Below are 56552 nucleotides of genomic sequence, written 5' to 3' on the forward strand. Positions count from 1 at the left end.
CGATCCCCGCCTCCTCCAGGCGGGCGAGATTCCGCAGGTGGGCGGTGCCGTAGCCGCGGGTGCCGATCAGCGCGACGCGCACCGGCCCCGGGCCGGGAGCGCTCATGCCCGCCCCGCCACAGCGACGGGCGCCTCGCGACTCAGGTCGATGCCCAGTGCGGCGTCGACCTGGATCGGTGCGCCGGATTCGAGGGAGAGGTTGCCGCAGATGCCCACCGCGATCGCGCGGATCCCGTCGAAGTGATCGGAGGGGCGACCCAGCTCGTCCTGGACCGGGCCGACGAAGACATCGCTCAGCAGCAGCGCGTCGCCGCCGCCATGACCGCCGACGCCCTCGGGGATCTCCACCTCCCGGGCCGGCTCGAAGTGCCGCTGGACCACGAGGCGCTCGCCCCGCTCCCGCGCCCCGGCCTCCGCGCCGGTGACGGCGACAGCACTGGGGTCGAGGTGAGAGCGCCCGTCCTCACCCTGGGGCACCACCTCGGCCCGCTCGATGACCTCGAGCTCGACCCGACCGGCGGTGCCGTTGACCGCGACCCGGTACCCCTCCCACGGGCTGTGGGCGTTCAGGGCGTAGGTCAGCACGGCGCCGCGGCGGTAGTCCACCAGTGCGGTGAGGTTGTCCTCCGTGGTGATCCCGCCGGCGAACACGGACTGGTCCCTCCGGTAGCCATCGTGCTCCTCCGCGTCGAGGTAGAGCGCCTCGAGGCGCTCGTCGGAGCGGAGGTCCAGCTCGAAGGGATCGTGCGGGCCGTCGTGCGTGCCGCGCTCGGGCAGCGGGTCCCGGCCGCGGGCAGCCGCGGCGTCGGCGCCGTAGAAGCGCAGCCCGCCGCGGGCGTAGACCTGCGCGGGGGTGTCTGCGAGCCACCAGTTGACCAGGTCGAAGTGGTGGGCGGCCTTGTGCACGAACAGGCCGCCGCTGTTGGCCTTGTCGCGGTGCCAGCGCCGGAAGTAGTCCGCGCCGTGCTGGGTGTCCAGCACCCACTCGAAGACCACCGAGACCACCTCGCCGATCTCGCCCGAGGCGATGATCTGCTTCAGCGCGGTGTTGCGGGGGCTGTAGCGGTAGTTGAAGGTCACCACCACGGAGCGGCCGGTGCGGTCGATCGCCTCCTGGATGTCGCGGGCCGACGGCGCATCGATCGTCAGCGGCTTCTCGACCACCACGTCGGCTCCCGCCTCGAGGGCGCGGACCACGTGCTCGGCGTGCAGCCGGTCCACGCTGGTGACGATCACCCGGTCCACGGACTCCTCGGCGATGATCTGCTCGAGCTCGTCCGGCCCGCCGAGCCGCACCTGGGCGAAGGCGCCGTGGCGGCCCCGGTGGTACTCGCGGCGGCTGGGGTTCACGTCGATCAGGGCGACCAGCTCGGCGACGTCGGCGTGGGGACCGGCGATCGCATCGAGGTACATCTGGCTGCGGTGACCGGTGCCGATCACGGCATAGCGGGTGGTCATGTCTCTCCTGTGTGTGCGGACTGCGAAGGGGTGAGGGAGCGAGGCGTACCCGGTGCGGCCCGCGATCGTACGATTCCGAGCCGATTCCGAGCCGGAAGTGGCTCGGAATCGGACGATCGCACCCGACGGGGACGGGTGCTGCGGCGGCGAGGCAGAACGGGCAGCGGGGTCGGGGCTACTTGATCCCGGTGGTGGCGAAGCCCTTGACCAGGAAGCGCTGGCCGAACAGGAACACCAGGAATAGCGGGATCAGGGAGACCACCGACATCGCGAACATCGCGCCCCAGTCGGAGGAGCCCTGGGTGTCCAGGAACGACTTCAGCGCCAGCGGCACGGTGAAGTTGTCCGGGGTGGTGAGGTAGATGAGGGAGCCGAAGAAGTCGTTCCACATCCACATGAAGGTGAAGATGGTGGTGGTCGCGAGCGCCGGGAGCATCAGCGGCAGGATGATCTTGAAGAAGATCCGGAAGTGACCGCAGCCGTCGATGCGGGCCGCCTCATCCAGCTCCCTGGGGATGCCGCGGATGAACTGCACCATCAGGAAGATGAAGAACGCGTCGGTGGCCAGGAACTTCGGCAGGATCAGCGGCAGCATCGTGTTCACCCAGCCGGTCTGGGAGAACATGATGTATTGCGGCACGATCACCACGTGGATCGGCAGCATCAGGGTCATCAGCATGATCGCGAAAGCGATGTTGCGGCCCCAGAACTTCAGCCGCGCGAAGGCGTAGGCGGTCAGCGAGCAGGCCACCAGGTTGCCGATCACGCATCCCAGCACCAGCAGGGTGGAGTTCATCAGATAGTGCGAGAACGGCTGCGCGAGGGACTCCCAGCCCCGTGCGTAGTTCGACAGGTCGAAGCTCAGCGGGAACAGGCTGGGATTGCGGAAGATCTCCTCATTGGGCCGCAGGGAGGAGACCACCATCCACAGCAGCGGGTAGATCATCGCGATGCTCGCCACGATCATGATCGCGTGGCGGAGGATCCGGCGCCCCAGACGACGGGGCCGGGGCTTGGGGACCACTCGGGCGGGGGCCTCGGCCGCGGGGCCCGAGGGGCCCGCGGCGGGACGGCTCTGCAGATCAGTCATCGTAGAACACCCAGAACTTGGAGACGAAGAAGTTGATGGCGGTGAAGATCGCGACGATGATCAGCAGCAGCCAGGCCATCGCGGAGGCGTACCCCATGTCGAACTGGGTGAAGCCCTTGATGTACAGGTACAGCGTGTAGAACATCGTCGAATCCGAGGGACCGCCGGTGCCGCCGGAGACCACGAACGCCTGCGTGAACGACTGGAAGGCGTTGATGACCTGCAGCACCACGTTGAAGAAGATGATCGGCGTGAGCAGCGGGATGGTGATGCGGAAGAACTGCGCGAGCTTCGAGGCGCCGTCCACGGACGCCGCTTCGTAGTACATCTCGGGAATCTGCCGCAGTCCCGCCAGGAAGATGATCATCGGGGACCCGAAGGTCCACACGTGCAGCAGGATGATCGTGCCCAGCGCCGTATCCGGGTTGGAGACCCAGCCGGGCAGGTTCTCGAAGCCGAGCATCCCGCCGACCTGGTTGATCAGTCCGTTGGCACCGAACATCTGGCGCCACAGGATCGCGATCGCGACCGAGCCGCCCAGCAGCGAGGGCAGATAGAACACCGAGCGGTAGAAGGCCAGGCCCTTGATGCCCTGGTTCAGCGCCACTGCCAGCAGCAGCGCGGCGATCAGCTGCAGCGGCGTGCCCACGAACACGTAGATGAAGGTGACCAGCAGCGAGTTGTGCAGGCGGGTATCGCCGATCATCTCCTTGATGTTGTCCAGCCCGACGAACTCGGGCGGGGCCAGCAGGCTGTAATCGGTGAACGCGAGTACGAACGACGCGATCATCGGGATCAGGGTGATCCCGAGGAAGCCCAGCAGCCACGGCAGCATGAACACCACTGCCTGCTTGTTGTCGGGATGCTTCTCCTTCGGTCCGCCCTTCTTTCGTGACGAGACGATGGAGGCGAGTTCTCCCACGGCGCTCATAGGCGTCTTCCCTTCGTGGTCGGGGCACCGCTGAGGCCGACGGGGTTCTCCCCGGCCGGCCGCGGCGGTGCGATGGAGGTGATCAGGCCAGTGCGGCGTCGAGCTCGTCGAGCAGTCGCTGGCCGGCCTCTGCCGGGGTGATGGTGCCGAAGAGCATGTCCTCGCCGGCGCGGGTCAGGATGTCCTCGAACTGGCCGCCGCCCTGAGGGGTGATCTCGGGGGCGCTGCCCAGTTCGCTCTCGATCGCCTCGAGGAAGTCGACGGCCTTGGTGTTGGCCTCGTCGAGGTCGGGGACGATCGCCTCGCGCACGGTCAGGTTGCCGGGTACGCCGCGCTCGACCGAGAGGATCTTCCCGGCATCGGGCGAGTTGACCAGGTAGTCGACGAAGGCGACGGCGGCCTCGGGGTTCGCCGCGTTCGCGGAGACGGCCCAGTACATCGACGCCTTGTACCAGAGGTGTGCGTCGGCGGCGGAGCCCGTCATCGACGGCGGGCGCAGCACGAGCACGCCCTCGGGCACGAGACCGTCATGGGCGACGACCTGGTTGGACCAGGCCACCGTCATGGCGACCTTCCCGGTCGCGAAGAACGACTGGTCCATGGACTTCGCGGCATCCTCGACGGAGAGGCTCGCGTCGGGGCAGGCACCCGAGTCCTGGAGCTTCTTGGTCCACTCGAACCAGGCGGTGCCGGTGGCGGCGTCGAACCCGGCGCCGCCGTCCTTGTACTGGTCCTGGCCGGCCTGGCGCACGTAGACCTGGAACAGGCCCTGCACGGTGCCCATCTGGGTCATGCCCCAGGTGCCGTCCGGGGTGCTCTCCGAGATCTGCACCGCGGTGTCGACCAGGTCGTCCCAGGTCCAGGTGGAGTCGTCGGGGATCTCGACGCCTGCCTCCTCGAACACGACGGGGTTGATCAGGAAGGCGAAGGCGTTCAGGCCGGCGTTGATCGCTGCGAGGCCCACCTCGGGCAGCTCTCCCACCTCGACCGAGCCCGGCGCGAAGTCCGCGGTGTCCAGGCCGGCACCGGCGAGGTCGAGCAGGGCGCCGCGCTGGCCGTACTCGGCGAGGTACTTCTCGTCCATCTGGACGACGTCGGGGAAGTCGCCGCCGGCGGTCTGGGTGGCGAGCTTGTCCCAGTAGCCGCTCCATTCGCCGGGCTCGAGGCTGAGGGTGACGTCCGGGGCGACCTCCTCGTAGGCGGCTGCGACGTCCTGGGTGTTCTGGTCGCGGGTGGGGTTGCCCCACCAGGCGACGCGGAGGGAGGCGCTGCCATCCCCGCCACCTCCTCCTCCTTCACCACCACCTCCACCGGAGGCGTTGGGGCCGCAGGCGGCGAGGCCTGCCAGACCGGGGACGGCGAGACCAAGGGCAAGGGCTGTGCGTCGGGTGAACATCGGTTCTCCTGTCATCGTCGCCTGCTGCGGCGGACGGCGGGCCGGCGGACCATCGTGGTCCTCCGAGAGGGTTGTGCCTGGGCGGGAACTCCATCGTCCTGCCCAGTGCGCTGCGGGTCGGGCTCTCATCCGTCCTGCGCCGCATCAGGGTGCAAGGTGCTGTCCGTGCGGACCGACCGGGATCATGCCCGGATGGCACCCATAGGAAAGCGCTTGACGAGAGGGTTTGTCAAGCCCCTTCGTCCCGTCCGGCTCCGCGACATGCCAACGTTGCACTCCAGGGCGGCTTCCTGTCGTGGACCAGCACGATCGCCACCCTTGCACTCGCTGTGCGCCAGCGTTAGTGTGCCACTATAACTAAGTCTGAAACGACTCAGCAAGGGCTCACCGCGGGGATGACCCCGCCTCCACCACCCCGAAGGATCGATGATGATCTCGCGCCGCCGCACCCTGTCCCTGCTCGCCGCCGCCGGCTCCGTGCCGGCCCTGTCCGCCCTCGCCGGCTGCGGACCCAACGCCTCCCCCGGAGGGTCCGAGGAAGGTGGCGGGGCGCTGCGCGTCTACTGGTGGGGCGGGGATCTGCGCAACGGCATGACCCGCGAGGCGCTCGATCTGTTCACCGCCGAGCACGCCGACATCGCCGTCTCCCCCGAGTACAGCGAGTGGACCGGCTACTGGGACAAGCTCGCCACCCAGTTCGCCGGCGGCGATGCCCCTGACGTGCTCCAGATGGACGAGGCGTACATCGATTCCTACGGCGCCCGCTCCTCGCTGCTGGACCTCGAGACGGTCTCCGATGTGCTGGACCTCAGCGCGATGGACGATGCCGTGCTGGACACCGGCCGCCTGGCCGACGGCACCCTCGTGGGCGCGCCGCTGGGCGTCGGAATCTTCTCTGTCGGCGTGAACCCGACGATCCTCGAGCAGGCCGGTCTCGCGATGCCGGACGACACCACCTGGACCTGGGAGGACTTCGCCGAGCTCTGCACCGCGGTCAGCGACTGGGCCTCGAGCGCTGGCGAGGACGTGGTGGGCTTCGACTTCTTCGGCACCAGTGCCGCAGAGCTCGGCGCGTGGGCGCGGCAGAGCGGCGAGCAGCTGTTCCCCCGCGAGGACGAGACGCTGATCAGCAAGGACACGATCCTCGCCTACCTCGAGTACGCCCTCGCGCTGGTGGAGAGCGGCGCGGTGGTAGGCCCCTCGGAGCAGATCGAGGACTTCGCCGCCGGAGTGGAGCAGGGCCGGTTCGGGAACAACCGCTCGGCGTTCCACTTCCAGTTCCATACCCAGGTGCAGACCTTCCAGGCGGCCTCCGGCTCACCGCTGCGGCTGCTGCGACTGCCCGCCCGCACCAGCGGTGACCCGCAGATGGTCAACAAGGCCTCGATGTACTGGTCGATCGCGGCCACCGCCGCCGATCCCCAGTCCGCTGCGACGCTGGTGAACTTCCTGCTGCGCGATCCCGAGGCGGCGAAGATCCTCAAGATCGAGCGGGGCGTGACCGCCTTCCCCGAGCTGCAGGACGAGATCGAGACCGTGCTCGACGAGAACGAGATGATCTCCCTCGACTTCGCGCGGCAGATGCAGTCCGAGGTGGTGCGTCCACCGCTGGTCACCCCCGCCTCAGGCGTCGGCTTCGGCGACGAGCTCTCCCGCCTCGGGGAGGAGTCCCTGTTCGGCAACCGGCCGCCGGCCGACGTCGCCGAGGAGCTCCTCACGATCCTCGAGGGCATGCAGCCCGCGCAGTGACCCTGCATGTCCCCTCCGCCGCCCCCACCGCTGCCACCTCTGTCACCTGGAGCGACCCGTGATCCCGTCCCGCCGCACCGCCCTGACCGCCCTGCCCCTCGCCGCCCTCGTCGGCACCACCCTCGCCGCCTGCGGTCCCAATGCGTCCGGCGGAGGCGGCGGGGACGGCGACGAGTCCTCGCTGCGCTTCTCCTGGTGGGGGAACCCTGAACGGGCCGCGACCACACAGCAGGTGATCGATCTCTTCCTCGAGAAGAATCCCGAGCTGACGGTGAGCGCGGAGCCCGGAGACATCTCCGGCTACTTCGACAAGCTCGCCACCGCGGTCGCCGCGGGTGACGAGCCCGATGTGATGGTGATGGGCGGCGCCTATCCCGCCGAGTACGCCGCCCGCTCAGTGCTGCTGGACCTGGGCACCGTCGAGGACACCCTGGACCTGTCGGTGATGGACGAGAACGCCCGCACCAACGGACAGGTCGACGGCACCCAGATCGCGGTGACCACCGGGATCAACGCCCCCGGCATGATCGTGAACCCGGCGGTGCTGGCCGAGGCCGGGGTGGAGATGCCCGACCCGGAGACCTGGACCTGGGACGACTACTCGGCTGCGGCGATCGCGGTCAGCGAGGCGAGCGGGGAGGGCATCTACGGCTCCGGATCGGTGTTCACCCATGACTCGATCGACCTGTGGGCGCGTCAGCACGGCCAGATCCTCTACACCGAGGACGGGGAGATCGGGGTGGACGTCGACACGGTCAGCTCCTTCTTCGAGTACTCGAAGATGCTCGTGGACACTGGCGCCTCCCCCGGGGCGGAGGAGCTGGTGGAGCTCACCGACGTCGGCCCCGAGCAGACCCTCATGGGGCAGGGCCGGGCCGCGTTCATGCTCACCTGGTCCAGCTCGCTGACCGCGCTGTCCGAGGCCGCCGGGACCGAGCTCGAGATCGTGAAGATCCCCGGGGAGTCCGTCGAGACCGGGGCCTGGCTGCAGTCCTCGCAGTTCTACACGGTCTCCGCCCGCACCTCTGCCCCCGAGGCCGCCGCGGCGTTCGTGAACTTCCTGGTCACCGACCCGGAGGCGGGGAAGCTGATCCTCACCGACCGGGGCGTGCCGGCCGTCGAGTCGGTGCGGCAGGCGATCCTGCCCGAGCTCTCGGAGACCGCCCGGCGCGAGGTCGAGTACATCTCGGAGCTCGGCGAGATGGAGCTCAAGCAAACCTGGATCGGACCGGCCGGCTCGACCGCCGTCGCGGAGATCACCCCGCGGCACCAGAACATCGTCCTGTTCGGCAGCGCCACCGCGCAGGAGGCCGCCGAGGCCTGGCACACCGAGGCCGTGGCGGCCGTCGCCGGATGACGGGCCCCGTCCCGATCGATCGCCGTGCCCTCGTCAGCCGGCATGATCCGCGGCTGACCTCTGCGCAGGACGCCGTGCTCTCGGTGGGCAACGGCAGCTTCGCGGTGGGAGTGGACCGCACCGGGACGCAGACCTTCGCCGGGCCCGGCAGCGAGGAGACCCGGATCGGGGTGCTCGCCGAATGGGGCTGGCACACGATGCGCACCGCTCCTCCGGAGCCCTGGGAGTCGCTGCTGCGTCCCTACGATTCCGCGCGCGGGCCGGCGCTTCACATGGACCTTCCCGGCGGCATGGAGGATCTGAGCCCCAGCGCGGCCTGGTTCCGGGAGAACCCGCACAAGGCGTCCCTGCTGCGCTTCGCGCTGGTGGATCCCGGCACCGGGCGCTCTCCCTCGGCCGAGGAGATCACGGGCGCCGTCCAGCACCTCGAGCTGTGGAGCGGGACGCTCCGTTCGCGCTTCCGGTACCGGGGGCAGGAGTGCGAGGTGGTCACCGTCGCCGATCCCGAGCACGCCGCGCTCGCGCTGCGCCTCGACGCCCCGGGGCTCGAGCTCGCCCTGGACTTCCCCTACGGGAGCACGGACTGGGACCGCGCAGCGCGCTGGGACCGGCCCGCAGCGCACAGCACCCGCTGCGACGGCGCGGTGATCCGGCGCCGGATGGACGATCTCGCCTACGACGTGCACGTCCACGGTGCACAGGCGGAGCCGACGGCCCTGCACACCGCACGCCTGCACTCCCGCTCGAGCGGCTCTCTCGAGGTGGTCCTCGAGCTGGTGCCCCGCGAGGTGCCGGCCCTGTCGCTGCCTTCGGGAGGAGCAGCCCTCGCCGGGGCAGCCTCCCCGGCAGCCGATGCCGGGACGGTCCTGTCCGGGGACCTCGTGCGCGAGCGCTCGGCCCGCTTCTGGACCGAGCACTGGCAGGGCGCCGGTGTGCTCGATCTGAGTCGTGCCGACGACCCCCGCGCGCACGAGCTCGAGCGCCGTGCCGTGCTCTCCCTCTATCTGCAGCGGGTCCACGCCGCCGGAGTGCTGCCGCCTGCGGAGACCGGGCTGCTCGCAAACTCCTGGCGCGGGAAGTTCCATCTCGAGATGCACTGGTGGCATGCCGCGCACTTCGCGCTGTGGGGCGATGCCGCGTCCCTGCGTCGCGGGCTCGCCTTCTACAGCGCCACCCTGCCCCTCGCGCGAGAGACCGCCCGACGGCAGGGCTGCCGGGGCGCTCGCTGGCCCAAGCAGATCGGACCCGATCTGCGCGAGGCTCCGAGCGACATCGGCCCCTTCCTGCTCTGGCAGCAACCCCACCCGATCCACCTTGCCGAGCTGCTGCGCCGCGCGGACCCCGCAGCAGCCAGCGATCCGGCGCTGATCGAGGTGGTCGAGGCCAGCGCCCTGTGCCTGGTGGACCTGCTGCGTCCCGACGGTGCGCATCTCGGACTCGGACCGCCGCTGGTCGGGGCACAGGAGCGGCACGTCGCGGAGCGGCACCGGCTGCAGGACCCTGCCTTCGAGCTGGCCTATGTCGCCTGGGCGCTGCGGATCGCCGACGCCTGGCGGACCCGGCGCGGCGCCCGGGACGCCGGGGAGCTCACGGCGATCGCCCGACGGATCCGCTCACCGCTGACCACCGAGGGGTCGCTGCGGACCTTCCGTGCGGGCCCCGCGATGGAGCGCTCCGATCACCCCTCCCACCTGCTCGCCTACGGGATGGTCCCGCCCACCGGCACGATCCCGGCGCCCGCCGCTGAGGAGGCGCTCGAGGACGCGCTGCGCGACTGGGACTGGGAGTCCACCTGGGGCTGGGACTACCCGGCGCTCGCGATGACCGCCGCGCGGCTGGAGCGCCCCGAGACTGCGGTGGATGCCCTGCTGCTGGACACCGTGAAGAACCGCTGTGACGGCGCCGGGCACTTCCCGCAGCGGCCTGGCCTGCCCGCCTACCTGCCTGCGAACGGCGGCACGCTCATCGCGCTGGCGCTGATGACTGCCGGCTGGGATGGCGGGCCCCGCACCCCGGGCCTGCCTGCGGCCTGGGACGCCCGCTGGGAGGGGATCCTGCCGCTGCCGGGACCGCTGGATACGGTCTGAGCCCGGCAGGCACGAGCCACCGCGTGATGCACGCTGTTCAACTGCTCGCCATCGACGATCGCTACGGTGCGCAGAACAGCACCGCACGAGCGAGGAGACGGCCGTGGACTTCACCGCATGGGCCCTCGCCCTGATGGAGCTGCTCGGAGGGCCCGGCACCGCCCTGGTGATCGCTGCCGAGGCGCTGTTCCCGCCGATCCCCGGAGAGGTCCTGCTGCCCTTCGCAGGGGTCGCCGCAGCGGCCGACGGCCAGCACGTGCTGGTCCCGCTGGCCTGGACCACGCTCGGTTCGGTGGTGGGAGGGCTCGGGGTCTACGCCGTCGGCCGCATCCTGGGGCTGCGCCGCACCAGAGCGGTGGCGCGCCGCCTGCCGCTGCTCGAGGAGCGCGACGTCGACGCGGCGATGCGCTTCTTCGACCGCTGGGGCTTCCCGGCGGTGGCGATCGCCCGTTTCGTGCCGATGGTGCGCACCGTCATCTCGATCCCGGCCGGGATCGAGCGGATGCCGGTGTGGCTTTTCGCCCTGGCCACGGGGCTGGGCTCCGGGGTGTGGAATGCACTGTTCGTGGTCACGGGATACACCTTCGGACAGGCCGGCGGCGAGGCGCTCGAGGGGTTCGTGCGCCTCTATTCCGGGATCGTGGCGGTGCTCGGGGTGATCGCCGTGATCGTTGTCGTCGTGCGGAGGGTGCGGGCCGGACGGGAGCGCCCCGCACCACCTACGCTCGAGGAATGACCAGCCAGCCCTCCTCCGGATTCGAGCACGGCGCCCCCGGCGCCGGCAGCCCCGAGCCCGCGGCAGAGACCGCCGCAGTCGCGGGTGCCGGCCCTGCGGCGGGTGCCAGCCCCGCGGTGGGCGCCGGCCCTGCGGTGGGCGCCGGCCCCGCCGACGTCGGCCCCGCCGCGGACGTCGGCCGCTGGTTCGCCACCGCCACCCGCCGCTCCCTGGACGGCCCCGGTCCCACCCGCGGCGGGCCCAGGCTGCCGGCCTGGGGCCCGATGCACGGCGCGCAGTACGGTCGCCGCAGCCCCGCCGAGGAGGTCGATTCCGCCCTCGCTCTGCTGGCGGGGAAGCCGGTCGCGGTGCTCACCGGCGCGGGGATGTCCACCGGATCCGGCCTGCCGGACTACCGCGGCCGCGATGCGGTGCCCCGCTCCCCGATGACCTACCAGGAGTTCATGGGCCACGACCTGGCCCGTCGGCGCTATTGGGCGCGCTCCACGGTGGGGTGGGAGCAGTTCCGCACCGCCCGCCCGGGCGCCTCGCACCGGCTGCTCTCGGCGCTGGACCCCGCAGCCTTTCCGATCACCGCGGTGATCACCCAGAACGTGGACGGCCTGCATGCGGCCGCGGGCTCCGATCCGGTGATCGACCTGCACGGGAGGCTGGACCGGGTGCGCTGCCAGCAGTGCGATGCGCTCTCCTCCCGCACCGCCCTGCATCTGCGGATGCTGTCGATGAATCCCGAGCTCGCCGCACGCCTGGACCAGCTCGCGGCCGACGCCGCCCAGGCTCCCGACGGCGACGCGGAGGTGGATCGCACCAGCAGGTTCCGCTACCCGCCGTGCCCGCTGTGCGGCGGGATCCTCAAGCCCGATGTGGTGTTCTTCGGGGAGTCCGCGCGCCGCGAGGTGGTGGCCGCCGCCTTCGCATCGCTCGAGGCCGCCCAAGCGCTGCTGGTGCTCGGCTCGAGCCTCACGGTGCAGTCCGGGCTGCGGTTCGTGAGGGCCGCCGGCCGCCAGGGCAAACCCGTGGTGATCCTCAACGACGGCCCTACCCGCGCCGATCCGGATGCGACGCTGCGCCTGCACGGACGGCTCGAGGAGGTCCTCGAGCGCTGGGTGGCCCGGGCCTGAGCAGCCCGGACCTGGACTGCACCGCCCGGACCCGCCTGCGCTGCGGGGCTCAGCCCTGCGCGGCTCGGGACTGCGGGGCTCAGCCCTGCGCGCCCACCAGCATCGTCGCCAGTGCGTGCAGCTCCGCGGAGTCGACGCTGCGGAATTCCAGCACGGGATCCTCAGTGCCCGGATCCAGCGCCTCCATCACGAGCACCTCGTCCCCGGTGGTGTACACGCTGGCCTGTCGCACTCCGCCGTCGGCCGTGGTGACGAGGGTGAACACGGTCAGCGCGCGGGTGGCGGCGAGGCGCGGCGCGAGCGGGCTCGCGGCCAGCTGGGAGGCACGTACCTGCGTGAGCTCCCCGTGACCGGCCGCCACTCCGCTGGGGTCCGCGAAGGCCAGCAACCGGGCGTTGACCTGCGAAGGGATCAGCGGCGTGAAGCGGTGGATGCCGAGCGCTGTGACCTCCTCCTCGAGCACCCCGCCCTCGTGCACGTAGTAGTGCAGGCGGTGCACCTCGGGGCCCTGCGGGCTCTGCACCGTGCGCTCCGCGGTGGTGAACACGGAGGCGGTGCGGCGCAGCACCAGGCACCCGGCGAGCTCCCGATCGGCGCTCCACTGCTGGCCGCCGCCCGGTGCGGCGACTGCGCTCACCTGTCCGGCGGCGATCAGCGCCCGCAGCCCTACCCCGGCTGCGAAGCGTCGCTGATCAGGGTGCTCATCGAGCCAGGGGGTCGCTGCGAACTGAGGTCTCGCGTGACCATCGAGCGCCGCGAGCTGCTCATCGGTGAGGGCGACCAGCAGCTCCGGCTCACCCTCGGCGGCACGGGCCAGCACCTCAGCGGCGGCGGTGACGTCTCCCGCGGTGTACGCCACCGGCGCCTGCGGGTCGCTCGAGCCGAGTCCGGCCGGGAGATCCGGGACCGCCCCGGGCGTCGACGGGTCCGCGCCGGCGGGCGCAGCCGGCACAGCTGGCGCAGCCGGCGAGGGTGGCCCCTCAGCTGCGTCTGCGCGCGAAGAGCGGTGCGGGGCTGCGGAGGACTGACTCATCCCTCGACACTATCGGCCTGCCCTTCCCGCTGCGCTGCTGTCCTGCTGCACCCGGCCCCGCCGTCCTCCCCCACCTCTTCTGTCCCGCCCCTCCCCGCCCTTCCCCTCCCAGCTGTCGCCTGCCAGGCCGCGAAGCGACAGTGCGAAGGGGAGGACAATGGACGGGCACCGCCATCCCGCGCGAAGGAGACGATCGCCGATGACCGCTCAGCCGCCCCTGCTCGACCTCAACGCCGATCTCGGAGAGGGCTTCGGGGACTGGTCGATGGGTGAGGACGAGGCGATGCTCGACGTCGTGACCACGGCCAACATCGCGTGCGGAGGGCATGCCGGGGATCCCCGCACGATGCGCGCGGCCGTGCGGGCATGCCGCGAGCGGGGCGTTGTGCTCACCGCGCACGTCGCCTATCCGGATCTGCAGGGCTTCGGCCGACGGTTCCTCGACATCACCCCAGCTGACCTCACCGATCAGCTGATCGTGCAGGTGGGCGCACTGCAGGCGATGGCTCACGCGGAGGGGACCGCGGTGCAGGGGATCAAGCCGCACGGTGCTCTGTACACCGCGATCGCGTCTCATGAGAGCCAGGCGGCGGCGGTGGTGCGGGCGCTGGTCGAGCTCGGCGGCGAGCTTCCGCTGGTCGCCGCTCCGGGGGCCGTGGTGGTGGAGCTGGCACTGGAGGCCGGGATCGAGGTGGTGCTCGAGGGTTTCGCTGATCGTGCGTATCTGGCCGACGGCACCCTCACCCCGCGCAGCCGCCCCGGCGCGGTGCTCACCGACCCGGCGGCGGTGGCCGCGCAGGCACGCTCGATCGCGATCGAGCGCGGGGTGCGCACCGCGGAGGGGAGCTGGGTGGAGCTGCCGGTCCGCACGCTCTGCCTGCATGGGGACACCCCCGGGGCGGTCGCACTCGCACGGGCTGTGCGCTCCCGTCTGGAGACGGCGGGCGTGCGGCTCGAGGCGGCGCTATGACGACGGACGCCTCGTCGGCCCCGGGCGCAGAACGACTGGATCCGCCGCTGACAACGCACCGGACCGGAGAGACCGCGCTGCTGGCCGAGTACCCGGATACCGCCGCCGTGCTCGCTGCGGCGGCCGCGGTCGAGCTGCTCGCCCCGCCCCACCTGGTGGACCTGGTCCCGGCCGAGCGCACCCTGCTGCTGGTGGGGACCGCCGCCCGGGATCTCCCCGCCCTCACCTCCCTCCTCGGCGAGCTCTCCGTGCCCGAGGCGCGGGAGGGGACCGTTGCGGAGGTCCAGCTCGGGATCCTCTACGACGGCGAGGATCTCGACCACGTCGCCGCACTGCTCGGAATGAGCGCTCAGGCGCTGACCGACTTGCACTCCGCGACCCGTTGGACGGCAGCTTTCGGCGGCTTCGCACCCGGCTTCGCCTACCTGGTCCCCGACCTCGAGAGCCACTCCGCACTCGGCTCTCCCCGGCAGGCTCCCCACTGGGACGTTCCCCGCTGGGACGTTCCCCGCCGTGCCGAGCCGCGCACCGCCGTGCCGGCCGGGTCGGTGGGTCTCGCCTCGCGCTACTGCGGCGTCTATCCGCGGTCCTCCCCCGGTGGCTGGCAGCTGATCGGGCGCAGCGATGCCAGGCTGTTCGATGAGCACCGGCACCCTCCGGCGCTGCTGGTCCCCGGCACCCGGGTCCGGTTCGTCCCGCAGCGGGCGACGGGGCGGGCCGCGGCCACCGCGCTCGTCCGCTCCGTCAGGTCACGAGCCACCGCAGCTTCGCCCCGCTCCGCGTTCCGCCCCGCTCTCGAGGTGCTCTCCTCCGGCCCGCTGACCCTGATCCAGGACGCAGGACGACCCGGCCTCGCAGCGATCGGGGTGAGCAGCTCAGGCGCTTTCGACCAGGGGGCGCGGATCCGCGCGAACCTTGCGGTCGGCAATCCGTCGCGAGCTGCGGTGCTCGAGACGCTGATCGGGCCCCTGACGCTGCGGGCGGAGGCGCACACCGTCGTCGCGATCTCCGGGGCGTCGGCACCCTGGGAGGTGCATCGTGCCGACGACCCGGGGCGCACGCCGAGAGCATCGACCTCCGCCGAGGGCGAGCGGCCGATCGCGCTGGATCCCGGGGACCTGCTCACCGTGGGGCCTGCGGCTGAGGGGCTGCGGATCGTCCTGGCCGTGCGCGGTGGGATCCGTGCCGAGGGTGGAGAAGTGCTCGGATCGATGTCCCGTGACACCCTCTCCGACCTGGGCCCGACGCCGCTGACGGCAGGGGACCGGGTGCAGGTCGGCGACGAGCAGGGGCTCGACGCGGTCCAGGCCGTCGTCCCGCGCGAGGAGCCACCCAGGGACCTCGATGTGTCGCAGCAGGAATTCGACATCGTCGTGCAGCCCGGACCTCGCGACGGGCTCCTCGGCCCGTCGGCCCTCTCCCAGCTGCTCTCCACCACCTGGACCGTCCGGCCGGAGTCGGACCGGGTCGGGGTCCGGCTGGCCGGGCCGGCCCTGCCCGTCCTGTCGGGCATCGATTCTCTGCCCAGCGAACCGATGGTGCCCGGTGCGATTCAGGTCCCTCCCGCGGGGCTGCCCGTGGTGTTCGGCCCGGACCATCCCACCACCGGTGGGTATCCGGTGATCGCGGTGGTCACGCGCGCAGGTCTGGACCGGTTGGCTCAGGCGGCGCCGGGGGCGAGGGTGCGGCTCCTCGCGGCCCGGTGACGCTCGCGGATCAGCCCCGCAGCGTCCGCGCAGCAGAATCACCACAGCAGGGTCGACGCCGCAGGGTCCACGCCGCAGGGTCGACGCCGCTGGGTCGACGCCGCTGGGTCGACGCCGCTGGGTCGACGCCGCTGAGTCTTCGCCGCACTGCCCGTCAGCGGGCGAAGCCGTTGATCCTGGACCGTGCCTCGTCGCGGTTCGCCCCGACCCCGCGCTCGGGAAGCGCCACCTGTGCCAGCTGCTCGGCGTGCGGGACCTGCTGTGCGACCAGCCCCTGCTGCAGCGTGGCGATCAGCTCCTCAGGCCGGCCGCGGTAGGCGAAGGCCCAGAGCTTGCCGCCTCGCACCGTATCCGCCGAGGTGTCGAAACCGTGGGCCACCACACTGCTGCGGGACCGAGCCTGCGCGGGCAGCGGCCCGTCGAAGACCAGGCCGCGCCGGGACTGCGGGAGGTAGAACAGGGTCGAGCCGTAGGACCGGCCGGTCACCGCGGACAGCCGTCCGACATTGCTCACGCAGGTCATGCCCCTCGGCTCGAGGGCCCGGTAGGGGATCACGTACGGGCTCATCCCGGGGAAGAAGCGGCCGACGATCAGTCCCGCCTCGCACAGCACCAGACGGACGTCGCAGAGCAGCCACCACACCACCACCAGCAGCACCAGCGGGATCGAGGCGCCCCACACCTTGGTGCCGATACCGAGGTTCTGGTTCACCGCCGTCGCGCCGACGATGATCACGATCATCGCGACGAAGAGCAGGTGGAACCAGAGCGGGAAGGCCTGCCGGTAGGTGCGCACGAGGCGACCGAAGCCCTGGCGCCGGGCGAGGCGCGACGCCTTGCCCACGGCTCAGCCCTCTTCGGGGGCGAGGAACCAGGCCGCGAGCCCGAGGAGCTCCTCGCGGTCGACCGCCTTGAGCGACACCTCCGGGGCGTCGCTGTCGATGTCGTCGATCTGCTGCACCAGCACCTCCTCGGTGGTCGCGTACACGGTCAGCTGCTTGACGGCCTCGGACCGCGTGTCCAGCGAGGAGACGATGGTGATCGCGCGGGCGTCGGCGAGGCGCGCGGCGTAGGCGCCGCCTTCCTGCAGGTCCTCGTCGGTGACCGTCTCCGGCTCGGAGGAGGTGGAGGCCACCTCGTCCTGATCGATCAGCCGCAGCATCCGTTCAGGCAGCATCTCCGGCTGCGCCGCTCGGAAGATGTGCATGCCGGAGGGCGTGACCTCTTCCTCGAGGACACCCTCGGGGTGGACGTAGAAGTAGATCCGGTGGGTCTGCGGGCCGATCGCGGAGCGCACCTGCCGCTCGGCGGAACCGATCAGGTCAGCGGTGCGGCGCAGGACGATGCAGCCGTTGATCCCCGGGTCCACCAGCCAGCGGCGCTCACCGCTGTCCTGGTCCTGCCCCATCGTCACCATGCCGGAGGCCATCAGGCTGCGCAGTCCGACGGCGGCGATGACCGCACGCGAGTCCGTGCGGTCCTCCGCCCAGGGCAGCGCCGTGGGCTGGCTGCGCAGGTGCCCTTCGACCCCGAGCAGCTGCTCATCGCTGAGGATGGCGATCTCGGTGGGAGCCTCCGCATCGTGCGACCGCTTCAGCACAGCCAGCGCGCTGGCGGCGTCGTAGCGGGTGTACTCGATCGGTCCGTCGGCCGATTCCGAGCGGCCCACCCCGTAGGGGAACTCTTCGGGGGCGTCGTTCCCAGGCAGGGAGTCGGTCATGTCGTGTCCTTACGGCGATGGAGCTCGATGAGTGAGGGACGCAGCCCCTCCAGGATGCCAGAACGGGCTGGATCGCCGGAGCGGGCTGGGTGCCGGAGCGGGCTGGGTGCCGGAGCGTGCGTCAGAAGATCGACTTCAGCGAGCCGATGGGATCGTCGACGAAGTTCTCCACCCCTTCGGCCACGTCACCCACGACGTCCTTGGTCGCGTCCCACGCCTCGCCCGCCTTCTCGGTGATGGTGTCCCAGTTCTCGACGATCGCCTTGCCGGCATCGATCCCGAGCGAGATGCCGCCTGCGACCAGGCCGGCACCGGCGACGATCGGGGCGAACGGTCCCGCGAGCGGGGCGGCGAGGAGGAGCCCACCGCTGAGGACGCTCAGCCCGCCGGCGGCCACGTCCCAGCCGTCCTCCGCGGTGACGATCTGATGGATGCCCACCCCGATGTCGAGACCCGGGAGCAGCTTGCCGAGCACCTTGCCCGCGCCCTTGACGACCCCGGAGTCCAGGATCCCCTCAGCGACGTCGGCGATCCGGTTCCAGCCCTTGCCGTTGACGAAGTCCATGATCTTCTGAGCGGGCCCGCGGGTCTTGTCCACCAGCTCGTCGATGAACTTGCCGTTCAGCATCTCCTTGAGACCCTCGTAGCCTGCCTTGCCGAGCTTCTGCAGATCGTTGAAGAACTTGAAGGCGTCGATCCCCTTCATGACCTTCCGGGCGCCGCTGATCAGGTCCTTGACGTCACCGGTGATGTTCTTGAAGAAGTCGCCGATCGAGTCGAGGAAGCCGCCGTCCCGGGGGTCGGAGACCTCATCCTGCTGCTCGGCATGGTCCTCGAGGTCCACGTGCCGGCGCTCGATGCCCTCCGAGGCGTCCGAGAACTGCGAGCTGACCCCGATCCAGCGGTCGCGGAAGGACTCGGCATCCGTGCCGGTCCAGATCTCCTCGCGCATCACGGCCGAGTGCAGGGTCTCGCGAAGTTCGCCGAGACGTCGGCTTCGCTGCTCGAACACACCCGCGATATCGCGCAGCGCATCGGTGTCGGCGCCGTAGAACCCTGCCATGACTTTCCCCCAATATCTGCACGGCCCCTGCAGGACCATCCCTCTCGATGCCCCGAGCGTAGAGCGAGCCGCGATGCATCGCCATGGGGAGGAGTACCCATGCGTCCCGGAGTCCGGTCTCCCTCCTGCAGTCCGGCACCGCCGCGCCCGCCGGTGCCGACGCGCGCACCGGAACCACCTGGACTACCGGTCCGACCGGTCCCACCGTGATGACACGATGGCCCCATGCCTCGCCTGCTCCCTGATCCCGCATACTTCGCCTCACTGCCCAAGGTGATCAGCTCCGGGGCGGTGATCCTGCGCGACGAGCACGGGCATCTGGTGGTGGAGAAGCCGAACTATCGCGACCACTGGCTGCTGCCCGGCGGTGGGGTCGACGCCGGCGAGGACGCCCGGCAGTGCGCCCGGCGCGAGGTGCATGAGGAGCTCGGCATCGAGGTCGAGGTGGGGCGGATGCTCACGGCCGACTGGCTGCCCTCGAGCGCCGTACGCAGCTCTCCGATGGGGGTGCATTTCCTCTTCGACGCCGGCGTGATCCCCCGCGCCCAGCTCGAGGCGACGGTGGTGCCCCAGGCCTCCGAGCTCGACGACTGGGCCCTGATCGACGAGTCCGAGATCGATCGGCTCGGGCCCTGGGGGGCGGCCCGTGCCCGTCGGGCCCTGGCGGTGCTGCGGGGCGAGCTCGAGGTCGATCTGGTGTCCCACCGCCTCACCTGACGCTCGCGCCGCCCGTCCGAACTGTGGGCACGGACGAAACGCAACACATCTGAGACCTCGGGCTTTTTCTCACAGTGACCAGGAGTGTCGTACGGATCCCTCCTGCCCGTCGACCCCGAGTGTGATCCAGACCTCATGACATGGGCGACATCTGGTGCATGCTGTGGCCACCCCATCCCCCGTCGTCGGAGCTGAGAATGAGCAACTCGACCACCTCCTCGCCGCTGTCGGCCCCCTCGGCCGACCGCCGTCTGACCAGGTCACAGCGCCTGGACCGCCTCCCCTTCACCCGCAAGCACGGCCGTCTGCTGGGCGCCTCCGGGATCGGCTGGGCCCTGGACGCGATGGACGTCGGCCTGATCTCCTTCGTGATCGCCGCACTCAGCGTGCACTGGGAGCTGAGCAAGGCCGATGGCTCCCTGATCGCCTCCGCCGGGTTCGCCGGGATGGCGATCGGGGCGAGCGTGGGCGGGCTGCTGGCCGACCGGATCGGCCGCCGCTCCGTGTTCGCCCTGACCCTGCTGGTCTACGGCCTCGCCACCGGCGCCTCGGCGCTCGCGATGGGCGTGGGCGCCCTGATCGTGCTGCGCTTCATCGTGGGCCTCGGCCTCGGCGCCGAGCTGCCCGTCGCCTCGACCCTGATGAGCGAGTTCGCGCCGGCCCGGATCCGTGGCCGCGTGATCGTCTGGCTCGAGGCGTTCTGGGCGCTGGGCTGGATCCTCGCCGCCGTGATCGGCACCTTCGTGGCCGCCTCGGGGCCGACGGGCTGGCGCTGGGCGCTCGCGATCGGGCTCGTGCCCGCGGCCTACTCGCTGGTGGTACGGCTGGGCATGCCCGAGTCCGTACGCTTCCTGGAGCAGAAGGGCCGCCACCAGGAGGCCGAGCAGGTGGTGCGCAGCTTCGAGAGCGCCGCCGGGATCGATGCCCCCGTGGACGACGCCAGCGGGGCCGACACCAGCGGGGCCGACGCGGTGGCCAGGGCCGACGGGGTGGGCGCTTCGCACGGTGCCGCCGACGCTGCTGTCGAGGCCCGGGTCGCTGCCGACGAGGTGGGCGCCATCCCGGTGGCAGATACGGTCGACCCGAAGGCAGGCATCTGGTCGAAGCCGCTGCGTGCCCGCACCGCCGGTCTGTGGGCGGTGTGGTTCTGCATCAACCTGGCCTACTACGGGGCCTTCATCTGGATCCCGACACTGCTGGTGGACCGCGGTTTCACCCTGACGCAGTCGTTCACCTTCACCCTCATCATCACGCTCGCCCAGATCCCCGGCTATGCGGTGGCGGCCTGGCTGATCGAGGTGCTCGGCCGGCGCTGGACCCTGACGATCTTCCTCTCCGGCTCTGCTCTCGCCGCGATCGGATACGGACTCGCGGACACCGAGTGGACCATCATCGCCGCAGGCTGTGCGCTGAGCTTCTTCAACCTCGGGGCGTGGGGCGCGCTGTACGCGATCGGGCCGGAGCTGTATCCCACCCGGGTGCGGGGCACCGGCACCGGCGCCGCCGCGGCCTTCGGACGCATCGCCTCGATGCTGGCCCCGTTCCTCGTGCCCGTGCTGCTGGTGACCGGCGGGCAGGTGCTCGTCTTCGTCGCCTTCTCGATCGCCTTCGCCCTCGCCGCGGCGGCTGCGTTCACGCTCCCCGAGCAGCGCGGGAAGGCCCTCGCGGAGTAGCCGCTCCGCTCCGGACTCGACCATTCCCGGGTCCACCGTTGCGCAGTGGGCGCTCTGAACGTTCAGAACGCCCACTGCGCAACGGTCGAGGGAGAACGCCCGACCGGGGAGCCCCGACCGTCAGGCCTGGTCGAGCGAGCCGTCGTAGGCGCAGATCGCGTCGACCTTCGCGGCGGAGGACGAGCTGGGGTCGAACTCGAGGTCCAGCCACACCTTGACCAGCTCCTGCGCCAGCTCCAGGCCGATCACGCGCTCACCCATGCAGAGCACCTGCGCGTTGTTGGAGAGCACGGAGCGCTGCACCGAGTAGAGATCGTGCGCGGTCACGGCGCGGATGCCGGGGACCTTGTTGGCGGCGATCGCGACGCCGAGGCCGGTGCCGCAGATCAGCAGCGCCCGGTCGGCCTCGCCGGCGGCGATCTTCTCCGCCGCCTCGACCGCGACGTTCGGGTAGAACGTGCCGTCCTCGCGACCGGTCACGCCGACGTCGATGACTGCGTCGACGCGGGGGTCGTTCTCCAGCAGCTCCTTCAGCGCGCTCTTGTGGCCGTAGCCGGCGTTGTCCGATCCGGTGATGATCTTCCAGCCCATGTCTGTGCTCCTTCGTGTCGTGGTCTCGGGGCGGGGGCCTCGAGATCCGCAGTCTCGTGCGATGGGTGCCGGGCCCCGCCCCTGGAACAACGCGCCACCTCGGGAGCGTGTTCCGTGGGCGGGGCCGGCGGTGGCCGGTGCCTCAGGCGGAGAGCTTCTCGCCCAGCAGCGTGACGATCCGCGAGAAGGAGATCGCGCCGGGGTCGGGGGTGCCCACGGATTTGTCGCCGTGGTTCCGGGCGCGGCCCTTGCTCGCGGAGATGTCGGCGGTGGACTCGGCGGCCTCGACCGCACGGGCGGCCGCCGTCGTGATCGCTCGCGCCGCGGAGTCGGCCGGCTCGGAGGCGGCCTCGTCGCGGGCGGCCTGGGCGAGGGCGAGCGCCTCGCGGAAGGGCACCGCGGCGTCGACCATGGTCTTGTCGCCGGGGGTCGCGCCGCCCAGACGCTCGACGGCCTCGACCGCCTGCACCAGTCCGGTGAGCAGCTGGTCACCGCTCACCGCGGCGTCATCGCTGAAAGCGCTGCCGAGGCTGGTGAGCGCCGCGCCCCAGAGGGCGCCGGAGGTGCCGCCGGCTTCGGCGGACCAGGCGGCACCGGCCTGGACCAGCACGGTGCGCGCCCCGCAGCCACCCTCGACGGTGCGGCGGGCAGCGTTCTGGGCGGCGCGGATGCCGAGCACCATGCCCTGGCCGTGGTCGCCGTCGCCCGCGATCGCGTCGAGCCGGCCGAGCTCCGGCTCGAGCTCCGTCAGCAGCGCCTCGACGTCGCCGAGGATGCCGGCGATGCGCTGCGCGGAAGCTCGGGACTCCTCGGACGCGGCGGGGATCGGATCCTCGCCGGGTCCGTAGATCTCGCCGCGCTCCCCGCCGAGGTCACCGCCCACGGTGCCGCCGCGCCGGAAGGCCGGCGACTCGACGGGGGCCAGCCAGAGCTGCTCGAGCTCCTCGTCCAGGCGCACCACCGTCAGCGACAGGCCCGCCATGTCCAGGCTGGTCACATGCTCGCCGACCTCGGGCCGCACGATCGTCAGGCCCGCCTCGGTGAGCAGCTGCGAGGCATGCTTCCACACCACGAACATCTCTTCGTACTTCACGGTGCCGAGGCCGTTGAGGACCACTGCGACCCGGTCCGAGGCGAGCTCCGGGGTCTCGGCGAGGACGCCGTCGACCAGGATCTTCGCGAGCTCCTTCGCCGAGGGCAGCGGCCGCTCGTCGATGCCGGGCTCACCGTGGATGCCCAGGCCGATGGCCATCGTCCCCTCGGGGACGTGGAACAGGGCGTCCTCCGCACCGGGCAGGGTGCAGCCGTCGAAGGCGACGCCGAGGGTGCGGGTGGCGTCGTTGGCCTTCCAGGCCAGTCGCTCGGCGTCGGCGAGGTCGGCGCCGGCCTGGATCGCGGCGCCGGCGATCTTGAACACGGGCAGATCGCCGGCGATGCCGCGGCGGTCCCGGTGGTTGCCCTTCTCGCCCGAGGCCACGTCGTCGCTGACGGCGATGATGCGCACGTCGATGCCCTCGGCGCGGAGCTTCTCGGCGGCGACCCCGAAGTGGAGGACGTCCCCGGCGTAGTGGCCGAAGCCGAGGATCACGCCGCCGCCGTTCTCTGCGTTCCTGGCCACCGCGTAGACCTGGTCGGCGGACGGCGAGGAGAAGATGTTCCCGCAGGGCGCACCGTGGGCGAAGCCGGGACCCACCCAGCCGGCGAAGGCCGGGTAGTGGCCGGAGCCGCCCCCGACGACAAGGGCAGGCTGGCCGGCAGGGGTGGCCTGCTTGCGCACCACCCCTCCGTGCACGCGCAGCAGCTCCTCAGGGTGTGCCGCCACCAGGCCTTCGACGGCGTCGGCGGGGAAGGTCTTGGGATCGTCGAACAGGTAGGTCACGGTGTTCTCTTCTCTGGCGGTCGGCTACTGGGCGGTCAGCGGCGGGCGGGCGGTCAGGCGGCCGTGTAGCCGCCGTCGATGGACAGGATGGACCCGGTCACGAAGCTGCTGGCGTCGGCGGCGAGGTACACCGCAGCGCCGGCGAGCTCCTCGGGCTCTCCCGGGCGGCCCATCGGGGTCATCAGGTTCCACTGGTCGATCTGGGCGCCGCCTTCTTCGTAGAAGCCGCGGGTCAGCTCGGTGCGCATGTAGCCGGGGGCGATGGCGTTGACGCGCACGCCTCGGCCCGCCCACTCCAGCGCGGCACTGCGGGTGAGGTTGTGGACGGCGGCCTTGGAAGCATTGTAGGAGGCCTGCGTCTGCGGGACGTTGGCGATGATGCCGCTCATGGAGCCGGTGTTGATGATGCTGCCGCGGCCGCGCTCGAGCATGCGGCGACCCACGGCGGAGAGCACGTGGTAGACGCCGTCGAGGTTCAGGCTCATCACCGCACGCCACTTCTCGGCGTCGCCGTCCTCGAGCGGGTGGTGGATGGTGCGGCCGGCGTTGTTCAGCAGGATCTCGATCCCGCCGGTCTCCGCGTCGACCTCGCCGACGACCTGCTCGACCATCTCCTGGTCGGTGACATCGAGGTGGCGGTAGGAGACGGTCACGCCGGTGTCGGCGGCGAGCTGCTCTGCGGCCTGCTGGCCGTTCTCGTCGTCGATATCGGCGAGCACGATGGGGGCACCGTGCTCGGCCAGCGCCCGGGCCATCGCCAGGCCCAGGCCCTTGGCACCGCCGGTGACCAGAGCGGTGCGACCGGTGAGGTCGAAGAGGGGCGAGATGCTGCGAGTCATGTCAGATTCCTTCGGGAGCTCGATGCGGGGTGAGGTGGAGCTGGGACGGGGGCGCGGGGCCGGTCCCCGCACCCCGGGGCCGAGGTGAAGGCCGGGCCCCGGGTGCTGAGGCTCAGGCCTCGGCGGCGATGTCCTTCTTGCCGACGCGGGGCTGATCGACCTTCAGCGCGAAGGTCATGAGGAAGGCGAGGACGTAGAGGGCGATGAACGCCCAGACCACGCCGACGTTCCCGCCCCAGGGCCGCACCACGGCGACCACGGCGGAGCCGAGGAAGGTCGCGCCGCCGGCAGCGGTGGTGTACATCGCCATCGCGGCACCCTTGTGGTCCGGTGCCAGTGCGGGCATGATCGCGCCGAGCGGCACGAACCCGGCCAGCAGGATGCCGAAGACGGTGCCCGCGATGACGGAGACCACGAAGCCCCAGTCGGAGCCGGCCGGGACCCAGTGCGGCACGTACCACCACAGCAGCAGGCCGATCGCGGAGCCGACGATCCCGAACCAGCGCACCGTGGTGGTCCAGCCGATCTTGTCGCCGAGGGCGCCGAAGGCCGCGTTGAACAGGATGTTGCCGGCGAAGACGATCGAGGTCATCAGCAGCCAGCGGGACTGTCCCCAGCCGAGGGTCTCGGCGATCACGGTGGGCAGGATGATGAACATGCCGAACTGCGGGGCGGTGTTGATCAGGCGGGTCAGGAAGCCCATCATCACGCGCTTGTTCTTCAGCGAAAGCACCACGCCCGAGAGGATCACCTGGCGGCTGCTCTCGCCGGCCGGGGCGAGGCGGCGGTCGCCGTGCTCCTCACGCACCCCGAGGTAGGCGATCAGGAAGCCGGCGATCACGATCGCGGTCGAGGCGACCATGGCCCAGCGCTCACCGAGCAGCCCGCCGCCGAAGGCGGGGATCATGCCGATCGCGACCAGGGAGCCGATGGTGGGCATGCCACCGGTGAACATGACGTAGAACCAGCCGACGGCGGCACCGGCGCGCTCCTTCGGGGAGACCGCGTTGACCCACACCAGGAAGGCGAAGGCGAACAGCGGGAAGCCGAAGCCGCGGACCATGTAGGTCAGGAAGATCAGCGGCACCGACTCGGTCGAGAGGGCGCCGACGAAGGCCGCCTGGAACACCACCCACACGATGACGCCCAGCAGCATCACCTTGCGCGGGCCCCAGAGGTCCGAGAGGGCGCCGGCGAGGTAGGAGCCGATCAGGGTGGCCAGGGCGTAGAGGGTGATGACCGTGGCGGCGAGGTTGATCATGTCGTCGCCACCGCCGAACACGTTGGCCATGTGCGGGGAGACGAAGTTGGTCTCCACGCCGTTGCCGGTCATGAAGACGAGCACGCCGAGGAAGCCCCAGCGCAGGACGTGCGGGATGCCGAGGCGGTCCAGGAAGGTCTCCTGGGCGGTGCCGGGGGCGGGGACGGCCGGGCTGGCCGTGGAGGCGGATGCGGAACTCATGCGGGCACTCCTGTGTGCTGAGGTGAGGGCGGCACGTGACGGCCGACGGCGCGGTCGGCGTCGGCCGTCACGTGGGACGCGATCTCGGGACGGAGCAGAGTCCGGGCGAGATCAGAGGCCAGGGAGGATCAGAGGCCGAGGAGGGTCAGAGGCCGGGGAGGATCGAGACCTTCACGGAGGCGCCGGCGGAGTCGGCGACCGAGTCGAGAGCCTGCTGGAAGTCCGCGAGCGCGAACTGGTGGGTGCAGATCTCGTCGAGCGGGAGGTCGCCCTTCTCGATGATCTTGATGGCCGCAGGCCAGGTGTGAGGGCCCAGGTGCGCGCCGCGCACGTCGAGCTCCTTGTCGTCGGAGATGATCGACCAGTCCACGGAGACCGGCTCCTTGAACACGGAGTACTCGACGAAGGTGCCGAGCTTGCGCAGCAGGTTCAGGCCCTGCGGGACGGCGCTGGGATGGCCTGTGCATTCGATGTAGACATCGGCGCCGTAGCCGCCGGTGAGGGCGCGGATCTCCGCGTCGAGGTCCACCTTCGACGGGTTCAGGGTGAGGTCGGCGCCGCACTTCTTGGCGAGCTCGAGCTTGTCGTCGTCGAAGTCGAGGGCGATCACGAGCTTGGGGTTCTTGTGAGCAGCGCCGATGATCGCGCCGAGGCCGATCGGGCCGGCGCCGGCGATGACCACGACGTCGTCGAACTGCAGCTCAGCACGCTCCACGGCGTGCATCGAGCAGGACAGCGGCTCGGCGTAGGCGGCGTGCTGGGGGGCGATCTCCTTGGAGATCGTGTGGACGCGGGCCAGCGGGGGCACGATCATGAACTCGGCCATGCCGCCGTTGAAGCTCTTGAAGCCGAACATGTCGTGCGGATCGCACATCCAGTACCAGCCGCGCTGGCAGTACATGCACTCGCCGCAGGGGACGATCTGCTCGACCACGATGCGATCCCCGAGGGCTGCGCCGTGCTTGGCCAGGGCCTCCTCGGAGCCGGAGACGATCTCGCCGGTGATCTCGTGGCCGGGGATGATGCCGGGCTGGACCCAGCGCTCGCGGTTCTCATCGCCCCAGAACTTGGCGGCGCCGGCGTAGGCCTTGAGGTCGCTCGCGCAGACCCCGACGGCCTCCACCCGGATCAGCAGCTCGTCTGCGGACGGGGTGGGCACTGCGCGTTCCTCGAGGCGGTAGTCCTCGGGCGCATGCATGACGACTGCCTGCATGGTCTTCGGGATCTCGGTCATCTCGGCACATCTCCTTCGATACGTTCCGGGCCGGCCCCGGCTGAGCGGGTCGGCGCGAGGCCGACCTCGGGGCCGAGGGTGCGTCATCAATGACACCACGGGGCGCCCGTCCGAGAACCACTCTAAGCGCCCTCGGAACAATCGTCAAGAACAAATGTTCCAGGGCCGCGCGCACGAGGGTTCTCGGCCCTGGAATCTCGCATCACCCCAGATCAATGAGCACTCGAGCGGGAGCGCGTGAACCACGTCTCATCCCGCGACGGCGAGCGGAGAGCGCCCCACCCGTCGTCCCGCAGCAAGCCGCCGCAGCCCACAACCCTGCAGTCAGCCGTGCGGGCCGACCCCGGCGTCTGCCAGCACGGCCTCGGCTGTCGGCACATCGGTGATCAGCGAGGTGAACATCCCCGCCTTCGCCCCGGCGCGGATGGACGGCGACTTCTCCCGCCCGGCGGCGAGCGCGATCGAGGTGGGGATCGCACGCAGCTTCTCGAGCGGCAGCCGGACCAGGAACTCGGAACCGGGATAGGCGAGGATCGCGCCGTCCTCGTCGAAGAAGTGGAGGCACACATCCCCGGCCGCCTTCTCGAGCGCCGGTTCGCCACGGGGGACCACGGAGGTGAGGCTGGCGCGGCCGTCATACGGCGCACCGATGCCGACCACGGCAGCGCGGGCGCCATCCCAGAGATCCACCACCGAGCGGAAACCGGGATCCTCCTGAAGCGATGCCCAGAGCGTGGGGCTGGTCTGGGCGGGCGCGAAGATGAAGCGGGGCTCCGCCCCGGTGCGGTCAGCGAACTGCCGGACGATCTCGTTGGTCTGGAAGGCGGGCTCCGGCTCCTGCTGACCGCCTCCCGTGGGCACGATGAGCGCTCCCGGCATCCGCGGCATGCCGCCCATGCTCGCGACCGCGGAGACCGTCGCGCCCGAGGCGAGCAGCACGACCTCCCCCTCCGCGATCTCGAGGCTGCGCAGCTCCTCCCCCAGCAGATCGCCGATGCCGCGGAACTCGCGCTGGACCTGGTCTCCCGGGGCGATCCGGACCGAGTCGATGCCCAGCAGGTCGCGCAGCCGCTCGGCGAGGTCGGCGAGGTCGACCGTGGGGACGTCCAGCACCTCGAAGCGCACCATGCCGATCCGGCGCGCCTCGGCGAGCAGCTTGCTGACGGAGGGACGGGAGACCCCGATCCGCCGGGCGACCTCTTCCTGTCGCTGGCCGTCGAGATAGTAGGCGGTGGCGGCGCGATGCAGCTGATGCATGTCCATCGACGTCTCGAGCATGGCGTCACTCCTGTCCCATGAGGCCGAGCCATGCGCCATGGCTCGGGCGTGACAGAGGGTGCGGGTCTGCGCCCGCGAGGGCGGCAGCACGGTGCCGTCATCGCCACGTGGGAACAATAGTTCCGCACGTTTGTCCCGAGTGCAAGCCTCGAGCGCAGGCCCGGGGCCCGCCCGACGAGGGGAGGCGTCGATGGCAGGATAGAGGGCGGGGCGAGCATCGCCGCGGCCGACGACAGAATTCGGACCGGACTCCGTTCCGGACGGGAAGCGAGACGACGAATGGCTGCTGGTGCGGAAGCTGCTGCGAGTGCTGGCCCGGCGGCAGGCGCAGCCGGTGGTGCGGCAGCTGGCGCAGCCGGTGGTGCGGCGGACGGCGCAGCAGCTCGCCCGGCGGCGGGCACGGCAGCTGGTGCTGCTGCTGATCGCGCGAGCGCGGTGCTCGGCATCGACGTCGGCACCTCGAGCACGAAAGGGGTGCTGGTCGCTCTCGACGGCACCATCCTGCGTACCGAGGTGCGCGAGCACGAGGTGCGTCGCCCTGCTCCCGGCCAGGTGGAGATGGACGCGGAGACCTGGTGGGACGAGTTCATCTCGATCGCCCGCGCACTCACCTCCGCCGCCCCGGCGGAAGGCGTCGAGGTGTCCGCGATCGGGCTCTCGGGGATGGGGCCCTGCGTGGTGCTCACCGACGAGCACGGGTCCCCGGTGCGGCCGGCGATCCTCTACGGCGTCGACTCCCGTGCCGCGCAGCAGATCAGGGACCTCACCCACGTGCTCGGCCAGGAGGAGATCGTCGCCCACTGCGGCGTGGTCCTGACCGCTCAGTCCGCCGGACCGAAGATCACCTGGGTCGCCGAGCACGAGCCCGAGCTCTACGCCCGCGCCCGGCGCCTGTTCATGCCCGCCTCATATCTCGCCTTCCGACTGACCGGGCAGTACGTGATGGATCATGTCAGCGCGAGCCAGACGGCGCCGCTGTACTGCCTTCGCCAGCAGGAATGGCATTCCTCCGCATCAGGGCACGGCAGCTCCGACATCGACTGGTCACAGCACGTCGCCCCCGGCATCGAGCTCCCGCGGCTGCGCTGGGCGGGCGAGGCCGCCGGGTCCCTGGATCCGCAGGTCGCTGCCCTGGTCCCCGGGCTGCCGGCAGGGATCCCGGTGCTCAGCGGGACGATCGATGCGTGGGCCGAGGCGGTGAGCGTCGGCGCCACCGAGCCCGGGGATCTGATGCTGATGTACGGGACCACCACGCTCCTGCTGGCCACGACCCCTGAGCCGTTGGCCAGCCGCACGCTCTGGTCCACGCCGGGGGTCACCCCCGGCTCGTCGAGCCTGGCGGGCGGCATGGCCGCCTCCGGGGCCATCACCGGCTGGCTGCGGGAGCTCACCGGCGGAGCGGATTTCACGGGACTCCTCGCGGAGGCCGAGCGCAGCGGCCCGGGCGCGGGAGGCCTGGTGATGCTCCCGTACTTCGCCGGCGAGCGCTCCCCCATCGCCGATCCCGACGCGCGCGGCGTGGTCGCGGGACTGACCCTCTCCCACACCCGCGGGGACCTGTACCGCGCGACGCTCGAGGCGGTGGCCTACGGGGTCCGTCATCATCTGGAGACGCTCGCGGCGGCGGGCCTGACGCCGCGCCGGGTGATGGCGGTGGGCGGCGGCACCCAGCACGATCTGTGGCCCCAGATCGTCTCCGACGTCACGGGGCTGACCCAGCTGATCCCGCGCAGCACCGTCGGCGCCTCCTACGGCGGCGCGATGCTGGCCGCCCGTCTCGCCCACGGCGTCGACACCAGCTCCTGGAACCGCACCGACCACCGGTGCGTCCCGAATCCGGTGCACCGTGCCCGCTACGACGAGCTGTACCGGCTCTACCGTGAGCTCTACCCCGCCACCCGGGACATCACCCACGCCCTGGCGCGGATGCAGCAGGGCTGAGGCGCGGCCGGCCCCGACTCGCGGGGGCGGGCACCGGAGTTCCGGCACCCGCCCTCGCCGTCGGCCGCCTGCTCACCCCTCGAGCTTGGGCTGGATCTCCTTGGTGTAGATCCCCTCGAGGGTCTCCTTGAGCCCGTCCATCGCTGCCTGGACATCGCCTTCGGCGGTCGCGATGGAGGCGATCGCCTCGGCCATCTCCTGGTCCGCGCCGGGCAGGAACACGCGGGCGAAGTCCTGGGGCTTGGTGACGTCAAGCTGGTCGACCGCGAGCTGGATCTGCGGGGTCTCGGCGGTGAGCTCGGTGAGGTCAGCGCTCTTGCGGATCGGCATATAGCCGGTGGCGGCGGAGAAGGCGACAGTGCTCTCCGGGCGGCCCATGAACTCCATGAGCATCGCTCCGGCGAGCTGCTCCTCCGGAGTGACCGCCGAGGGGATCCCGAGCCCGGCGCCGCCGGTGGGGCAGACCGGCCCCTCCACGGAGCCGCCGGGCAGGAAGCCCACCCCGACGTCGAAGGTCGCGGACTCGAGCACGCCCACCAGTGAGCCGGTGGAGGCGATGGTCGAGGAGCACACGCCGGCGGCGAAGGTGTCGGCCGAGTCGCTCGAGGCGACCTGTGCCCAGCCCTTGGAGAACACCGAGTCCTGAACCCACTGCAACGCCTCGACGGCCGCCGGCTCGGCGCAGGTGATCGTCCACTCGTCGGACCATCCCGCGCCCTGTCCCCAGAGCACGTTCTGCAGGGTCCAACCCGCATATCCGGCGAGGTCGGGATACATGTACGCGGTCTCGGACTCGGTGAGCTTCGGCGCCCACTCCTCGAACTCGGTCCAGGTCTCCGGGGCACGATCGGGCAGCCCGGCGGCGGAGAAGTGGTCCTTGTTGTAATAGAACAGCGGCGTGGAGCGGCCGTAGGGCAGCGCCCACTGCTGGTCCTCGTACTGGTAGTCCTGGACCAGCGAGTCCCGGTAGTCGGACAGGTCGATCTCGAGCTGCTCGACGAGGGTGTCGATCGGGATGATGTTGCCGTTGAGGAAGTACCGGAACCACCACACGTCCGAGAGCACCACGACGGCAGGGAGCCCCGAGTTCGCAGCCTGCGCGGTCTGGAAGCGCTGGGCGATCTCTTCGTAGTTCGAGCCGGCCGTCACGTGGTTGACCTCGATGCCGGTCTCCTCGGTGAAGGCGGCGAGCAGCTGCGCCTCGACCTCCTGGGAGCCACCGGGGTGGTTGGTCCAGAAGTCGATCTTCGTGGCGGGTTCGACACCGGAGAAGTCGAGGTCGAGCTCCTCGCCGCCGCCGGCACCGCCGCCGCCGACCTCAGGGCCGCCGCCGCAGGCGGCGAGGCCCAGCGCGCCAGCACCGGCGACACCGAGGCCGAGCAGGGAGCGTCGGCTGAACCCGCGGGGAAGATGAAGTGAACTGGTCATGGGACAGATCCTTTCGGGGGTGGTGGACGGACGCGGGCGCGTCAGCCGGTCACGCTGCCTTGGGTGAGGCCGGAGACGATGTGCCGTTGCAGCATCGCGAAGACGATCAGGACCGGGGCGATCACCAGGACCGTGCCGGCCATGAGGATGCCCCAGCCGGAGCCGGTGTTGCCCTCGGAGTTCTGCAGGGCGGTCAGCCCCACGGGCAGGGTCATCCGGCTGGCCTCCGAGGTGATGATCAGGGGCCAGATGTAGTCGTTCCACTCGGTGACGATGGTGACGAGGGCGACCGTGGCCACCGTCGGCACGGAGATCGGCACCACCACGGACCACAGGGTGCGCAGATGCCCGGCGCCGTCGATCTCGGCGGCCTCGAGCATGGACGGGGGGATGGTGAGGAAGTACTGGCGCAGCAGGAACGTGCCGAAGGCGGTGCCCAGGCCCGGCAGGATGATCCCCCAGTAGGTGTTCACCCCGCCGAGACCGGCGATCAGCACGTAGTTGGGGAGGATCGAGACCTGCGGGGGCACCATCAGCGCGACCAGGATCAGCACGAAGATGACGCGTTTGAAGGGGAAGCGCACGAAGACCAGCGCATAGGCGGTGAAGACCGCCAGCAGCACCTTGATGCTCGAGCCGATCGTGGTGACGATGACCGAGTTCAGGAAGAAGCGCGGGATCGGCACCGAGTTCCAGGCGGCCTCGTAGTTCGCCAGCGACGGGCTCTCGGGCAGGATCACGAGGTCGGTGGAGAGGATCTCGTGCGGTGCCTTGAGGGAGCTGATCATCATCCACAGCAGCGGCAGCACCATCACCAGCGTCGCGAGGACCAGCGGCAGGTAGCCGCCGGTGATGGTGGAGACCAGGTTGGCCCGGGAGAAGGGGCCGTTCTTCCGGCGCTTCGGTGCGGGCCGGTCCGCGGTCCCCTGTTCAGGGCGGGGAAGGGTGGACGTGCTCATGCGTAGTGCACCTTCCGCTCGACGAACATGATCTGGGCGACGGTCATCACGATCAGGATGACGAACAGGAGCACCGAGATCGTGGCCGAATAGCCGGCTCGGGAGTAGCCGCCGAAGGCCTGCAGGTAGGACTCGAAGATCATCGTGTTGGTGCCACGTCCGGTGGGCGTCATGATCCGCAGCAGGTCGAAGGCCTGCAGGCTGTTCAAGGTGGTGGTGATGAGCAGGAAGAACGTGGTGGGCGACAGCAGCGGGATCGAGATGCTGAAGAAGCGCCGCACCGCGCCCGCGCCATCGAGCTGGGCGGCGTGCATGACGTCCTGCGGCAGCGACTGCAGCCCGCCGAGGTAGACGATCGCGCAGTAGCCCAGGTTCTTCCAGACGTACACGATGATCACCATGACCAGCGACATCTGCGGATCCAGGAACCACTGCGGGCTGCCCATGCCCAGCTGCCGCAGGATCCATCCCAGCGCTCCGAAGTTCGGGTCGAAGATGAACAGCCACACCAGGCCCACCCCGACGCCCGAGAGCACGTAGGGGGCGAAGACCGCCGAGCGGGCGATGGTGCGACCGGGGATGTTGATGTTCAGCGCGAGCGCGATCAGCAGTCCCAGCACCATCGCCCCACCCACGGTGAACAGGGTGAAGATCGCGGTGATCCGCAGGCTCGTCAGGCCCTCGTCGGAGGTGAAGAACTCGACGTAGTTCCCGAGCCCGATGAATGTCGCGGTGCGCGAGCCCAGCGTCCAGTCCAGCATCGAGTACTGGATGTTCAGGATCAGGGGGCGGTAGGTGAACATTGCGATCAGCACCAGGTTCGGGGCGGCGAAGGCGAGGAACACGAGGGCGTCGCGGCGGGCCCGACGGTTCATCCGGCGGCGTCGCAGCGGAGGGCGGTTCGTGGGTGCCTGGGGGCGGCCGGGGGCGTCCGGAACCGGGGTCTGCGGGGCGTCTGTGCCCGGGACCCGACTCGGAGAATCGGTCATGAGGAGCTCATTCGGTCAGGGAAGATGCCGCCCACCGGCCTCGGTGCCGGTGGTAGACCCCATTATGGGCATGGCAGTGCGTCTCAGGGCACATTTGCGGGTCTCCGTGCGCCATCACTCGGCCCGCCACAGCACGGCCCGCCACTGCTCGGCCCGCCACTGCTCGGCCCGCCACGTCGGGCGGGGCGTGGACGCTCTGCCGAGAGCACACCCTGCGTGAGCACCGCTGCCCTCCGCGCCGGACCCCGCGTACGGTGGGCCGGACCGACGAGCTGCTCGTCGGCGCCCTGCATCACCGCGCGGAACCGGAGGCTCCCATGCACGCCGAACGCATCACCGACTCGCTCTGTCAGCACGCCGAGGGACCGTACTGGTCCGACACCTGGGGCGGCCTGCGCTGGGTGGACATGCTCGCCGGGGACATCATGCATCTGGGGCCGGAGGGTGCGGTCCGGGCGGCCGGCGCGCCCCTGCTGGAGGACGGCCCGGACGGTGCGGTGACGCGCTTCCCGACCCCGAGCTCCGTGGTCGCCTGCGTGCGCCCGGCCTCGAGCGGCGGTGCCGTGCTCGCGCTCGAGAAGGGCTTCGGGCTCGAGGATGCCGACGGCACGATCGAGCTGCTCCCGACGCTGTGGGACGAGCCGGTGCGGATGAACGAGGGGGCGATCGCCCCGGACGGCTCGTTCCTGTGCGGCACGATGGGCTACGGCGCGCCGCAGGGCGCGGCCTCGATGTGGCGACTGCGGCCCGACGGCACCACCACCCGCGAATTCGGCGATCTGACCATCTCGAACGGTCTCGCCTTCACGGCAGACGGCACCCGCGCCTATTACGTCGACACTCCGACCGGCCGGGTGGATCTCTTCGACTGGTCCGACGAGGACGGGCTCGTGGAGCGCAGGCCTTTCGCCGACCTGAGCGGCGAGGACGGCCATCCCGACGGCCTCTGCCTCGATGCCGAGGGCCGGGTGTGGGTGGCGATGCACTCCGGCAGTCAGGTGCTCGGACTCGACGAGCACGGCGCAGTGGCCGAGAAGATCTCGGTGGACGCCCGTCAGGTCACCGCCTGCACCTTCGGCGGCGCGGACAGGTCGACCCTCTTCATCACCACCAGCCGCGAGAACCTGCCCGACGGGGAGGACCCGGCGGCCGGATCGCTGTTCGCAGTGCGACCCGGGGTGCGCGGGCCGGAGACAGAGCTGCTCTTCGGCGGCTGACCCGGCCCGGGCGCACTGCCGCACCCCGCACCCGAACCCGCACCCGCACCCGCACCCGGCACCCGGCACCCGGCACCCGGCACCCGCAATCGGACGATTCCGAGCCAAAATGTGGAAGATCTGGCTCGGAATCGTCCGATCCATCGCGGCCGCATGGCCTCAAGCGGGAGCGGGCCTCTGGCGTGGCGACCCGGTGCTCCCTGCGGCTCAGACGGTGCCGGTGGTGCCCGTGGTACCGGCGGCGGGTGCGGCCCCGGCCGCCCCCGCGCTGCGGTCACGGGCCTCGCCGCTGGCGAAGGATTCGAGCATGTCGTCGAACTCCTCCATCGCCTTCGCGGGCGGCTGCGGGGTGACCAGGCTGACCACCACGGCGAGCACCAGGCAGACCAGGAAGCCGGGAATGATCTCGTACAGGTGCTGTTCGCCGAACAGACCCCACGCAACATCGGGGGAGAACTGTCCCCAGACGAAGGCCACCGCGGCACCGGCGACCATGCCCGCTGCGGCACCGGCCGCGGTGAGGCGACGCCAGAACAGCGACAGGAGCACGATCGGCCCGAAGGCGGCGCCGAAGCCGGCCCAGGCGAAGGCCACCAGGCCGAGCACGGAGCTGCCCGGGTCCAGGGCCAGCAGCACCGCGATGATCGAGACCACCAGCACACCGATGCGGCCGCCCCACAGGGCACCCTTGGCACTGAGCCTGATGCCGATGCCGCCCATGAGGTCCTCGATGAGCGCCGAGCTGGAGACGATCAGCTGTGAGGAGATGGTGGACATGATCGCTGCGAGCACCGCAGCCAGCAGCACGCCGGCGATCAGCGGATGGAACAGCAGCTGCGAGAGGTCCAGGAACACCGACTCGCCGTTCTTGGTGTCTGTGAGGATCGCGTCCGCGTTCTGCTGGAAGTACGCCAGGCCGGCGAGTGCGGTGAACACGGCGCCGATCACGCAGATGATCATCCAGCTCATGCCCACGAACAGGCCGTACTTGGCATCCCGCGAGGAGCGCAGCGCCATGAAGCGCACGATGATGTGCGGCTGGCCGAAGTAGCCCAGGCCCCAGGCCAGTGCCGAGATGATGCCGATGGCGGTGCCGCCGGAGGTCATGGAGCCGAAGTCAGCGTTGACCTCGCGCACGGAGGCGAACATCTGCGCCGGTCCGCCGACCACGAACATCGCGGTGACCGGCACCAGGATCAGGGAGACCAGCATGATCATGCCCTGGACCACATCCGTATAGCTGGCGCCGAGGAACCCGCCGAACAGGGTGTAGAGGATGGTGACGCCGCCGACCAGCAGCATGCCGGTGAGATAGGGCCCGCCGAACATCGACTGGAAGAACACGCCGCCGGCGACCATGCCCGAGGAGACGTAGAAGGTGAAGAACACCAGGATGATCAGGCCCGCAGCAATCCGCAGAACGTTGGTGCGGTCGTGAAGACGGTTGCCGAAGAAGCTCGGCACGGTGATCGAATTGCCGGCGATCTGCGTGTACTGCCGCAGCCGAGGGGCCACGAAGAACCAGTTCAGACCGGCGCCGACGGTGAGGCCGACGGCGATCCACGCCTCGACCAGACCATTCATGTAGAGCGCACCCGGCAGGCCCATCAGCAGCCAGCCGGACATGTCGGAGGCGCCGGCGGACAGGGCGGCGACGAACGGATGCAGCTGGCGTCCGCCGAGCATGTAGTCCTCACCGCCCTTGGTCTTGCGGAAGGCGTACATGCCGATGCCGATCATCGCGAGGAAGTAGACCGCCAGGGCGACGAGTTTGAAGGCGAGATCCATGGGAGGACTCCGATCTCAGATGCGGGGAGGCGAGGAGGTGGGGACAGGGACGGGACGACTGCTCGGCGCGCCTGCTCAGCACCTCACGGCGCGGCAACGGAACGCCGCACGGCGTCTGGGTCGATGGTGATCCCTCCGACCATACTCGCCGCGAACTGCCGAGGTGGGGGAATCGCAGTCATGCATCGACGACGGATCGTCGACGACCCTGCTGGTCACAGCACTGTGAAACGGGCCCTGCCCTCCGGCGTGGCGGAGCGTGATCCACCTCACCCGCCAGGGTCTCACACGAGCAGATTGCTACCGAAGGGTCACCCCCGCGCGTCGACCGTGTCCGACAGCCCTGCGCACGCGGCTCCCATCGGAAAGCACGTGCACAGGGCTGTGCAACTCCGCTGTGCTCAGCGGGTCAGCTGTACAGCGCCTCGGTGTCGTCGTCGACCCAGTCCAGGGTGCGCTCGACGGCCTTCTTCCACAGGCGCATGTACCGGTCGCGGGTCTCCTCATCCATCTGGGGCTCCCAGCGCTTGCCCTCGGACCAGTTGTCGATGACGTCCTGCTCACCGTCCCAGAAGCCCACCGCGATGCCGGCCGCGTAGGCCGCACCGAGTGCGGTGGTCTCGATGACCTGCGGACGCACCACGGGCACGCCGAGGATGTCGGCCTGGAACTGCATCAGGGTCTCGTTCATGACCATGCCGCCGTCGACCTTGAGCTCGGTGAGCTCGACGCCGTCGGCCTCCGCGTCGGCGACCATCGCGTCCAGCACCTCGCGGGACTGGAAGGCGGTGGCCTCCAGGACGGCCCGGGCGATGTGGTGCTTGGTGTGGAAGCGGGTCATGCCGACCATCACGCCGCGGGCGTCGGAGCGCCAGTGCGGGGCGAACAGGCCCGAGAAGGCCGGGACGATGAACAGGCCGCCGTTGTCGTCGACCTCCTTGGCGAGATCCTCGATCTCCGGGGCGTCCTTGATCAGGCCCAGGTTGTCCCGCACCCACTGCACGAGCGAGCCCGTCACCGCGACCGAGCCCTCGAGGGCGTAGACCGCCTTGTTGTCACCGATCTTGTAGGCGACGGTGGTGAGCAGCCCGTTCTCGCTGCGCACCAGCTCCTCACCGGTGTTGACCAGCATGAAGTTGCCGGTGCCGTAAGTGTTCTTGCCCATCCCGATCTCGAAGCAGGCCTGGCCGAAGGTCGCAGCCTGCTGATCACCGAGGATGCCCGCGATCGGGGTGTCGATGAGCAGGTCGTTCTTGCGACCCTTGCCGTACACCTCGGAGGACGACTTGATCTCCGGGAGCATGGACAGCGGGATGCCCATGTCCTTCGCGATGTCCTCGTTCCAGTCCAGGGTGTCGATGTTCATCAGCATCGTGCGCGAGGCGTTGGTGACGTCGGTGACGTGCACACCGCCGTTCGTGCCGCCGGTGAGGTTCCACAGCAGCCAGGAGTCGGTGTTGCCGAACAGCAGCTCGCCGGCCTCCGCCTTCTCGCGGGTGCCCTCGACGTTGTCGAGGATCCACTTCACCTTGGGGCCGGAGAAGTAGGTCGCCAGGGGCAGACCCACGCGCTCCTTGTACTTGTCGGCGCCCTCGTCGCCCGCGAGCTCGTTGCAGATATTCTGGGTGCGGGTGTCCTGCCAGACGATCGCGTTGTAGACCGGTTCGCCGGTGGCCTTGTCCCACACCACGGCGGTCTCGCGCTGGTTGGTGATGCCGACGGCGGCGAGCTGGTGACGGTTGATGTCGGCGCCCACGAGCGCCTGGCCGACGACGTCGCGGGTGTTCTTCCAGATCTCCTTGGGGTCGTGCTCGACCCAGCCGGACTTCGGGAAGATCTGCTCGTGCTCCTTCTGGCCGCTGGAGACGATCTGGCCTGCGTGGTCGAAGATGATCGCTCGGGTCGAGGTGGTGCCCTGGTCGATCGACATGATGTACATGGTCTCGTCGTTCATCGGAACTCCTTCGTCGTGGATGAGAGGTCGTGAGGTCGCAGCGCCACGGTTCAGCGCAAGGCTGCTGATTCGATCAGAGGTGCTGATCAGAAGTAGAGGATCGAGGCGAAGCCCGCGAGGGCACCGCCGAGCATGGGGCCGACGATCGGCACCCACGAGTATCCCCAGTCGTTGCCGCCCTTGTGCTTGATCGGGAGAATCGCATGCGCGAGGCGGGGCCCGAGGTCTCGGGCGGGGTTGATGGCGTAGCCCGTCGGCCCACCGAGGGAGGCACCGATCGCGAGCACCAGCAGGGCGACCGCGAGGGGGCCGAGCTCATGCGGGGTGTTGCCGAACATGATGATCACGAACACCAGCACGAAGGTCGCGATGATCTCGGTGACCAGGTTCCAGCCCTTGGAGCGGATCTCCGGGCCGGTGGAGAAGGTGCCGAGGATGGTGCCGGCGTCCGTCTCCTGGTCGTAGTGGTTCTTGTAGGCCATCCAGGCGAGGATCGCGCCGAGGAAGGCACCGATCAGCTCGGCCACGAAGTAGGTGAGCGTGGTGCCGACCGTGATCGGGATGCCCGGCGCGTACTCGGCCGCGCCGCTCGAGGCGAGGCCGATGGTCACTGCGGGGTTCAGGTGCGCACCGGTCTTGAAGGCGACCCACACACCGGCGAAGACCGCGAGGCCCCAACCGAAGTTGATCATCAGCCAGCCACCGCCGTTGCCCTTGGTCCTGCCCAGGATGGCGTTGGCGACCACGCCGCCGCCCAGCAGCGTGAGCATCGCGGTGCCCGCGATCTCCGAGGCCAGGATGGTTCCGAGTGTTTCCATGGGTGGTTCTCCTTAGCGATCCGCGTCGATGCGGATCGGGATACGGCTGATCGAGGGCCTGCCCCGGCATGCTGCGGCGTCGGTGGGCGCAGCATGGTGCACGGGAGACGCCGGCCCGGCCGCTCGTCGTGGAGCGGGGGCCCGACAGGCGGAGCTCGATCAACCGGTCGCAGGGCTCGCGGGGAGCCCTGCCGGGACGCACACTCTGCGCGCCCCACGCAATACCCGGATCTCGTCTCCGGGCACCGGATCGGTCAGTGTCGGGACGGCACCTCCGGGACGTCGGCGAGGCGGGCCGCTGCCTCGTCATCGCTGGTGGTGCGTTCACCGTCCAGGCGGGCCGCGATGAAGTCCCGGTAGGTCTCGACCTCGCGGGCGCGTTCGGCCTGGTCCCAGCCCAGCTCGGGGCCGACGAGAGCGGCGACCTCGTCGGCCGCATCGACGCCGCGGTCGCGGGTCTCATAGTCCAGGCGGGTGCGGCGCTGGAGGATATCGGCCAGGTGGCGGGCGCCCTCGGCACGCACGGCGTACAGGATCTCGGCCCGCAGGTAGCGCGGGGCGTGCTCGAGTGGCGTCCCGAGTGCGGGATCCTCATCGATCAGGGCGAGCACATCGGTCAGGAGGGCGCCGTAGCGGAACAGCAGCCGGTCCACCCTGATCTCGTCGAGGCCGTAGCGTCGGCCGATCTCCTGCTTGTCGCGCACGAGCGCCTCATAGCCCTGGGCGCCGACGACGGGGATCGAGCGGGTCAGGCTGGGGCGGCCCGGCTGGGAGTCCTTGATCGCGAAGTCGACGACGTCCTCGGCCATCACCCGGTAGGTGGTGTACTTGCCGCCGGCGATCGCGGTCAGGCCGGGCTCGACCTCCATCACGGTGTGCTCGCGGGACACCTTCGTCGAGCCGGAGCCGGAGTTCTTCTTCACCGGCTGCAGCAGCGGGCGCAGGCCGGAGTAGACGCCGATGACGTCCTCGCGGCCGAGGTCCTCCGCGAGCACGGCGTTGGCGTGCTCGAGCACGTACTCGATGTCGTCGCTGGTCGCGCCCACGTCACGCGGATCCTGGGTCCACGGGGTGTCGGTGGTGCCGATGACCCAGTACTCGTCCCACGGGATGATGAAAAGGACCGACTTCTCGGTCTGGGTGATGATGCCGGTGTCCGGCACGGCGGAGATCCGCTCGCGGTCCACGACGATGTGGATGCCCTTGGAGGCGAGCACCTCGAGTCCGGCATCGGCCCCGGCGAGCTCCTGCTGCTCCTGGGTCCAGACGCCGCCGGCGAGGATGGTCTCCCGGGCGTGGACGTCGAACTCCTCGCCGGTCTCCTCGTCGCGCATCCGGGCACCGATCACGCGGGTGCCCTCGTTGAGGTAGCCCACGACGGTGGTGTAGTTGGCGACCGTGGCGTCATGCTGCGCGGCGGAGCGCACCAGCATCAGCACGAAGCGGGCGTCGTCCATCTGCGCGTCGTAGTACTCCAGGGCGCCCACGGCCTTCTCGCCGTCCAGCCCCGGGAAGACCTCGAGCATCTTGTCGTGCAGCAGATGCCGGTGGAAGGGGACTGCGCGCTTGTGGCCGATCGACTGCATCGCGTCGTAGAGCATCACGCCGGAGCCGATGAAGGCGCGGTCCACGACCTTCTTGAAGAAGGGGAAGACGAACTTGATCGGCTTCACGAGGTGGGGCGCGGTGTGCTGGATCAGCAGGTCACGCTCACGCAGCGCTTCGGCGACCAGCTTGAAGTCGAGCATCTGCAGGTAGCGGAGGCCGCCGTGCATGAGCTTGGAGGAGCGGGAGGAGGTGCCGCTGGCCCAGTCATGGGACTCCACCAGGCCGACGGAGAGACCACGCGTGGCGGCGTCGAAGGCCGCACCGGCGCCGTTGACCCCGCCGCCGATGACGAGCACGTCCAGCGGGTTCTGCGGGGTCGCGGCGCGAAGGCGCGAGAGGTGCTCCGCCCGGTTCCCCGGGGTGAGTTCAGACCGATGCTGATCGGACACGTGGATGCTCCTTTGCCGTGACGTCTCGGGTGCCGCAGCCCGCGGAACGCCCGTGACCGCCATCGTGACGCTTCCGTGCAGTTCGATGCAAGGCCGATGCACGAACGTGCAACACTGAGGGCATGATTCCCGACGGTCGCCTGGACGCCGCCTTCGCCGCTGCACGGATGTACTACGGCGAGAGCCAGACGATGGACGCGATCGCGAGCTCGCTGTCCGTCTCACGCTCCACCGTCTCGCGGATGCTGCGCGACGCCAGGGAGGCCGGGCTGGTGCAGATCTCGCTGCGCCCGCCGGAGGCGCATCGGGTGGAGGAGCTCGGTCGGCGCGTCTCCCGGCAGTACGGGGTCCAGGCCCATGTGGTGCCGATGGAGACCGGCGAGGACGAGCGCGAGCGCCTGCACACGGTCGTCGAGACCGGCGCGGCTCTGCTCGACGAGATGCTCGAGCCCGGCACGACCCTCGGCGTCGCCTGGGGCACCACCATGGCGGCTCTGCTCAGCAAGGTCCGGACGAGGCCGGTGCCGGGCCTGCGGATCGTGCAGCTCAACGGCGCGATCAACGTGGAGGGCTCGGGGCTGACCTACATCACCACCGTGCTCGCCCGCGCGGCGACCCGCTGGGATGCGACCGTGCACCAGTTCCCGGTGCCCGCCTTCTTCGACTATCCCGCGACCCGCGAGGCGATGTGGCGTGAGCGCTCCGTGCAGCGGGTGCTGGACGTGCAGCGGCAGGCGACGGTCGCCGTGTTCAGCGTCGGTGCGTTCGATGCCGAAGTGCCCAGCCACGTCTACACCCACAACTACCTCACCGAGGAGGACCTCCACTCGCTGCGCGCCGACGGCGCCGTCGGCGATGTGTGCACGGTCTTCCTGCGCGCCGACGGCAGTTACCGCGACATCTCGATGAACGCCCGCGGCTCCGGCACCCCACCGGATCAGCTCACCCGGATCCCGCGCCGCCTGCTCGTGGCCGCCGGCTCCCGCAAGGCGCTCCCCCTGCGTGCGGCGCTGCGAGCCGGCGTCGCGACCGACGTGGTCGTCGATGAGGTCACCGCAGCCCACCTGCTCGCCCTGCGCTGAGCGGGGCCGGCCCCGGGCGCTGGTGAGCTCCCCGGCGCGGGCCGGTTCCCGAGCGCGTGCTCAGCCGCGATCGGCGGACGGCGCCGCGAGCACCCGGAAGCGCTCGCACACCACCGGCATGTCCGGGGCGAAGCCGCGCGGGGAGTGCTCCGTCCAGAACTTCTCATGGATCCGGCGCCAGGCCGCGAGAGTCCGGTCGTCCTCCCCCTCATCGCGGGCGTGCTCCGCAGTGACCTGGTCGAAGGGCACGATGTCGATCACGGTCACCTCGAGCACGGCGCGGGGCCGGCCTTCGCCATCGAGGATGATCGACAGGTCGCCGACCGCCGGCAGCGGCTCGTCCTCGTCCTCGTAGTCCCACACCGAGGAGGCCGTGGCGACTTTCGTTCCTGCGAGCACCAGGGCGAGCAGCCCGTCGGCGTGCTCGGGGGTGGCGCCGAAGGCCCAGGCCTCCGGGGGCTCCGCGGGAAGCGCAGGATGGTCGGTGCGGACCAGGGCCCAGAAATCGGCGAGTGCGGCGGCGTCTGCGGGCGCTGCCGTGCCCGCGGGCGCTGTGGGGTCAGGTGTGTTCACGCCAGGACACTACTGCTGACCCCGGATACCGCCCCAGCGATTTCCCTGCCCGGTCCAGGCAGGGGATCTCCTGAGGAAGACGTGCACACAGGATGACCGAAGGAACATACCGCGCCAGCCCCATCGCGCGCCCGGAACGGCGGCAGTCGGCTGTCAGCGGGGAGCGGGATTTTCCCGAACGTCTCTGCTATGCTGTTCGGGTAACCCAAGCATTCCGCTGGCGGCGGGATCATGTAAATACCTGAACGGGGGTCGGGGATGGCAATGAGTGATGCTCCCACCAGTGACGACGTCGCGCGCCTCGTCGTCTCCTCGGTGAGCGAGCGACTGCCCCAAGAGTGGAAAGTGGTCGAGTCCGCCGTCTCGGACCGAGGGGCACGCCGCCCTGACGTGGCGGTAGCCCTCGATGCGCCGGACGGACGCTCCGCGCGTCTGATCATTGACGTCAGGCAGGTGCTGGAACGGCGAGCCGTCGGTCGGGCGGCCGAGCAGCTGCGAAGCCTGGTGACCCGGCCAACCGATATTCCTGTCGTTGCGGCTCGCTATCTGTCCGCCTCCGTGCGCGAGGCACTCATTGGAGAAGGCTTGTCGTATGCCGACGCCACGGGCAATCTGCGGATCGTGATCAACACGCCCGCCGTGTTCATCTCCTCGCAGGGCCAGGATCGGGATCCATGGCGCAAGGGCCGGCCCCGAGGAACGCTCAAAGGTGAGCCGGCGGCCCGGATCGCACGCGCGCTGCTGGACTACCGCCGCGACTGGACCGTGCGCGAGCTCATGACCTCCTCCGGTTCCTCCAGCGGTGCCGCATATCGGGTACTGGAGTACTTGGAGCGCGAGGATCTGGTCGTCAAGGAGAATAAACGTTACCGGGTGACCGACTGGGAACGTCTGCTGCGCACGTGGAGCGCCGACGCTGCCTTCCAGACCACGAATCGGGTGATGACCTACATCGAGCCTCGCGGCGTCGACAATTTTCTCGCGAAGGTCGCTGCCGGCCCGAAGTTCCCCATCGCCGTGACAGGTTCAATAGCAGCGAAGGAATGGGCGACGTACGCACCCGCCAAGGCCGTTTACGTCTACGTCTCATCGATCCTGGAGGCCGGCGAACAGTGGGGCCTCCGCCCCAACACAGCCGCGCCAAATGTCATCTTGCTGGAGCCTAGGACTGTTGGTGACGTGCCTTTTCGGAACACCGCTGTCACTGCAGAAGGCTACCCGGTGGCCGCGCCCGCGCAGGTGGCGGCCGACCTGCTGAATGGCCCTGGTCGCGAACCCGCAGAAGGCGAGTACCTGATCGAATGGATGAAGGCCAATGAGGAGCGCTGGCGTCGTGCCTGACGAAGTGACGATGGCCCGGCTCGGGCTGCTCGACGCGCTGGAAGCGCTGGAGTCGCACCTCGACGCACTCGTCATCATCGGCGCACAGGCCGTATACCTGCACACAGGGGCAACGGAGATCGCTCTGGCCGAGTTCACCACCGACGGCGATGTCGCAGTGGATCCAGACCTGCTGGGCTCGGACCCGCTGGTCGAGGAGGCGATGCGCGCCGTGGGGTTCGTACCGGATCCACGATCGAGTGCGATCGGGTCGTGGATCTCCCCACGGGGAGTTCCGGTCGATCTGATGGTGCCGGACGCAGTAGCTGGAGCCGGGCGACGCGGAGTTCGAGTGCCACCGCATGACTCGAGATCCATGCGTCGGGCACGAGGGATCGAAGCGACATTGCTCGATAACTCCAAGATGATCATTCAAGCGCTCGACCCCACCGCTGACGATAGGCGATTCGAGGTGTCTGTGGCCGGGCCGGCCGCACTGTTGGTGGCCAAGCTTCACAAGATCCACGACCGCCTCGATACCCCGTCGAGACAGGACAACAAGGACGCCCATGACGTCTACCGACTGCTGAGGGCAGTCGAGACGCACGTGTTCGTCGACGCGATCGGTCGACTGCTCGGGGACGAAGGCGGCGCTGACGTGACACGCGAGGCGCTCGACCAGCTCGGCGAGCTCTTCGCACAAGGAGCAGGTGCGCGCGGGTCGCTCATGGCCGGTGCTGCTGAGGAATTGGTCGGTGACCCGGCTGCTGTCTCCGAGAGTGTGGCGTTGCTGGCGCAGGACCTCCTCGCCGCTCGAGGCTCCTAGGGTTCGAGCGACCGAAAACCCAGCGCGGTCGGCATCGATGGCGCGCTCGGCCCATTCGATCTCACCGATCTCCTCACCCGAGCCACTCAGCCCTGGGCGGCACAGTCAGCCTTCCTCGTCCTCCAGGTCGACCCGCTCGGGATGCGTGTACACGTTCATCCGCCCGTCGCCGTCCTCGGCCGCGCGGGTGAAGCCCACGAGCGTCTGGCCGAACTCCTGGGCCGTCTCGACGGCCAGGGAGCTCGCGGCGGAGACGCAGGCCAGCAGCGGGATGCCTGCCATGCAGGCCTTCTGGGCGATCTCGAAGCTGGCCCGGGAGGAGACCAGCAGGAAGCAGTCCCGCAGCGGCAGCCGGTCTGCGAGCAGCGCCCAGCCGATCACCTTGTCGACCGCGTTGTGTCGGCCCACGTCCTCGCGCACCACCAGCAGGTTCCCGTCCAGGTCCACGAGCGCGGCGGCGTGCACCCCGCCGGTGCGGGCGAAGACCGCCTGCTCATCGTTCAGAGCGCGGGCGGCGGCGAGGAGGGTGCGGGGATCCACCTGCCAATCCTTCACCAGCGCGTAGCGGCTCTTCTGCCGCACCGCGTCGATGCTCTCGGAGCCGCACACCCCGCAGGCCGAGCTGGTGGTGAAGTTCTTGGTGGCCGGCGGCAGCAGCTGCGGCCGGGTGGTCGTGAAGTCCATGACGTTGTAGGTGTTCTGCGCGAAGCCGCTGCCGTCGTCCACCACCGCGCCGTCGCAGTAGCGGGCCTCGGTGATGTCCTCGCGGTGAGCGATGATCCCCTCGCCATGGAGGAAGCCGTGGATCAGCTCGACGTCATGTCCCGGGGTGCGCATCGTCAGCGAGAGCTGCTGGCCGTTCAGCCGGATGTCCAACGGCTCCTCGACGGCGACGTGGTCGCCCTTGCGGCCGGCGTACAGCCTGCCCTCACGCACCCTGACGGTGCGGATCCGTGTTCTGTCGGTGACCCTGCCCATTCCTCGAGGATAGCCCCCTCACCTGCAGTGAATCTGCACGGAGAGACCGTCCGGCAGCCTGGCTCCGACCCTGCTCCAGCCCGGAAACCCGGCTCCAGCCCGGCAGCCCGGCTCCAGTCCGGTTGCCCGGCAGCAGTCCGGTTGCACCTACTGCGCTCGCTCGCGCTCCTCCGCCCGCTCCTTGATGCTCGCCAGGCGACCGTCCCAGCCGGCGGCGACCACGCCGAGGAGATCGGAGACCTCGCGGATCCGGGACGGATCGACCCGGTGCACGCGGCGCCGGGTGACCAGGGAGGCCTGCACGATGCCGGCCCGCTCGAGGACGCGAAGGTGTTTGGCCACGGCCTGTCGGCTCACCCCTAGGTCCCGGGCCACGGCGCCGGCGTCGTCGGCCCGTTCGGCCAGACGCACGAGGATCTGCCGACGGGTGCGGTCGGCGAGGGCCGCGAAGACCTCGTCGGCCCCCTCGGCGAGCAGGCCGTGGGTCACCGGCCGCCCTCGGCGAGGGTCCGCGCCACGGCGAGCTCCTCGTTCCAGCCCTGGGTGTTGTCCTCGAAGCGCCTCCGCCGCTCGGCGGCGTCGGCGGAGATCCCGGAGAATCCTGTCTCCCGCACCGAGAGGAGCACCCCCTCCCCGTCGGGCTCGATCGTGAACTCGATGGTGTTGGCGGGGAACTCCTCGAGCGATCCTGCCTGGCCGGCGAGCCATTGGAAGACGGCACGGCGGGGCGGGTCGAGCTCGACGGTGCCGATCTCGAACGGACCGTGGACGGGATCGACGACCCGCGAGACGTCGCCGTCAGTCGTGACCTCGTGCTCGCGGTACTCGCCGTCGTTGATGAACCAGCCGGGTTCGCTGATGATCGCGAAGACCGTCTCCGCGCTTGCGGCGATGCGGATGCTGCGGAGGATCTCGTCGGGCACGTCGTCGGTGGTCACGGGGTCGGGGCTCCGGGTCATGACTGCCTCTCCGTCGGTGGCGACCATCGCCTCGAGCGCGGCCGTCCGGTACCACCATCCTGGCACGCGAGAACCTCGCAGTGCAACCTTTGGGTTGCACTAAAGTGTCCTGGGTCAGCGTTCGCCCTCGGCGAGATCGCGGGCGATCTCGAGCTGCTGCTCCCAGCCGCGGAGGTTCTCCTCGTAGTTGCGCCGGCGCACCGCCTCCTCGAGGCCGAGCTTCGCGAAGCCGCGCTCGCGCACGGTGAGCCGCACCAGGTTGCGCATCGCCGTCCCGGCGGGGTCGATGACGAACTCGACGGTGTTGTTCGGTGCATCGGAGATCTCCCCGAGGCCGCCGCCGAGCCAACGGAAGAAGATCCGGTTCGGTGGCTCATGGGCCTCGATCGCGAGCTGGAACCTGCCGTGGACAGGATCGATGACTTCGGTGAGCGGGCCGCTGCGGTTGATGGTGTGCTTGCGGTACTCCCCGTCGTTGATGAACCAGCCCGGCTCACGGATGACCGCGAACACGGTCTCGGCGCTCGCGTGGATCAGCACGCTGCGCACGATCTCATCGGGGACCGCGCCACCGGCGGGGAGAGGGGATTCGACAGCCATGACTGTGCTCCTCAGGGTCGGACTGCGGCATCGTCGCCGCGTGAGAGGAAGCCTGACAGACTTCCGGCGTTCCGGCGAGCCCCATGCGGCTCGAGCGCAGGCGCGCCATGGCCGACAGGGGCTACGGTCCGCCGCAGCGGGCGGCTGAACGGGGCCCAGCCGCGACGGGCGGCTGAACGGGGCCCAGCCGCGACGGGCGGTCGAGTGCGGTGCCGGGGCCCGGGCGCGCGGCGCGGCACCCGGGACCCGAGACCCGGTACCCAGGCCCTGGGGCCGGAGCCCTGAGCCCCGAGCCCCGAGCCCCGAGCCCCGAGCCCCGAGGTCAGCGCATGCTGCTCAGGCCTTCGTGACCGCCGCGGCGAGCAGGTTCAGGGATTCCTCGAGATCCGACTGCGGGATGGCCGGGAAGCCGACCTGCTCGAGCAGCTTCTGGTCGGTGACCTTGGACCAGTCGTAGGTCAGAGCCACCTCGGTGGAGTCGGAGCCCTGGGCCTTCAGCTCGTAGAGCCACTCCCAGCCCAGCGGCTCGGTCGGCGCGCTGCCGTCCTCCCCTTCCGGGGCGGGCTGCCAGCCGATCATCTTGTTCTCGTCGTAGGCGGTGACGAAGTTGTGGGTGCGGTAGTCGCCGCCCATCGCCTCGCGGTGCATGTTCATCACGAACTTCTCGCCGGACTTGTGGATGCGCTCGGTGTTGTCCGCGCTGCGCACGGTGCCGGAGCCGTCGAACTCAGGGTGCCTCGCGGGCAGCGTGAGCAGGTCGAACAGGTCCTTCGCGGGCACGTCGACGGTGCGGGTGACGGTCAGGTGGGTCTGGTTGCTGTTCATCTGTCCACCCTGCCGTCTCCGCGGCGAGATGTCATCTATGGGCCGACCGTGCGGTTGAACTGTCGGCTTTCCTGCTGGTCATCGCGGGCCTGCGCGACTTCACAGCGGGTCCGCGACGGCCTCGGCGATCGCCGTCGGCTCCCGGCCCAGCACCTCCCGCACCCCATCTCCCACCACATCTAGCGCCCCGGAGGCGATCGCGGTGTAGGTGCTGATCCAGGCGTCGACCTGCCATTCCGGCGCCCCGTAGGGGGCGCGGGAGGCGCGGGCCTCGGCGGGCGTCTCGTCGACGTACTCGTACTCCTCACCGCGCGCGCGGGTCATGAGCAGCGTGGCCTCCGCGAGGCTCACCGAGACCGGCCCGGTCAGATCCAGGGTCCGGCCGGCCCAGGGAGCGGGATCGCGCAGGATCCGGGTGGCCACCTCGGCCACGTCGCGCCGGGCCACGAAGGCGCAGCGGCCGGTGCCGCCGGGTCCCCGGATCACCCGGTCCGGACCGGCGAAGTCGAGCAGCACGTCGGCGTAGAAGCTGTCCCGCAGGAACGTCCAGGCCAGTCCCGATCCGCGCAGCATCTCCTCGGTCGCGCCGTGGTCGCGGGCGAGGGTGAACTCGGCATCGGCCCCGGCGCCGAGGAAGGACGTGTAGAGCACATGGCCCACCCCTGCCGCGACGGCGGCGTCGATCGCTGTGCGGTGCTGGGCGAGGCGATCCTCGGCCTCCCCCGCGGAGACCAGCAGCAGAGCGTCGGCGCCGTCGAAGGCGGTGCGGCAGGCCTCCGCATCGGAGAACTCCGCTCGTGCCGTCTCCACTCCCTCGAGCCGCGGGGCGCGGTGCAGGCTGCGCCCCACCATCCGCAGCCCGACCCCGGGTGCCGCAGCCAGCAGCCGGGCCACCTGCCCGCCGATCTTTCCGGTGGCCCCGGTGACCACGATCCGCATCAGAGCAGGCCCTTCTCCGTCAGCCAGCCGGTGGCGATGTCGGCGCTGCTGGACTGGTCCACCACGCTCTGGCGGTTCAGCTCCACCAGGTCCTCGGCGCTGAGCTGGGCGAGGACCCCGTCGATCACGGCCGCGGCGGCCTCGTCGACCTTCTCGGAGACCACCGGCACCACGTTTTGCGGGAGGATCAGCGACTCGGGGTCCTCGAGCACCACCAGGTCGTTCTCGGCGATAGCGGGGTCGGCGGTGTAGATGTCCGCGAGCTGCACGTCGCCGTCGAGCAGGGCCTGCACGGTCAGCGGGCCGCCGGAGTCCTCGACGGGCACCACGGTGAGGTCCACGCCGTAGACCGCCTTGACGCCCTCGGGGCCGTAGGGCCGCACCTCGAACTCGCTGTTCGCGGCGACCTTGAGGTCCTCGTCGACGCCTGCCAGGTCGCCGATCGTGACCAGGGAGTGGGTGGAGGCGAAGTCGGAGGTGGTGGTGTAGGAGTCCTGGTCGGACGCCTCGGCGAAGGAGAGCACCCGCAGACCGTCGGGCAGCGCCTCGCTGAGGGCGCTGTGGATCTCCTCGGGGCTCGCGGACTCTGCCTCGGAGTCGTAGTGCTGGAGCAGGTTGCCGAGGTACTCGGGCAGCAGGTCCAGCGAGCCGGCCTCGAGCTCGGGCATGTACACCTCGCGCTGACCGATCTGGAACTGGCGGTCCACGGTGAATCCTTCGGCCTCGAGGACCTGCGCGAACAGCTCGGCGATGATCTCGTTGGAGTAGTACGCCTGGGAGCCGATGGCGAGGGTGCCGCCATTCCCGCCCTCGCCGGACCCGGAGTCGGAAGCTCCGCCCTCGCCGCCGGTGCCGTCCTCCTCTGCGAAGGGGTCGGAGCTGCCGCAGGCCGCGGCGCCGAGCGCGACGCCGCCGATGCCGAACGCCCCGAGCAGGTGACGGCGGGTGCTGTGGATGGTCATGGTGTTCTCCTCATGATGGTGCGGGCCGAGTGGGATGTGCGGGATGGATGGGACCTGCGGACGGGAGCGAGTCATGCCGTCCTCGCCCCGCGCGGGGTGGCGAGGCGCTGGGCCAGCAGCAGGGCCAGATCCAGCATCAGCGCGAGCGCGATCACCAGCAGGGAGCCGGCGATCATCTGCGGATAGTTCTGGGAGCCGAGGCCCTGGAAGATGTACCGGCCCAGCCCGCCGCTGCCGACATAGGCGGCCAGCATCGCGGTCGCGACGACCTGGACGGTCGCGCCGCGGAACCCGCCCACCAGCAGCGGCATGCCCAGCGGGAGCTCGACCCGGGTGAGGATCTGCCATTCGGTCATCCCCTGGGCGCGCGCGGCATCGACGGTGGCGGGATCTGCGGACTCGATGGCGGAATACGCCCCGGCCAGCAGGGACGGGATCGCGAGGATCACGAACGAGAGCAGCGGGGCGGTGAGCCCGATCCCCACCAGCAGCGCGAACAGGGTCACCAGGCCCAGGGTGGGCAGGGCGCGGGCGGCGCCGGCCGCGGCCACGGCGAGGCCCTTGAAACGGCCCGTGTGGCCGACGTACAGGCCGACGGGCACCGCGAGCAGCGCTGCCACGAGCACCCCCAGGGCGGTGTAGCCGAGGTGCTCGAGCGTGCGCAGGGGGATGCCGCCCGGACCGGACCAGTGCGCCGGGTCGGTGAGCCAGGCGAGGGAGCCGACGTAGGGATTTCCGGTCATGCTCTGCGCACCTCCCTCTGCCGGGTCCAGGGCATCACCGCGCGGCCCAGCAGCACCAGCAGTGCGTCGGTGAGCAGTGCGAGGGCGGCGGTGACGACGACCCCGGCGGCGATCTCCGCGACGATCCCGCGTCGTACACCGTCGACGAACAGCATGCCCAGGCTCGGCACGCCGAGCACCCCGCCGACGGTGACCAGCGAGATGGTGCTCACCGCGACCACGCGCACCCCGGCCAGCAGCACCGGACCGGCCAGCGGCAGCTCGACCCGGAGGAACCGAGCGGCCGGCGCGTAGCCCTGGGCGGTCGCGGAGCCGAGCACGTCCCGGCTCACCGAACGGAAGGCATCCGAGGCGGTGGGAACCATCAGCGCGAGCCCGTACAGGGACAGCGCGATCGAGATGTTCACGGGGCTGCGCACGCTGGTGCCGATCAGGCCCGGCAGCAGCACGAACAGAGGCAGCGAGGGGATCGCATACATCAGCGAGGAGGTGGTGGTCACGGAGGTGCGCAGCCAGCCGCGGGCGTTGGCGAGCTTCGCGAGCGGCAACGAGAGCAGGAACGCCACGAGGATCGGCGGCAACGCCTGGAGGAGGTGAGCGCCGGTGTAGCCGCCGATCACCTCGAGGTTCTCGAGCACCCAGTTCACGAGGGCCGCTCCCCCATCGGGCCGTCGCCGGCGCGTCCGGCCGTCTGTGCAGCGAGCACCCCGGCGGGCCGCCCGTCGGCGTCGACCACGACGTCGCGGCCGTCGACGCGTTCGATGTGGAGGGTGCGGGCGCCGCGGTCCGCGCCGACGAAGCTCGCGACGAAGTCGTCGGCAGGATCGGCGAGGATCTCCTGCGGGGTGCCGACCTGGGCGATGATCCCGCCGGGCTTCAGGATCACCACGCGATCGCCGAGCAGGAACGCCTCATCGATGTCGTGGGTGACGAAGACGATGGTCTTGCGCAGCTCGTGCTGGAGGCGCTGCAGCTCGCGCTGGAGCTCGTGGCGCACGATCGGGTCCACGGCGCCGAAGGGCTCGTCCATCAGCAGGATGTTGGGGTCGGCGGCGAGGCCGCGCGCCACGCCGACGCGCTGCTGCTGGCCGCCGGAGAGCTGGGAGGGATAGCGCCCGGCGAGTGCCGCCTCCAGCCCCACGGTCTCCATCAGCTCGTGCGCGCGCTCGCGGGCCTCGCGCTTGGCGGTGCCGCGCAGCACGGGCACGGTGGTGATGTTGTCCAGCACGGTGCGGTGCGGGAGCAGGCCCGAGGCCTGCATGACGTAGCCGATGCTGCGGCGCAGCTGGACGGGGTCCAGGCTGGCCACATCGTCGCCGTCGATGTGGACGCGTCCGGAGGTGGGGTCGACCATGCGGTTGATCATCCGCATCAGCGTGGTCTTCCCGGAGCCGGAGGAGCCGACCAGCACCACGGATTCGTGGGAGGCGATCTCGAGGTTGAAATCCTGCACGGCGAGCGTCCCGCCCGGATATTCCTTCCGGACGTTCTCGAATCCGATCACGGGGCCTCCCAGAGGGGGTCGGGCCGACGAGCTGTCACTGTCGGAAGGCCCAGCCTACCGAGAGGGCCCGACCGGTGGACGACACGGCCGGAAGCAGACCGGCTGGTCGGCGCGCAGCATTCAGGTCACCAGCGCAGCGATCCGCGGGCGCACCGAGACGCTGAGGTCGTGGCGATGGACCACGAGCGCCTGGCCCTCGCCCACCTCAAGGTATCCGGTCTGGGGGATCCCGGTGGAGGCGACGATGACCCGGTCGGCATCGATGCGATAGCGCAGCGAGTAGTTGTCCGCGGTGTGGTGGGGCCGGGCCTGCGCGGGATCGGACTGCTGGTAGGCGATCAGCAGGTCCGGGGTCATGTACAGGCAGTTCAGCGCCTCCGGCACCCTGGTCCCGTGCTCGAGGCTCAGCGCGGTGATCTCCGCGGCGGCGCGCTGCACGGCGGTCGCGGGGTCGGTGTCCCGGGCGTGCAGCTCGATCAGTGAGAAGTAGAGCTCGGAGTCAGTGGTGCCCTCGGGGGTGCGGCCGCCGCGGGCGAGCACCGCCTCGCGCAGGCCCTCCGGCAGGTCGAACTGGCCGTTGTGCGCGAACACGGTCTCGCCCTCGCGGAAGGGGTGGGTGTTGTCGATCCGCAGCGCCAGACCCGGGCTCGCCTTGCGCAGGTGGATCAGCATCATCGGGCCGGTCGCTGAGCGCACCGCCTCGCGATAGGCGGCGGATTCACGCGCCACGTCCAGGTGCCGACGGATCTGCGGCCGACGGGGGTTGGGCAGCGGCATCGGCCGGGCATCGCTCGCTTCAGCGTCGGCCGGCCTCTCACTCCCGCCGGCCGCACCGGACCCCTCCGGCGAGCCAGTCCCATCGGCCGCCTCGAACCAGGCCACCCCCCAGCCGTCGCTGTGCACCTCGGACTGCGCGGTGAACGGCTCGATCTCCTCCGCGACCGCGCGATCCAGGGAGATGGGCTCACGGGAGACGACACCGAGCAGACGGCACATGCACAGACCAGCTTTCGAGTGGTGGAGGGAAGACGGCGCTCAGTGCGGCGCACGGCTCAGCTCGATGCGGCGCGGGCCTTCATCCGCGCATCGAGCACGAGCGCGATGCGGGTGAGCAGGAAGTTGATGACGATGTAGATCAGCGAGACGACCAGGTAGGTCTGCACCAGGTAACGGGTGATCGAGACCAGCGTCTTGCCCTGGAACTGCAGCTCGTTGTAGCTGACCACATAGCCGAGCGTGGAGTCCTTGAGCAGGGTCACGAGCGCCAGGATCAGGCTGGGCAGCACCAGGCGCACCGCCTGCGGCAGCACCACGGAGAACATCGCGTCACGTCGGCTCAGCCCGATCGCCGCCGCGGCCTCGTGCTGGCCGATGTCCACGGCCTTGATGCCGGCGCGGAACACCTCTGCGGTGGAAGCGCTGGAGACCAGGATCATCGGGATCACGAGCATCCAGAACCGTGGGAAGGTGACGCCGAAGGCGGGCAGGGCGAGCAGGAAGGCGTAGACCACCAGCAGCATCGGGATGCCGCGGAAGAACTCGATCCAGGTGATGGCCGCGCCGCTGAGCAGCGAGAAGCGTGAGATCCGCGCGAGCGCCAGCAGCAGTCCGAAGGGGAAGGCGACCACCGCCGCGATCGCGGTCACCTTGAGGGTGCCCCAGAGGCCCTGTCCGAGGAATGCGAGGTAGTCCACCCGCAGGTAGACGATCCACTTGTTCGGGTCCAGCTGACCGTTGGCGTGGAACTGCCACAGCGCTCCGGCCAGCAGCGCCGCGATCGCGAGCATGCTGAGGACCGACAGCAGCAGGATGCGGCGGCGGCCCTTCGGACCGGGGGCGTCGAAGAGGACCTGGGTGGCGGTGCTGGACGTGGCTGTGGAAGCGCTCATGCCTGTGCTCCTGCCGTGACGTCCAGCGTGGTGCGGGACTGTGAGCGGGAGGCACCCTTGGACGGTGCCACGGCCCGTTCGATCACGCCGCCGAGCGCCGCACCGCCCAATGACATCCCGAGGTAGACGGCGCCGGCGACCAAGAACATGACCACGGCCCGCCCTGACTGGATGTTCAGGGTCTGGGTGACCCAGGTGATCTCGCTGACCGCGATCGCCGAGCACAGGGCAGAGCCGATCACGGTGCCGATGAAGACGTTCACCAGCGGCTGGACCATGGAGCGGAACGCCTGCGGCAGCACCACGAAGCGCAGCGTGCCGAAGAAGCCCAGCCCGATCGAGCGCGCCGCCTCGGCATGCCCGATCGGCACCGTGTTGATGCCCGAGCGCACGTTCTCGCACACGAAGGCGGCCGAGGAGAGGGTCAGCCCCAGCACGCCGCACCAGAAGTACGGCAGCAGCAGGCCGACGTCCGGCAGTCCGAAGGCGATCAGGATCAGCAGGCTCAGCAGGGGGATGTTGCGGAAGATCTCGACATACACCGCGGACCCCCAGCGCAGCGGCGGGATCGGGCTGACCCGGAAGATCGCGAGCACCGTGCCGAGGATCAGGGCGAAGCCGTAGCCGAGCACCGTGAGCGCGACGGTAAAGCCGATGCCCTGCAGCAGCAGCGGAAGATTCTCCGCGAGCAGGGCGACGCTGTCTCGCAGGTACTGGATGATCCCGTCTGACTCGTCCATGGGGTGCCTCTCGGTGCGGTCGGGGGCCGACGGGGATCGCCCGGCATGGGCGATCCCCTTCCGCGCGGAGGGCGGTCGGCGTCGTCAGAGGCTCAGGGAGCCTCCGACGGATCAGGCGGGGAGCTCGCCGGGGACGGGCGGCTCGGGGGCTTCGCCGTCGATGACCTCGCCGACGGTCGAGGTCCACAGCTCCTGCCAGGTGCCGGAGTCGATGATCTCCTGCAGGAAGGTGTTGACGAAGTCGACGGCATCCTCGCTGTCCTTCGACAGGCCGATGCCGTAGGGATCGTCCACGAAGGGCTCGCCCACCACGGTGACCTCAGGATCCGCGGCGGAGTTGCCCAGCAGCACGCCCTGGTCAAGGACGTACGCGTCCACGCGGCCCTGCTTGAGCGCGGCGACGCAGGACTCGTTGTCCGGGAGGGTCTCGACGCTCTCGGGATCCGTCACGAACTCCTCGATGGCCTGGATCCCGGTCGAGTTCGCCTGGGTGACGAGCTTGAGCCCGGTGAGGTCCTCGGGGCCGGCGATCGTCTCGGCATCCTCGGTGCGCACCTGGATCGCGGTACCGGAGAGGTAGTACGGCCCGGCGAAGTTGATGACCTCGAGGCGCTCGGGGGTGATCGAGTAGGTCGCGATCACGCAGTCCACGGTGCCGTTCTGGACGAGGGTCTCGCGGGTCTCGACGGTGGTGTCGATGTACTCGACCTTCTCCTCCCCACCCTCGCCGAGGATGTACTTGGCCAGCAGCTGGGTGATTCCGGCGTCGAAGCCGGTGGGCTGCCCGCCGGAGACGCTGGCCAGAGAGAACACCTGGTTGGCGACGGTGCCGCCGCGCACCAGCTGGTCCTTGTCCTTGATGGCGGTGGCCCAGGGGCTCGCCGCGATGGCGTCGTCCGAGGCGATCGGCCCGGAGGCGATCACGTCGCCGGAGCCACCGCCCTCGCCGCCGCCGTCGGAGGCATCGGAGTCGCCGCCGCCGAGGTCGGGGCCTGCGCCGGTGTCGGAGGAGCAGGCGGCGAGGCCGATCAGCGGCAGGGCTGCGGCGGCGGCGACGACGGCGCGGCGGCCGGGTCGGAAGCTGGTGGACGTCATGGTTCTCTCCATTTTTCGAGCTGCTCCAGAAGGAGCGGCGGGTCAGGTCCGGCAGGTGCCGGAGGTCCGCTGTCGCGGTGGTCGGTGGGGGTCCTGCTCAGGTCTGCGGACGACGGACTCTGCGGGCCTCGCCGGGCGCCGTGTCAGTGGGCGAGGATCTTGGACAGGAAGGCCTTCGCCCGCTCGCTGCGCGGGGCGGTGAAGAACTCCTCGGGGTCGCCCTGCTCGACGATCTCACCCTGGTCCATGTAGACCACGCGATCGCAGACGTGCCGGGCGAAGCCCATCTCGTGGGTGACCACGAGCATAGTCATGCCCTGCTCGGCGAGTTCGGTC

Annotated in this window: 52 protein-coding genes (2 of these 52 running past the window's edge); 14 read left to right on the forward strand and 38 right to left on the reverse strand. The window is 70.2% G+C overall.

Translation table 11 applies throughout. The features are described 5' to 3' along the window. The 5 genes from Q0937_RS09755 to Q0937_RS09775 all read right to left on the reverse strand — a co-directional run. A protein-coding gene (locus Q0937_RS09755) for a Gfo/Idh/MocA family protein (protein ID WP_299303050.1) crosses the window boundary here: on the reverse strand, window positions 1-106 show its beginning. Its footprint begins 1118 nt before the window's first position; 106 of the gene's 1224 nt are visible here — the first part of the coding sequence; its start codon is at window positions 104-106; the stop codon falls past the left edge of the window. Continuing rightward, window positions 103-1458 carry a Gfo/Idh/MocA family protein gene (locus tag Q0937_RS09760; RefSeq protein WP_299303052.1) on the reverse strand — a complete coding sequence of 452 codons (1356 nt, stop codon included), beginning with the start codon at window positions 1456-1458 and terminating at the stop codon, window positions 103-105. Before Q0937_RS09760 ends, Q0937_RS09755 begins: the two co-directional genes overlap by 4 nt. A gap of 175 nt (window positions 1459-1633) precedes the next feature. Beyond that, window positions 1634-2548: a carbohydrate ABC transporter permease gene (locus Q0937_RS09765; RefSeq protein ID WP_299303054.1), complete on the reverse strand. Its 915-nt coding sequence runs from the start codon at window positions 2546-2548 to the stop codon at window positions 1634-1636. After that, window positions 2541-3479, reverse strand: a complete 939-nt coding sequence (locus Q0937_RS09770) for a carbohydrate ABC transporter permease (RefSeq protein ID WP_299303056.1) — start codon at window positions 3477-3479, stop codon at window positions 2541-2543. The genes Q0937_RS09765 and Q0937_RS09770 overlap by 8 nt, the downstream gene beginning before the upstream one ends. Before the next feature lie 82 nt (window positions 3480-3561). Beyond that, window positions 3562-4875 carry an ABC transporter substrate-binding protein gene (locus Q0937_RS09775; RefSeq protein WP_299303058.1) on the reverse strand — a complete coding sequence of 438 codons (1314 nt, stop codon included), beginning with the start codon at window positions 4873-4875 and terminating at the stop codon, window positions 3562-3564. A gap of 426 nt (window positions 4876-5301) precedes the next feature. Here Q0937_RS09775 and Q0937_RS09780 point away from each other — a divergent pair, with 426 nt between their 5' ends. From Q0937_RS09780 to Q0937_RS09800, 5 genes are all read left to right on the forward strand, one after another. Continuing rightward, a complete protein-coding gene (locus Q0937_RS09780) occupies window positions 5302-6624 on the forward strand; it encodes an ABC transporter substrate-binding protein (RefSeq protein ID WP_299303060.1) in 1323 nt (440 codons plus the stop codon). A 58-nt stretch (window positions 6625-6682) separates the two neighbouring features. After that, complete coding sequence (locus tag Q0937_RS09785; protein ID WP_299303062.1) at window positions 6683-7981, forward strand: ABC transporter substrate-binding protein; 1299 nt, start codon at window positions 6683-6685, stop codon at window positions 7979-7981. After that, complete coding sequence (locus Q0937_RS09790; protein ID WP_299303064.1) at window positions 7978-10068, forward strand: hypothetical protein; 2091 nt, start codon at window positions 7978-7980, stop codon at window positions 10066-10068. The genes Q0937_RS09785 and Q0937_RS09790 overlap by 4 nt, the downstream gene beginning before the upstream one ends. A gap of 103 nt (window positions 10069-10171) precedes the next feature. Further along, window positions 10172-10804, forward strand: coding sequence for a DedA family protein (locus Q0937_RS09795; RefSeq protein ID WP_299303066.1), 633 nt, complete (start codon window positions 10172-10174; stop codon window positions 10802-10804). Next, window positions 10801-11925: an NAD-dependent protein deacetylase gene (locus Q0937_RS09800; protein WP_299303067.1), complete on the forward strand. Its 1125-nt coding sequence runs from the start codon at window positions 10801-10803 to the stop codon at window positions 11923-11925. The genes Q0937_RS09795 and Q0937_RS09800 overlap by 4 nt, the downstream gene beginning before the upstream one ends. 79 nt (window positions 11926-12004) lie before the next feature. On the opposite strand, the gene Q0937_RS09805 is transcribed toward Q0937_RS09800, so the two are convergent. After that, complete coding sequence (locus Q0937_RS09805; RefSeq protein ID WP_299303069.1) at window positions 12005-12958, reverse strand: hypothetical protein; 954 nt, start codon at window positions 12956-12958, stop codon at window positions 12005-12007. Window positions 12959-13157: 199 nt separating this feature from the next. Between Q0937_RS09805 and Q0937_RS09810 the strand changes: the two genes are divergently transcribed. Together Q0937_RS09810 and Q0937_RS09815 are read left to right on the forward strand one after the other, a co-directional pair. After that, window positions 13158-13928, forward strand: coding sequence for a LamB/YcsF family protein (locus Q0937_RS09810; protein ID WP_299303071.1), 771 nt, complete (start codon window positions 13158-13160; stop codon window positions 13926-13928). Beyond that, window positions 13925-15634: a carboxyltransferase domain-containing protein gene (locus Q0937_RS09815; protein ID WP_299303073.1), complete on the forward strand. Its 1710-nt coding sequence runs from the start codon at window positions 13925-13927 to the stop codon at window positions 15632-15634. Before Q0937_RS09810 ends, Q0937_RS09815 begins: the two co-directional genes overlap by 4 nt. 154 nt (window positions 15635-15788) lie before the next feature. Here the strand turns inward: Q0937_RS09815 and Q0937_RS09820 are convergent, their stop codons facing one another. The 3 genes from Q0937_RS09820 to Q0937_RS09830 form a co-directional block, all read right to left on the reverse strand. After that, window positions 15789-16478 (reverse strand): hypothetical protein, encoded by a 690-nt coding sequence (locus tag Q0937_RS09820; protein ID WP_299303075.1) that lies wholly within the window; start codon window positions 16476-16478, stop codon window positions 15789-15791. A 3-nt stretch (window positions 16479-16481) separates the two neighbouring features. Next, complete coding sequence (locus tag Q0937_RS09825; RefSeq protein WP_299303077.1) at window positions 16482-17354, reverse strand: hypothetical protein; 873 nt, start codon at window positions 17352-17354, stop codon at window positions 16482-16484. Window positions 17355-17475: 121 nt separating this feature from the next. After that, on the reverse strand, window positions 17476-18417 hold the full coding sequence (locus Q0937_RS09830) for a WXG100 family type VII secretion target (protein WP_299303079.1): 942 nt from the start codon (window positions 18415-18417) through the stop codon (window positions 17476-17478). Between the two features lie 225 nt (window positions 18418-18642). Here Q0937_RS09830 and Q0937_RS09835 point away from each other — a divergent pair, with 225 nt between their 5' ends. Then, window positions 18643-19134 (forward strand): NUDIX hydrolase, encoded by a 492-nt coding sequence (locus tag Q0937_RS09835; protein ID WP_299303081.1) that lies wholly within the window; start codon window positions 18643-18645, stop codon window positions 19132-19134. Between the two features lie 197 nt (window positions 19135-19331). Beyond that, entirely contained in the window at window positions 19332-20807 is a 1476-nt protein-coding gene (locus Q0937_RS09840) for an MFS transporter (RefSeq protein WP_299303083.1), read from the forward strand. Window positions 20808-20927: 120 nt separating this feature from the next. Here the strand turns inward: Q0937_RS09840 and Q0937_RS09845 are convergent, their stop codons facing one another. The 6 genes from Q0937_RS09845 to Q0937_RS09870 form a co-directional block, all read right to left on the reverse strand. Continuing rightward, complete coding sequence (locus Q0937_RS09845; protein WP_299303085.1) at window positions 20928-21398, reverse strand: ribose-5-phosphate isomerase; 471 nt, start codon at window positions 21396-21398, stop codon at window positions 20928-20930. 142 nt (window positions 21399-21540) lie between these two features. Beyond that, the gene (locus Q0937_RS09850) at window positions 21541-23277 is read right to left on the reverse strand and encodes a dihydroxyacetone kinase family protein (RefSeq protein ID WP_299303087.1); all 1737 of its coding nucleotides are present in this window, start codon (window positions 23275-23277) and stop codon (window positions 21541-21543) included. A gap of 53 nt (window positions 23278-23330) precedes the next feature. Next, window positions 23331-24116 (reverse strand): SDR family oxidoreductase, encoded by a 786-nt coding sequence (locus Q0937_RS09855; protein WP_299303089.1) that lies wholly within the window; start codon window positions 24114-24116, stop codon window positions 23331-23333. A 112-nt stretch (window positions 24117-24228) separates the two neighbouring features. After that, window positions 24229-25578, reverse strand: coding sequence for an RbtT/DalT/CsbX family MFS transporter (locus Q0937_RS09860; protein WP_299303091.1), 1350 nt, complete (start codon window positions 25576-25578; stop codon window positions 24229-24231). 145 nt (window positions 25579-25723) lie between these two features. Beyond that, on the reverse strand, window positions 25724-26812 hold the full coding sequence (locus Q0937_RS09865) for a zinc-binding dehydrogenase (RefSeq protein ID WP_299303093.1): 1089 nt from the start codon (window positions 26810-26812) through the stop codon (window positions 25724-25726). Between the two features lie 324 nt (window positions 26813-27136). After that, the gene (locus tag Q0937_RS09870; RefSeq protein WP_299303095.1) at window positions 27137-28090 is read right to left on the reverse strand and encodes a sugar-binding transcriptional regulator; all 954 of its coding nucleotides are present in this window, start codon (window positions 28088-28090) and stop codon (window positions 27137-27139) included. A gap of 435 nt (window positions 28091-28525) precedes the next feature. Between Q0937_RS09870 and Q0937_RS09875 the strand changes: the two genes are divergently transcribed. After that, the gene (locus Q0937_RS09875) at window positions 28526-30031 is read left to right on the forward strand and encodes an FGGY-family carbohydrate kinase (RefSeq protein ID WP_299303097.1); all 1506 of its coding nucleotides are present in this window, start codon (window positions 28526-28528) and stop codon (window positions 30029-30031) included. Window positions 30032-30103: 72 nt separating this feature from the next. Here Q0937_RS09875 and Q0937_RS09880 read toward each other — a convergent pair whose 3' ends face one another. From Q0937_RS09880 to Q0937_RS09890, 3 genes are read right to left on the reverse strand one after another with little or no spacing between them, the layout of a single operon-like run. Beyond that, window positions 30104-31459, reverse strand: a complete 1356-nt coding sequence (locus Q0937_RS09880; RefSeq protein WP_299303099.1) for an ABC transporter substrate-binding protein — start codon at window positions 31457-31459, stop codon at window positions 30104-30106. 41 nt (window positions 31460-31500) lie between these two features. Then, on the reverse strand, window positions 31501-32418 hold the full coding sequence (locus Q0937_RS09885; RefSeq protein ID WP_299303101.1) for a carbohydrate ABC transporter permease: 918 nt from the start codon (window positions 32416-32418) through the stop codon (window positions 31501-31503). Beyond that, the gene (locus tag Q0937_RS09890; RefSeq protein WP_299303201.1) at window positions 32415-33293 is read right to left on the reverse strand and encodes a carbohydrate ABC transporter permease; all 879 of its coding nucleotides are present in this window, start codon (window positions 33291-33293) and stop codon (window positions 32415-32417) included. Before Q0937_RS09890 ends, Q0937_RS09885 begins: the two co-directional genes overlap by 4 nt. Before the next feature lie 431 nt (window positions 33294-33724). Here Q0937_RS09890 and Q0937_RS09895 point away from each other — a divergent pair, with 431 nt between their 5' ends. Further along, window positions 33725-34624, forward strand: a complete 900-nt coding sequence (locus Q0937_RS09895) for an SMP-30/gluconolactonase/LRE family protein (RefSeq protein ID WP_299303102.1) — start codon at window positions 33725-33727, stop codon at window positions 34622-34624. Window positions 34625-34831: 207 nt separating this feature from the next. Here the strand turns inward: Q0937_RS09895 and putP are convergent, their stop codons facing one another. The 4 genes from putP to Q0937_RS09915 all read right to left on the reverse strand — a co-directional run bounded on the left by putP (window position 34832) and on the right by Q0937_RS09915 (window position 41181). Beyond that, the gene (gene putP, locus Q0937_RS09900; RefSeq protein ID WP_299303104.1) at window positions 34832-36412 is read right to left on the reverse strand and encodes a sodium/proline symporter PutP; all 1581 of its coding nucleotides are present in this window, start codon (window positions 36410-36412) and stop codon (window positions 34832-34834) included. Window positions 36413-36821: 409 nt separating this feature from the next. Continuing rightward, window positions 36822-38366 (reverse strand): glycerol kinase GlpK, encoded by a 1545-nt coding sequence (gene glpK, locus Q0937_RS09905; RefSeq protein WP_299303106.1) that lies wholly within the window; start codon window positions 38364-38366, stop codon window positions 36822-36824. A gap of 86 nt (window positions 38367-38452) precedes the next feature. Further along, the gene (locus tag Q0937_RS09910; RefSeq protein ID WP_299303108.1) at window positions 38453-39184 is read right to left on the reverse strand and encodes an MIP/aquaporin family protein; all 732 of its coding nucleotides are present in this window, start codon (window positions 39182-39184) and stop codon (window positions 38453-38455) included. A 254-nt stretch (window positions 39185-39438) separates the two neighbouring features. Further along, window positions 39439-41181: a glycerol-3-phosphate dehydrogenase/oxidase gene (locus Q0937_RS09915; RefSeq protein ID WP_299303110.1), complete on the reverse strand. Its 1743-nt coding sequence runs from the start codon at window positions 41179-41181 to the stop codon at window positions 39439-39441. Between the two features lie 122 nt (window positions 41182-41303). On the opposite strand from Q0937_RS09915, the gene Q0937_RS09920 reads away from it, so the two are divergent. Continuing rightward, window positions 41304-42263 carry a sugar-binding transcriptional regulator gene (locus Q0937_RS09920; protein WP_299303112.1) on the forward strand — a complete coding sequence of 320 codons (960 nt, stop codon included), beginning with the start codon at window positions 41304-41306 and terminating at the stop codon, window positions 42261-42263. Window positions 42264-42323: 60 nt separating this feature from the next. On the opposite strand, the gene Q0937_RS09925 is transcribed toward Q0937_RS09920, so the two are convergent. Further along, complete coding sequence (locus tag Q0937_RS09925) at window positions 42324-42758, reverse strand: ASCH domain-containing protein (RefSeq protein ID WP_299303203.1); 435 nt, start codon at window positions 42756-42758, stop codon at window positions 42324-42326. A 342-nt stretch (window positions 42759-43100) separates the two neighbouring features. On the opposite strand from Q0937_RS09925, the gene Q0937_RS09930 reads away from it, so the two are divergent. After that, entirely contained in the window at window positions 43101-44177 is a 1077-nt protein-coding gene (locus tag Q0937_RS09930; protein ID WP_299303114.1) for a hypothetical protein, read from the forward strand. Continuing rightward, entirely contained in the window at window positions 44152-44982 is an 831-nt protein-coding gene (locus tag Q0937_RS09935) for a hypothetical protein (protein WP_299303116.1), read from the forward strand. Before Q0937_RS09930 ends, Q0937_RS09935 begins: the two co-directional genes overlap by 26 nt. Window positions 44983-45087: 105 nt before the next feature. Here the strand turns inward: Q0937_RS09935 and fdhD are convergent, their stop codons facing one another. The 15 genes from fdhD to Q0937_RS10010 all read right to left on the reverse strand — a co-directional run. Continuing rightward, entirely contained in the window at window positions 45088-45960 is an 873-nt protein-coding gene (fdhD, locus tag Q0937_RS09940) for a formate dehydrogenase accessory sulfurtransferase FdhD (RefSeq protein ID WP_299303118.1), read from the reverse strand. Window positions 45961-46107: 147 nt separating this feature from the next. After that, complete coding sequence (locus Q0937_RS09945) at window positions 46108-46449, reverse strand: helix-turn-helix transcriptional regulator (RefSeq protein WP_299303120.1); 342 nt, start codon at window positions 46447-46449, stop codon at window positions 46108-46110. Further along, window positions 46446-46985, reverse strand: coding sequence for an SRPBCC domain-containing protein (locus tag Q0937_RS09950; RefSeq protein ID WP_299303122.1), 540 nt, complete (start codon window positions 46983-46985; stop codon window positions 46446-46448). Before Q0937_RS09950 ends, Q0937_RS09945 begins: the two co-directional genes overlap by 4 nt. Before the next feature lie 48 nt (window positions 46986-47033). Further along, window positions 47034-47519: a polyketide cyclase gene (locus Q0937_RS09955; RefSeq protein ID WP_299303124.1), complete on the reverse strand. Its 486-nt coding sequence runs from the start codon at window positions 47517-47519 to the stop codon at window positions 47034-47036. A 336-nt stretch (window positions 47520-47855) separates the two neighbouring features. Next, complete coding sequence (locus Q0937_RS09960) at window positions 47856-48344, reverse strand: SRPBCC family protein (protein WP_299303126.1); 489 nt, start codon at window positions 48342-48344, stop codon at window positions 47856-47858. A gap of 99 nt (window positions 48345-48443) precedes the next feature. Then, complete coding sequence (locus Q0937_RS09965; RefSeq protein WP_299303128.1) at window positions 48444-49283, reverse strand: SDR family oxidoreductase; 840 nt, start codon at window positions 49281-49283, stop codon at window positions 48444-48446. Beyond that, window positions 49283-50245: an ABC transporter substrate-binding protein gene (locus tag Q0937_RS09970; RefSeq protein WP_299303130.1), complete on the reverse strand. Its 963-nt coding sequence runs from the start codon at window positions 50243-50245 to the stop codon at window positions 49283-49285. Before Q0937_RS09970 ends, Q0937_RS09965 begins: the two co-directional genes overlap by 1 nt. 71 nt (window positions 50246-50316) lie before the next feature. Next, window positions 50317-50988: an ABC transporter permease gene (locus Q0937_RS09975; RefSeq protein WP_299303133.1), complete on the reverse strand. Its 672-nt coding sequence runs from the start codon at window positions 50986-50988 to the stop codon at window positions 50317-50319. Further along, window positions 50985-51635 carry an ABC transporter permease gene (locus tag Q0937_RS09980; protein ID WP_299303135.1) on the reverse strand — a complete coding sequence of 217 codons (651 nt, stop codon included), beginning with the start codon at window positions 51633-51635 and terminating at the stop codon, window positions 50985-50987. The genes Q0937_RS09975 and Q0937_RS09980 overlap by 4 nt, the downstream gene beginning before the upstream one ends. Next, window positions 51632-52492 (reverse strand): ABC transporter ATP-binding protein, encoded by an 861-nt coding sequence (locus Q0937_RS09985; RefSeq protein ID WP_299303137.1) that lies wholly within the window; start codon window positions 52490-52492, stop codon window positions 51632-51634. Before Q0937_RS09985 ends, Q0937_RS09980 begins: the two co-directional genes overlap by 4 nt. Window positions 52493-52612: 120 nt before the next feature. Next, window positions 52613-53488 (reverse strand): class II glutamine amidotransferase, encoded by an 876-nt coding sequence (locus Q0937_RS09990; protein WP_299303139.1) that lies wholly within the window; start codon window positions 53486-53488, stop codon window positions 52613-52615. Between the two features lie 56 nt (window positions 53489-53544). Continuing rightward, window positions 53545-54381, reverse strand: a complete 837-nt coding sequence (locus tag Q0937_RS09995) for an amino acid ABC transporter permease (RefSeq protein WP_299303141.1) — start codon at window positions 54379-54381, stop codon at window positions 53545-53547. Next, on the reverse strand, window positions 54378-55121 hold the full coding sequence (locus Q0937_RS10000; protein WP_299303144.1) for an amino acid ABC transporter permease: 744 nt from the start codon (window positions 55119-55121) through the stop codon (window positions 54378-54380). Before Q0937_RS10000 ends, Q0937_RS09995 begins: the two co-directional genes overlap by 4 nt. A 111-nt stretch (window positions 55122-55232) precedes the next feature. Beyond that, entirely contained in the window at window positions 55233-56216 is a 984-nt protein-coding gene (locus Q0937_RS10005) for a glutamate ABC transporter substrate-binding protein (RefSeq protein WP_299303146.1), read from the reverse strand. A gap of 143 nt (window positions 56217-56359) precedes the next feature. Further along, window positions 56360-56552: the 3' portion of an amino acid ABC transporter ATP-binding protein gene (locus tag Q0937_RS10010; protein ID WP_299303148.1), read on the reverse strand. Its footprint extends 698 nt past the window's final position; 193 of the gene's 891 nt are visible here — the last part of the coding sequence; its start codon lies beyond the right edge, outside the window; its stop codon occupies window positions 56360-56362.

It is taken from the genome of uncultured Brachybacterium sp., assembly GCF_947500705.1.
Classification (GTDB): Bacteria; Actinomycetota; Actinomycetes; order Actinomycetales; family Dermabacteraceae; genus Brachybacterium.

Excerpts from the sequence above, each read along its gene's own strand:
- Q0937_RS09935 (WP_299303116.1), top strand. The coding sequence starts at position 44,152 with ATGAGGAGCGCTGGCGTCGTGCCTGACGAAGTGACGATGGCCCGGCTC.
- Q0937_RS09965 (WP_299303128.1), bottom strand. The coding sequence starts at position 49,283 with ATGCGGATCGTGGTCACCGGGGCCACCGGAAAGATCGGCGGGCAGGTG.
- Q0937_RS09770 (WP_299303056.1), bottom strand. The coding sequence starts at position 3,479 with ATGAGCGCCGTGGGAGAACTCGCCTCCATCGTCTCGTCACGAAAGAAG.
- Q0937_RS09840 (WP_299303083.1), top strand. The coding sequence starts at position 19,332 with ATGAGCAACTCGACCACCTCCTCGCCGCTGTCGGCCCCCTCGGCCGAC.
- Q0937_RS09815 (WP_299303073.1), top strand. The coding sequence starts at position 13,925 with ATGACGACGGACGCCTCGTCGGCCCCGGGCGCAGAACGACTGGATCCG.
- Q0937_RS09855 (WP_299303089.1), bottom strand. The coding sequence starts at position 24,116 with ATGACTCGCAGCATCTCGCCCCTCTTCGACCTCACCGGTCGCACCGCT.
- Q0937_RS09830 (WP_299303079.1), bottom strand. The coding sequence starts at position 18,417 with ATGGCAGGGTTCTACGGCGCCGACACCGATGCGCTGCGCGATATCGCG.
- Q0937_RS09990 (WP_299303139.1), bottom strand. The coding sequence starts at position 53,488 with ATGTGCCGTCTGCTCGGTGTCGTCTCCCGTGAGCCCATCTCCCTGGAT.
- Q0937_RS09860 (WP_299303091.1), bottom strand. The coding sequence starts at position 25,578 with ATGAGTTCCGCATCCGCCTCCACGGCCAGCCCGGCCGTCCCCGCCCCC.
- Q0937_RS09995 (WP_299303141.1), bottom strand. The coding sequence starts at position 54,381 with ATGAGCGCTTCCACAGCCACGTCCAGCACCGCCACCCAGGTCCTCTTC.
- Q0937_RS09960 (WP_299303126.1), bottom strand. The coding sequence starts at position 48,344 with ATGAACAGCAACCAGACCCACCTGACCGTCACCCGCACCGTCGACGTG.
- Q0937_RS09930 (WP_299303114.1), top strand. The coding sequence starts at position 43,101 with ATGAGTGATGCTCCCACCAGTGACGACGTCGCGCGCCTCGTCGTCTCC.
- Q0937_RS09870 (WP_299303095.1), bottom strand. The coding sequence starts at position 28,090 with ATGCTCGAGACGTCGATGGACATGCATCAGCTGCATCGCGCCGCCACC.
- Q0937_RS09955 (WP_299303124.1), bottom strand. The coding sequence starts at position 47,519 with ATGGCTGTCGAATCCCCTCTCCCCGCCGGTGGCGCGGTCCCCGATGAG.
- Q0937_RS09790 (WP_299303064.1), top strand. The coding sequence starts at position 7,978 with ATGACGGGCCCCGTCCCGATCGATCGCCGTGCCCTCGTCAGCCGGCAT.
- Q0937_RS09970 (WP_299303130.1), bottom strand. The coding sequence starts at position 50,245 with ATGACCATCCACAGCACCCGCCGTCACCTGCTCGGGGCGTTCGGCATC.
- Q0937_RS09920 (WP_299303112.1), top strand. The coding sequence starts at position 41,304 with ATGATTCCCGACGGTCGCCTGGACGCCGCCTTCGCCGCTGCACGGATG.
- Q0937_RS09890 (WP_299303201.1), bottom strand. The coding sequence starts at position 33,293 with ATGAACCGTCGGGCCCGCCGCGACGCCCTCGTGTTCCTCGCCTTCGCC.
- Q0937_RS09805 (WP_299303069.1), bottom strand. The coding sequence starts at position 12,958 with ATGAGTCAGTCCTCCGCAGCCCCGCACCGCTCTTCGCGCGCAGACGCA.
- Q0937_RS09810 (WP_299303071.1), top strand. The coding sequence starts at position 13,158 with ATGACCGCTCAGCCGCCCCTGCTCGACCTCAACGCCGATCTCGGAGAG.
- Q0937_RS09760 (WP_299303052.1), bottom strand. The coding sequence starts at position 1,458 with ATGACCACCCGCTATGCCGTGATCGGCACCGGTCACCGCAGCCAGATG.
- Q0937_RS09895 (WP_299303102.1), top strand. The coding sequence starts at position 33,725 with ATGCACGCCGAACGCATCACCGACTCGCTCTGTCAGCACGCCGAGGGA.
- Q0937_RS10005 (WP_299303146.1), bottom strand. The coding sequence starts at position 56,216 with ATGACGTCCACCAGCTTCCGACCCGGCCGCCGCGCCGTCGTCGCCGCC.
- glpK (WP_299303106.1), bottom strand. The coding sequence starts at position 38,366 with ATGAACGACGAGACCATGTACATCATGTCGATCGACCAGGGCACCACC.
- Q0937_RS09825 (WP_299303077.1), bottom strand. The coding sequence starts at position 17,354 with ATGACCGACTCCCTGCCTGGGAACGACGCCCCCGAAGAGTTCCCCTAC.
- Q0937_RS09780 (WP_299303060.1), top strand. The coding sequence starts at position 5,302 with ATGATGATCTCGCGCCGCCGCACCCTGTCCCTGCTCGCCGCCGCCGGC.
- Q0937_RS09880 (WP_299303099.1), bottom strand. The coding sequence starts at position 31,459 with ATGACCAGTTCACTTCATCTTCCCCGCGGGTTCAGCCGACGCTCCCTG.
- Q0937_RS09865 (WP_299303093.1), bottom strand. The coding sequence starts at position 26,812 with ATGACCGAGATCCCGAAGACCATGCAGGCAGTCGTCATGCATGCGCCC.
- putP (WP_299303104.1), bottom strand. The coding sequence starts at position 36,412 with ATGGATCTCGCCTTCAAACTCGTCGCCCTGGCGGTCTACTTCCTCGCG.
- Q0937_RS09885 (WP_299303101.1), bottom strand. The coding sequence starts at position 32,418 with ATGAGCACGTCCACCCTTCCCCGCCCTGAACAGGGGACCGCGGACCGG.
- fdhD (WP_299303118.1), bottom strand. The coding sequence starts at position 45,960 with ATGGGCAGGGTCACCGACAGAACACGGATCCGCACCGTCAGGGTGCGT.
- Q0937_RS09775 (WP_299303058.1), bottom strand. The coding sequence starts at position 4,875 with ATGTTCACCCGACGCACAGCCCTTGCCCTTGGTCTCGCCGTCCCCGGT.
- Q0937_RS09910 (WP_299303108.1), bottom strand. The coding sequence starts at position 39,184 with ATGGAAACACTCGGAACCATCCTGGCCTCGGAGATCGCGGGCACCGCG.
- Q0937_RS09765 (WP_299303054.1), bottom strand. The coding sequence starts at position 2,548 with ATGACTGATCTGCAGAGCCGTCCCGCCGCGGGCCCCTCGGGCCCCGCG.
- Q0937_RS09845 (WP_299303085.1), bottom strand. The coding sequence starts at position 21,398 with ATGGGCTGGAAGATCATCACCGGATCGGACAACGCCGGCTACGGCCAC.
- Q0937_RS09835 (WP_299303081.1), top strand. The coding sequence starts at position 18,643 with ATGCCTCGCCTGCTCCCTGATCCCGCATACTTCGCCTCACTGCCCAAG.
- Q0937_RS09800 (WP_299303067.1), top strand. The coding sequence starts at position 10,801 with ATGACCAGCCAGCCCTCCTCCGGATTCGAGCACGGCGCCCCCGGCGCC.
- Q0937_RS09975 (WP_299303133.1), bottom strand. The coding sequence starts at position 50,988 with ATGACCGGAAATCCCTACGTCGGCTCCCTCGCCTGGCTCACCGACCCG.
- Q0937_RS10000 (WP_299303144.1), bottom strand. The coding sequence starts at position 55,121 with ATGGACGAGTCAGACGGGATCATCCAGTACCTGCGAGACAGCGTCGCC.